The organism is Bradyrhizobium australafricanum, from assembly GCF_020329495.1.
Classification (GTDB): Bacteria; Pseudomonadota; Alphaproteobacteria; order Rhizobiales; family Xanthobacteraceae; genus Bradyrhizobium; species Bradyrhizobium australafricanum.
This window is the reverse complement of sequence record NZ_JAGKJL010000056.1, coordinates 1-57,671: the sequence shown is the minus strand read 5'-3', so window position 1 is coordinate 57,671 and position 57,671 is coordinate 1. Positions and strand designations below refer to the sequence as shown.

The window sequence follows — 57,671 nt, the reverse complement described above, 5'->3', positions numbered from 1 at the left end:
TTCAAGTCTTATGCCAAAGAGCCTGGGCTTGATTTGTCTCGGTTATTTTCCAAAGCACTTGTCGCCGCCTCAACGGTTGTCGCAAATGCGACAATGTGCATGACGGCAGGACGCCTTAGCTTGAGCCCATGGTCGATCCGGCGGCAGTCGACCAACGAGGTCAACCGCGTCCACCGGCTGATCTTTCAGATGGCCGCGGTAGCGCAGCTACAGATCGGCACCGTCCCCTCCGAGTGCTCCGCTACTGCGTCAGGTTCGCCAGTGCCGATCATATCGGTTCTGCTGACGGACGGCGGCGGATTTAGCGACAGCGCGCTACGATGAAGAGCCGGTGCAGTCGTCACCAATCCGATGCGCATCTCCACAGCACGACCAGAAATGTCGCACTGATCGCGCAGATAGCCGATAAAAGTCGGTTTGATGATCGCGGCCCCACCGGGCGAGCCGTTGCAGGCAATACTCAATCCTATCGGATTACCCGCAGACGTGCATTCATATACCCTCTATTGGACGAACAGTTTGTCTCCCATGACGCGTCGGCCTTCGTTCCGCGTTCCAGGGACATGCCAGCGGCGCTCTGCAGGTTGATAGAGCCCAAAAAAAAGCCACCCCGAAGGGTGGCCCAAGTCAGGGAGGAAACGCCCGTGTGGGGCCTCTGGGATCAGGCCGCAGCCTGTTCGATCGGAGAGAAGGGGAGCCCGAGGCTCTCGGCAACCGCCTTGTAAGTGAGCCGGCCTCGATGGACATTGAGACCCGCGCGCAGGTGCGGATTCTCGAGCACGGCGGAAAAACCCTTGTTGGCCAAAGCCAAACCAAATGGCAGAGTGGCGTTGTTCAGTGCCTGGCTCGAGGTCAACGGCACAGCGCCGGGCATATTGGCCACGCAATAATGGATGATGCCATCCACCTCGTAAGTTGGATCGGCGTGGGTGGTTGGATGCGATGTCTCAAAGCAGCCGCCCTGATCGATAGCGACATCCACGATGACCGCGCTCTTGCGCATTGAGCTCAGCATGCTCCGGCGGACCAGCCTCGGTGCGCTCGCTCCTGGAACGAGCACCGCACCAATTACCACATCGGCCGCAAATACTTCCTCCTCTACGGATTCGATGGTGGAAAACCTGGTACGAACGCGACCTTCGAATAGCTCGTCCAACTCGCGGAGCCGGGGTATCGAACGGTCGAAGATGGTGACCTCCGCGCCCAAACCGACCGCCATGCGTGCCGCGTGCGTGCCAACGACGCCACCCCCGATCACCACGATCCGAGCCGGCTGAACACCGGGCACTCCACCGATTAGCAGCCCTCGTCCGCCTGCACTGCGCTTCAGCGCACTACCCGCCGCTTCGATCGCAAGCCGACCCGCGACCTCGCTCATCGGCGCCAGCAGTGGAAGGCCCCCATGAGCATCGGTTACGGTCTCATAGGCGATCGCGGTGCACCCAGATTTGAGGAGTCCCTTGGCCTGCTCCGGGTCTGGCGCCAGATGCAGGTAAGTGAAGAGGATCTGGCCCTCCCGCAGCTGGCTCCATTCGGACGGCTGAGGCTCCTTAACCTTTACGATCATCTCGCTCGATGCGAATACCTCGCCTGCAGAAGCCAGGATCGTTGCGCCGACGGCGCGATAATCGTCATCGGTTGCACCAATGCCGGCACCGGCATTGGTCTCGATCATCACGCGGTGGCCCGCTGCCACGTATTCGCGGACGGCTCCAGGGGTAAGGCCCACGCGATATTCGTGCGCCTTGATTTCCTTGGGGACCCCGACCTTCATTTGAAAACTCCCTGCCTGGAGGGGCATTTTTAATCGGAAGAGCGCAGCGATATTGCGATCCAGGCGCGTATATGGCGCAGAAATTCAGCGATCTTTCGCCAGCTACGCAGGATTTCAAACCCACAGATGCGAAGCGGATTGAATGACTTGCTCTTTGAGCTTAACCGCCATTCCCGCATGCTCGCCGCAAACGGGTGCGGTGTGTTCAACAGATCCGAGGCAATTGTTCGCCCGACAACCAGTCGACAATTCGTCCGCTGCCGAAACTGGTCGCCATTTGCACAAATTTGTGTTCGTCAGCGACCGCCTCGCCAATATCGGCTGCATCGCACCCGAGTGGATGCGCCTTCATGGCTGCAAGCACGGCGTCGGCCACATCAGGCGCGACGATCGCAACGAGCTTGCCCTCATTGGCGACATGGATCGGATCAAGCCCAAGAAGCTCGCAGGTGGCCGCAACGGCGGGCTTTATGGGAATGGCCGCTTCCTGCAGACGAAACCCGAGGCCCGATTGATGCGCAATCTCGTTGAGAGCGGCGGCAAGTCCGCCCCGCGTGGGGTCACGCATCACCCGGATGCCGCGCCCACCGGCCGTCATCATGACCGTCACCAAGTCATGCAGCGATGCGGAATCCGAGATGATCTCAACTTGAAGAGCAGCGTGCTGGCGCGCTGACATGATCGCCACTCCATGGTCGCCGAGGCTGCCGGACACCAGCACGCGGTCCCCGATCCTTGCCTTGTCCGCTGAGAGATCGAGGCCATCGGCCAGGAACCCGATGCCCGTCGTAGAGATGAACAGGCCGTCCGCCTTGCCGCGCTCGACGACCTTGGTGTCTCCAGTGATGATGTAAACGCCGGCAGCGCGCGCCGCCTCGCCCATCGACTGTGCAATCGTCCTGAGATCCGAAAACCGGAACCCCTCCTCAATGATGAAGCTGGCCGATAGATAGAGCGGACGTGCGCCGGCCATCACGACATCATTGATCGTGCCGTGCACAGCCAGTGACCCGATATTGCCTCCGGGAAAGAACAGCGGCGAAACGACATAGCCGTCGGTCGTCATTACCATCCTGCCTGCCGCAACATCGAACGCCGCCTGATCATTGCAGCGGGCAAGCCATTCATTACCGAAGGCTTGGTGAAAAACGCAGGAGATCAGTTGCGCCATGGCACGGCCTCCGGATCCGTGGGAAAGATCAACGCGTCCGTTGTCGACGTCGAGCTTGCCTTGATAGGCCTTTACGCTCATGACATCCGCCTCACCTGGTCATCGCGAACTCGGCCATAGGTCCAATACGCGGCACAAGCGCCTTCCGAGGAGACCATGCAGGACCCGACGGGTGTTTCTGGCGTGCAGACGGTTCCAAACAGCTTGCAATCGACCGGCCGCTTGGCGCCGCGCAGGATCGCGCAGCACTCGCATGCCGGATTGTCGGCGACACGCAGCTCGTGCATCGCAAAACGCGCCTCGGCGTCAAATCCCGCGTAAGCCCGCTTCAACTTCAGCCCACTGTTGGGGACGAGCCCAAGCCCACGCCATTCGAACTGCTCACGCAATTCGAATACCTGCGAAACCTCGTCCTTGGCGCGTCGGTTGCCTTGGCGGGTCACCGCACGGCTGTACTGGTTCTCTACCTCGTAACGGCCTTCGTTTACCTGGCGTACCAGCATCAGGATCGCCTGCATCACGTCGAGCGGCTCAAATCCCGCGATCACGATCGGCTTGCCGAATTGCTCCGCCAGGGGCTCGTAAGGCTGCGTACCGATGATCGTGCTGACATGTGCAGGACCAACGAAGCCGTCGATCGCGACCCCGCCGATATTACGCATCTTCGGGTTCTCGAGAATGCTGTGCATCGCAGAGGGCGTAAGCACATGGTTGCAGAACACGCTAAGGCCCCTCAGCCGCTTCTTTTCGGCAATCCGGATCATCACCGCGGTCGGCGGCGTCGTGGTCTCAAATCCGATGGCAAAGAAGACCACCTCCCGGCTTGGCACCTGTTCGGCGAGCCGGATAGCGTCGAGCGTCGAATAGACCATCCGAATGTCTGCTCCGAGGGCTTTGGCTCGCATCAGGGACTGCCCCTGCGACCCCGGCACGCGCATCAGGTCGCCATAGACGCACAGAGTGACCTCCGGCCGCTCGACGAGCCGGATCGCCATGTCAATCCGGCTGGCGGGCAGAACGCAGACGGGACAACCGGGCCCGTGGATCATACGAATGTTCGCGGGCAGCAAATCCTCGAGGCCGTAGCGGGAGATCGCATGAGTGTGTCCGCCGCAGAATTCCATGAACCTGTAAGCCCGTCGCGCACCGGCTTCGGCGCCAATTGCCCGCGCAAGTCCCTGTGCGATGGTCCTGTCACGAAATTCGTCGACATACTTCATGGTCGGGGTTCCTGCCCTGCACTGCCGAGCTCCTGCAAGAGCTCCAACGTGCGCGTGGCTTCTGCCGGGTCGATCTTGGAGAGCGCATAACCGACATGGACCAGAACGCTGTCGCCGACGTCGAGCTCTTCGATGAGAGCAATCGATATTTCCAGGCTGACCCCATCGATGGACACGATCGCCATATCGTCGGGAAGAATTTTTGATACCTTTGCCGGGACCGAAAGACACATATCAGGCTACTCCTTCCAGGGCTGCAGACCGTTCAATAATCTGCAGAGCGGCAATCCACGCCTGGCCGAGGCTCAAACCTCCATCGTTGGGCGGCAGCTGCCGTGGCACCAGCGGGGTGAGGCCTGCGCTGCGGCAACCGCGCTCAATTTCATCCGCCAGCACCGCGTTCAGAAAGCAGCCGCCGCTTAGAACGATGGTATTGACGCCTGTTTTCCGTGCAGAGCGACTGACCCAGTCAATGCAAGCGGCGGCAAAGGTGCCATGAAACAGCCCGGCTCCTTCCGCCGCGTCGATGTCGTCTGCAATCAACCGCGCAAACAGTGGACGAAGCGATAATACGCCGCGGTCGATGGTCCAGCCGGTATCGAAAATCGCAGTCCGCCGCACCAACGCCTCGAGCTTCATCGCGGCTTCGCCCTCATAGCTCTGCACACATGCGATTCCCAGCAGCGCTGCCGCGGCATCGAACAACCGGCCCGCGCTGGTCGTGGTGGCCCCGCCCGGCTGATCGAGCAATACCGACATGCGCTCAGCCTGCCGCTGCGCAGCAAAGCGAGGCCCGATTTCGTTACCCCGGCCGAGCGCCTGCAATATTGCGCTTGCCATACGCCACGGCTCGCGCGCCGCCCGCTCTCCACCAGGCATTTGCAAAGGCGCGAGATGCCCGATGCGTCGACACCTTGTTCCTTCGCACAGCAACAGCTCGCCACCCCAGTTACCGCCGTCGGAACCGAAGCCATGGCCGTCGAGCACCAGGGCAAGCGCCGGTCCGGCATGGCCATGCTCAGCAATGACGGCGGCAGCGTGGGCGTGGTGATGCTGGACGGCGATAAGGGCCCGGCCGCTTGCTTCCGCAAAGCGGGTCGATGCCATATTGGGATGCAGATCATGGGCAATGACGACAGGCTCCACATCAAGGGTCGATGCGAGGTGGCGGATCGTCTCCTCGAACACGCGGATGCCTTCGGCGGTATCGAGATCGCCTATATGCTGGGAGACGAAGGCTTCGTTGTCCCGCGTGATGGTGACAGTCGATTTCAGCGCGCCGCCGACGGCGAGCACGACCGGCACAGACCTCGCAAGCCGGATCGGTTCGGGGACGTAGCCACGTGCGCGGCGTACGAATTGGGTCCGGCCGGCCACCACCGACAGCAAGGAGTCATCGGCACGTGTCAGGATATCGCGATCATGGGTTACGACTAGGTCTGCAATCCCTTCGAGCCGCCACAGCGCCTGCGCATTGTCGATCAGGAGCGGTTCGCCGCAAGAATTGGCGCTGGTTGCGACGATGACCGGGCACGCCCCCTCAAGCCACGCTCCCGTCGAGCGAAGCGCGTGAAAGATGAGGTGATGCAGTGCCACGACCGGCAGCATGACACCAACGCGCGATAAGCCAGGAGCTATGGCGGGCGCCAGATTATTGCGCGAAGGCAGAAGGACAACGGGACGTGCTACGGATTCAAGCAGCGCAAGCTCGGCCCCATTCGCTTCTGCGATTTCGTTGACCAGCTCTGTGGAACCGACCATGACCGCGAACGGCTTCTGAAGGCGGTGCTTTCTGCTGCGCAATCGCTGCACGACGTCCTGGTTGCGTGCATCGCAGAGCAGTTGATATCCGCCGAGCCCCTTTATGGCCACGATTTGGCCGCCGGCGATCGCCGCGACAATGGCATTGATCCCATGGCTGAGCCGAGGACCGCATATCGGACACGCGATCGCCTCCGCATGAAACCTGCGGCTCGCTGGATCGGCATATTCGGCCGCGCAGGCAGCGCACAGCCTGAAAGCTTTCATGACCGTGTTGTGGCGATCATACGGAAGCTGTTCGGCGATCGTATAGCGCGGGCCGCAATGGGAACAGCTGACGAACGGATAAAGGTAATGGCGATTTTCGGGATCGAACAGCTCACTCAGGCATTGCTGGCACGTCGCGGCATCGGCGACGATCCGCGCTGATAACTTGCCACCCTCGCTCGTGCCGATCGAAAAGCCTTTTGTCGCGAGCGCCCCAGTCTGCTGAACGCAGATGCGGTCGATGTGTGCCAGTGGAGGCAGTTCGAGCGGCAATGCGGCGACAAACTCGGGCGCGCGGCGACCCTCGACTTCGATGGTGACGCCCTCGGAGCTGTTGACGACAAACCCCGCTAATCCGTACCGCGTGGCGAGGCCATAAACGTAGGGGCGAAAGCCGACCCCTTGCACGGCCCCGCTCACGCGCACGCGCAGCCGTGTTCGGTCGCAGGTGGTGGCGCTCATCGCCTCGTGTCCTCCAAGGCGCGCCTGTGATGCGCTGCCTGCTTATCGATCCAGGCGTAGAGCCCGCCAAAACCCTCGCCGGTCCGCGCCGAAACCGTGAGTACTTCGATCTTTGGATTGACGCGTCTTGCATATTCGACGGTCTTGCCCAAATCGAATTCAAGCAGCGGCGCCAGATCAACCTTGTTGATCAGCATGAGTGAAGAAGCGCCAAATGTATCCGGATATTTGAGCGGCTTGTCTTCACCTTCAGTGGTCGACAACACCACGATCTTGCAGGCCTCGCCAAGATCGAAGGCCGCGGGACAGACCAGATTACCGACATTCTCGATGAAGAGGATACCGCCAATGAGCGGCGGCAGGCGGCGATAAGCTCCGCCAATCATAGCAGCATCAAGATGACAACCCTTTCCGGTATTGACTTGAATGGCTGGCACGCCGGTCGCGCGAATGCGTTCGGCATCGTTCGAGGTCTGCTGGTCGCCTTCGATCACCCCGATCGGACGGCTGCGCTTGAGCTCGGACACGGCGCGGACCAACAGCGAAGTTTTGCCTGCACCGGGACTGGACACGAGATTGAACACGAGGAGCTCATCGGCCACGAAGAGCGCGCGGTTATCCGCCGCGATCCTGCTATTCTTGCTAAGGATGTCGCGCTCGATCTGAATGACCCGCTCGCGGCGCATGTCCGCGACCTTCAAGCCAGCCGGGCCGGCGCTGCAGTCCAGAATCGCTTGCCCAGCATCCGCCCTCCGACGGCCAGGATGATGATCGTGATCATGGATGTGGCGAGCATGCTTTGAACGCTGCAGGTCCTGGTCGTTATGCAGATGCGCCTCATGGCGATCGCAATCGTCCTGCACATGAGGATAGTCGCGAGCTCGGCCTTGCGCATTATTCGCTTCGGAGGGCTCGGTCGAAGGAGTCCCTTCGCTGCAGCCGCATACGCCACACATCAATCGATCTCCAGCTCTTTCACCCGCATCTCTTCGCCCGCGGTGACCTGCAACTGGTAGCTGCCGCAACAAGGACAGCTTTCACCGCGCCGTGCAATCTCGACGCTCTTCGAACAGGTCATGCACCAGGCCTCGCCGGGGCGTTCGATGATTCTAAGAGCCGCGCCCTCGGCAATGGTCCGCGTTGCGACGACACCAAAGCAGAACCTGATCGCTTGCGGCGTGACATGGCTCAAGGCCCCGATCTCCAGACGGATGCTCCGCACCAGCGAAAACGATCGGCGATGCGCTTCTTCCTCGACGATTTCGATGATGCTCTGACAAAGGGCCATTTCATGCATCGTCAACTTTGCGAAACTTGAGTGTGAATCCGACGCAGGGATCAAGCGATTCGATCACCGCACGAACCGCTTTCTGATGCCGTCTCGCCGTCAGCACCGCGCCCTGCAGGTTACGGACAAGCGGTCCGCGCCTATGGAAATTCCATTCCGTCGGAGCAAGAAATTCGAAGCGGTGTATCTGGCCCTGAGGATCAAGCTCAACCGCGTGATAGAGGCGACCCCTGGCGCATTCCACCGCGGCCGCTGCACGTCGAGGACCTAACCTGTAGCTTTCGACGATCCCAGGCTCCGCTGCGTCGATATGAGCACCGGACTTGAGCCAATCGCATAGCCGAACGATCTCTGCAATTCTGGCCTTCAGCCGCTCAACCGGACCGGACCGCCCCAGCCAGAGCCGCTCACGCGTCATTTGGCGCGCCCATGGACCTGTCTCGGGCGCACGGCCCCCAAGGTCGGGACAATGGCAAAATGTCGGGTCATCGCCGAGCAGCCGTTCAACGATGTTGCGGTCGTCGGCGACGGACAGGAACGAGTGCGCGATCCGGATGGACTTCAAGTCGACCTCATCAAGCGCTGCAATGCAAAGCGCGGACGGGCTGCCGGGCCTTGGCACGCCATCTTCATTCGGCATGCCAAGTGCAGTGAGCGCAGCAACAATCTGAGCTATCGCTTCGCGTCGAGCAGAGCCGCGAGCTGGCCGGGCGCTGCCGACAAGCATGGACAATGCCCGTATAAGGGACCGGATCGCCGCCGCACTGGCGTTCGGCGCAGGATGCGCGACAAAGAGAGCCCGCAGCAATTCTGAGATGCGTTCGGCAACGACCATGATCATACGACGCTGCTTTGTCGCGAGGATGATCTCTTCGTCACGCGCCGCTTCGATCGCGGACAGCAATGCGGCCTGCTGCGCAGCGGCACATAAGGTGAAGAGCTGCGGCAGCGCATTGAGCAACGACGATGGCGGTTTGCCGGCGAACAGCCGCGCCAGCGGCGGCCTGGCTCGCGGCAGGATCTCGACCGCGGCGATGACGTCGGCAGCAAGCGATATGGTGACATCGATTTTGTTGCGGGCGATAAGACTCATGCGCACCGCTCTGCCACCATCTCGCGCAAGAAATGCCGCCGATTGATCGAATAAAGATGTGATGCTTGGAAATGACGTTGCGTTCGGCGGTAGTCCGGCCACACCATGGCAGGGACCGCTACTTCGGCAATGGCGCCACCCACGTCTTTGCGTGCGGAACTCGCCGAGAGCAGGAAGCAACAGGTGCTCGAGCTCAACGGCGCGATTTCGCTGAAAACAAGTTCAACGTCACCGGATCGAACTGAGCGCAGGTTCGACCTCTGCCCAGCATGCCTTGAGCAGGTGCAGTTACCCAGGCAGACGGCCACCTTCATGGCCCAAAGCGCGCCCATTACGCTATCGCACCTACCTTCTGCGCGTGCGAAACCCGATCGCTTCGACCCTGGACATGGATCGTTCAAGACCGATCGCGTGCGCATGGCTCGACCGGCGATATCCCAACAGGCTGCTACGAGCATCTCGTCAGACGCCGACACCTCGGCGTGCTTGCGCCTGCGAAAGTCCTGTCCACGCTCAAGCATCACCTTCAGCCGACGCAAAGCCGGCCTTGGACGCACGAAAGCCGAAGCAGCTTTTAGTTTTTCGCGCGCAACGCGCTCGCGCAGCAGTCTGCGTCGCCATCGTTCTCCGGTGGTTGCGCACGATTCAGCCAAGGCCACATTGCGCGCGCGCCGGCTGTGAGAACCGACCGGACGCCAAACAGTCTCCAAGCTCTTCATGAGACGTAAGCCTTCATGATTTCCTGCAAACGTTCGGCAGAATCCTCGAAATCCTCGTCGGCAGCCAACGCAACAATCGGCACGTCGCCGACCTCCAATGTGTCGAGAATGATGGTGTCCATAGAGTTGAAGAACTGCACCGACCAGACGTTCCGGATCCCGGTCGCTTGCACCCGGCATGTGCCGTAGCCGCGGAAGATGAGTTGGACCGGACCATTGCCCAGGCTCTGCTGCAGAAACGCCAGATCAACGGTATTCATCGGCAGCAGTGTCAGATTGATGACATGCGCGCGCATGCCATGCCGCCAGACGCGGGCCCTCTCGCGTATTTCGGCGAGCACCGGCAACACGTTCATTGCGCCGTTCGGCGCCGCACCGATCACCAGATCGGTCGACGTCAGGTCTGTTGCGGCGCGTCGCACAATCTGCGGGATCGCCCCGATCTCAACGTATTCGTGCGCCGGTTCAGTCCCGGTGCGCACGCGCCAAATTCCTGCAAGCACGGACTCCTTGATTTCCGCCAGAGAGCCATCTGGTAGCGCAACGAAGCCGGCAACCTCGCCTTCCCCAAGCACTTCGGCAATCAGCTTGCGCTCGGGATCACTGAGATCCGCGAGCCCATACAGTTGCGTGCGTGCGCCGCTCTGCTGGCCGCGAGCGGCAGCAGCGGCGTTCGATAACAGGGCGATGGCATTCGGACAGTTTCTTGCAAGCTCGCCGCCATCGCACCAAACGCGCTCGGCGAGCGCCCCCACAGCCGCGGGCCCGCTATGGATGACGTCGAGACTATCCGCATCCACAGGAAGCGCGCTCATCGGCGACGCAGGGCTTTCGTCTCCGTTGCGGGCCGCCGTTTTCATGATCCGACGTTCCGGTGAACGTGCCGAATGGCAATGCTATTGGCGATCCAGGCGGTACCCGCTTGTGGTCGTACGATCGATGCCGACATGGGGGCGATCTTGTCCAACCGGACCTGACTCTTGCCGACCAGGCGCAGTGTAGCGCGCTGAGGGCATTCGATCGGCCTCGGCGGGCCACGCAGGCCGAGCCGCCCGCCCGGTTCGTCACCGGCGCCGCGTGCGGTTACGACCCGTTGCACGGGCCGCCGGAGCGCCTTGGTCTGTTCAGAAAGCGCGGTTGCGACGTGGATCGCCCAGCGTGAATATAAGGGGCCCACTGCCGACGGCAGCTCCACGCCTTTCTTCCCGGGATCCTGCCCGGCCAGATGAGCATCGCCGCCCGCTCTCTCCACCTCGGACAGACCAGGCCGCGCCAGATCATGCTGAGCCGGCTGGAACTTCATCAGACGCCTTTCCGATAGTCTTCGGGTTCTTCTCGGCGAGGTCTTAGCAAGGCACATGCCAATGATCGTCTCGCTGCGATCGCATTCCCGGCCGGAGCAGTGGCTGTAAGCGCTTTACATTTTCTCTGTAAAAGTTGCCTACGATTGCAAATCGGTTCGTGAGCAGGGGCCGGCAACACGATGTCCGCGCTCGGCACCCCGCTAGCGTAGATGGTCGGGCAATTGCGGCTCATGACCAATCAAGTCCGCAAAGAAGCGATCGCAGTCCTCGCCGTTGAGACCAGCCTCGAGCCCGTCGAGTGCTTCCGAGATTCGCCTTGCTTCATCCTCCTCCAAGGGCCGCACCGCTGTGTCGATATGGACGAGCACCTTGGCGCCGACCATCGCGCCGGAGAGCAGCATGACCGAGACACGCCGCTTTTCACCGCCATACTCGCATAGCGCCGTGACGCCGTCGGTCTCAACAATCGTCATTGGTAAGCCAAGGCACATGGATAACCGCGGCCGCTAGATCGGCTGCGCCCTTTCATAATTGACATGGTCGATATTGTTCCCCAACAGCCGTTCCGATGCAGGCAGCGGGGCGGTCCGCGGTCTTGCCGGTGCGCCCCACTGGGCCAGCAGGTTGCAGGCCAGTTCGATCGCAGGCGTGATCTGAACACGCACCGGTGCAGTCAACGGACCGCCCCAATGCTCCAGGTCCAGCGGCTGACAGCCGATCAGAGCGAGCTCTCGCGGGCAGCGACCAAGCAGGTCGGCCGCACTCAAGACCTCCTGAAAGCCGGTCTGATGCAGGCTCAGCTTCTTGGCAGCGGTAAATTTCGGCACCTCGTCATCTCGCACGAGCTTCAACTGTCCGGGAGAAAGTCCATAATCGACGGCATCGAACACGATCAGGCAATCGGCCTGCTCGAGAAAACTGACGAGATAGAGCCCCTGCGTGCCACCATCGAGGATGGAGACGTTGTCATCGATGGTGTAGCGACGATAAAACTCCTCTACCACCCGCACGCCGAATCCCTCATCGGCCCATAGGATATTGCCGACGCCGAGCACCAGGATCCTTTTCTTGTTCTCCGGACTCAGCATCCGCCTCCCGGTCAATCGCGAAACTGACGCTGCCCCGAAATCATCGAGGAGATGCTCCGGCCCGACATGATGTCTTCCCGGATCACCGCGTAAATGTGGACCAGCGCAAAGGTCACGATCATCCACAGGCCGAGATGATGCCAGGTACGGACGTCTTGACCGTTCGGGCAGATTGCAAATACCCAGCCGAACGACTTGTACTGCCAGCTGTCACGACCGACGCCCTGCCCGTAAAGTGCAAAGCCCGTGACGATCATGAACGTGGTGGTCTGCGTGAACATGAAGAACATCGCGAGCTGAGCCAACCGATTGTGCCCGACGTGCCTTTCGGGCTCAGCTGCAAGGAAGGCGTACCAGCGCATTTCGTCGTACACTTCGCGCCAAAAGCATCTGCGCCAGAGCGGCACGCAAAAGATCTGCATGGCATGCGGGTTTCCCATCAAGGCCCAGTAGATGCGCAGCATAAATCCGACGCCGAGCACATATCCCGCCAAGAAATGCGCAAAGCGGATATAGCCGAACAGGAAATTGTCGCTAGCCTCCCCCGGCATTGCCGGTGTCCCAGTTCCAATGAGATAACCGGTTATGCCCAGCACCAGAATGGCCACCGCATTGCCCGCGTGCCACAGTCGCACCGGCGCTTCATAAACGTAGGCGGCCCCGTGAACAGTCGGCGCTGCATCGACGATGGCAACGGTTTTCGGAGCCTTGTCCAGTATGGACCTAACGAACATCGACTGAAGCCATTTCTTGGCCGGAAGGACTGATCACGTGGGTCGAGCACGCCAGGCACGGATCAAAGGAATGGATCGTGCGCAAGATCTCCAAGGGCCGCTGCGGATCGGCGACCGGAGTACCGATCAGGGAGGCTTCAAAAGCGCCAATATTTCCCTGGTGGTCGCGAGGAGACCCGTTCCATGTCGTCGGCACGACACATTGGTAATTGTCGATCTTGGCGTTCTTGATCTTGATCCAGTGCCCGAGCGCACCGCGCGGCGCTTCAGTGAAACCGTAGCCCCTGGCCTCATTAGGCCAGCCTTCCGGCTTCCACTTGCTAACGTCGGCAGTTGCGCTATTGCCTTGCTTGATATGGACGACCAGCTTGTCCTGGAAATAGCGCATCTGATGCGCCGCCCACTGGCATTCGAGTGCCCGCGTCACGGTACGGCCAAGCGTCGAAAACAGCGCGCTCAACGGAAGATTGAGCCCCTTGAGCAGCCTCTCGGCCGGCTCCTTGAATTCGGCTTTGCCTTGCGCATAACCGATGATGTATCGCGCCAATGGCCCCACCTCGACCGCGTGGCCGCGCCAACGCGGCGCTTTGATCCAGGAATACCTGCCGTCTTCGTCGAGTTCCTTGATATCTGTTCTGCTGCCTTTGACCTTTGCCCCTAGCTCAAAATTCGGTTCGGTGACGCCATCCCAGGGATGGAGGCCGCTGAACTCGCTAGGGTATTTATACCATGAATGCGCGACGAATTCCTGGATCTGCTCGGGATCGCCATGGTCGATCGGCAAAATCTCCTCAAGATTGCCGCCAAGAATGACGCCGCGCGGCAGCTTGAGACTTTTCGCGGAACAGTCGTTAGCGTTTTCGGGGATGTCGCCATAGGACATCACGCTTTTGCTAGAAAGCCCGCCGCCATGCAGCCAGTCCTTATAGAACGAGCCGATCGCTGCGATGTCGGGCAGATAGACCTGCTCGACAAACTCGATCGAACGGTCGATGACCGAGGACACCAGGTTAAGCCGCTCCATATTGATCGCGCCAACCGCACCATTTCCGTCGATGTTGATCGCGCAGGCCACGCCGCCGACCAGCCAGTTCGGATGCGGATTCTTGCCCCCATAGATGGCTTGGATCTTGACGATCTCCTTCTGGAAGTCGAGCGCTTCCAGATAATGCGCCACGGCCATCAGGTTCATTTCCGGCGGCAGCTTGTAAGCCGGATGCCCCCAATAGCCGTTCTTGAACGGACCGAGTTGCCCTGACCCGAAGAACTTGGTGAGCCTGATCTGCAAATCCTTGAAATAGCCAGGAGACGACAGCGGCCAGGGCGAGATGGACTGCGCCAGCGCCGAGGCGGACCTGGGATCAGCCTTGAGCGCGGAGACCACGTCGACCCAATCCAGCGCGTGCAGGTGATAGAAATGCACGAGATGATCATGCACAAGCAGGCACAGCTGCATGATGTTGCGGATCGAGTTGGCATTCTCCGGAATGGCGATCCCAAGTGCATTTTCAACGGCGCGCACGGAGGCGAGCGCATGGGTGCCGGTGCAGACACCGCAAATCCGCTCGGTGAACGCCCAGGCGTCGCGCGGATCCCGCCCGCGCAGGATGACTTCGATGCCACGCCACATCGTCCCGCTCGAGACCGCGTTGCGGATCACGTTGTTCGAATCGAGGTTGGCTTCGACGCGCAGGTGGCCCTCGATCCGGGTCAGCGGGTCGATTACAATTCGCTTGCCGGAACGATCGAGGTTGAACCCATTCGGTGTCTGGACGGCCACCGTCGTCCTCCCCTTAAGTTGGCTTATTTTTATGAGCTGCGCGATCCGGCTTGCGGGTCAATCGCTTCACGGCCGTGACCGCCGCATGTGCGGCTACGGTCAACCCAACCGCGCCGGCAGCGGCCATCCCGATCTGATCGGCGTTCTTCTCGATGCCGAACTGCTGGATGGCCGTGAGCCGATCGTAGAACGAACCTTTGTCCCAAAAGCCGTCTTCGGAGCAACTGAGGCAGCCGTGGCCGGATTGAATAGGGAATGAAACGCCCCCATTCCAGCGAAGCGTCGAACAGGCATTGTAGGTGGTCGGCCCCTTGCAGCCCATCTTGTACAGGCAGTAGCCCTTGCGGGCGCACTCATCGTCCCACTCCTCGACAAATTGGCCGGCGTCGAAATGCGAACGCCGATAGCACTTGTCGTGGATGCGCTGGGAATAAAACATCCTTGGGCGCCCTTGGCGATCGAGTTCAGGAAGCCTTCCGAACGTGGTTATGAAGGTCACGAGGCCGGTCATGACCTCTGCGATGGGGGGACACCCGGGAACCTTGACGATCGGCTTGTTGGAGATCACCTTGTCGATAGGCACAGTACCGGTCGGATTGGGCCTGGCCGCTTGAACGCAGCCCCAGGATGCGCAGGTCCCCCAAGCAATGACCGCCATGGACGCTTCCGCCATCCACCTGAGTCTCTCAACGAACGGCTTGCCGCCGTCAATGCAGAACATGCCTCCCTCGTTCAGCGGCGCGTTGCCTTCTACGGCAAGCACATACTTGCCATTGTACCTGGCACGGCTTTCCTGCAGGACGGCTTCGGCCTGGTGCCCAGCCGCGGCCATGACCATATCGTCGTAATCGAGTGAAATCATCGACAACAGCACGTCTTTGATCAACGGATGCGCTGAGCGGATGAAGCTTTCGGAGCAGCAGGTACACTCGAGCCCGTGCAGCCAAATGACGGGTATACGCGGTTTGGTCTCGAGGGCATTGGCGATACTGCTTGCTGCGAGCGGACCGAGTCCGAAGCTCGCGGCCGTCAAACTGCAGAATTTGTGGAAACTGCGACGCGTGATACCCTGACGTCTGATCACGCTGTAGAAGGTTTCCTCTATCCCGCCCATGAGCCCTTCCAAGTGACGCGTCAGCCGTAACGATGCTGACGTTCAGCAGCAAGAAATAGGCCACTGCACAGCAACTGACGGATACCAAGCCGTCGCTTGTGGATCTGCAGCAGGATTGGCGAGCTACGCGCAAGCTGCGCAATTGACCACTTGTCGTGCTTATGGTGTCCGGTTTGGACCGTCGACGTGAGAACTCCAACAATGCATCACAATGGCTCGCTCCTGGCGGCGACGGCGTCATACTCGCTCTTCAAGTACGGCCGCCGCACGATAATTGTCGCAGTTCGCGGCACCGTACTGATCACCGATTTCGATCAATGGCTCGTTCCAAGCACTGGGCCCGATCGTCCGACGCGGGTCGGCAAACGACCTTGCTGTCCTTTCAGGTTTGATGTCTGTCCGCAGCAGCAAGCATAATTTGCCAGTCATCCAAGCTGTTCATCGAGCATTTCCGACGGCAGCAAACTATCGAACTATTCCGGCATAGACGATATTTTGGACCTGCTCGCGGTAATACTTGCGGATCTCTCCGGGCGCGGCCGTGCCGACCACCACGACCAAGCGCTCCTTCGGATCACAGAAAAATTGTGTTCCGTAAGCGCCGGTCCAGGTGAACTCACCTGGACTGCCTGGAACGGCCGAGAGACCCTCGCTTATGCGCACAGCCACTCCGAGCCCGAACCCAAAGCCGCCGCGGTGCGGCTCCACATGAGCGACCTTATTTTTGATCTCTGGCCCAAGGTGGTTGGAGATCATGTGATGCACAGTCTTCGGACCGAGGATCCGCCGCCCATCGAGCTCCCCGCCGTTTAGCAGCATTTGCCCAAAGCGCACGTAGTCACCAACTGTCGCGAATGCACAGGCTCCCCCGCAGTCAAACCTCGTCCGACTTTCGAGGAGCTCGATGCTTTGTGGCTTTCCGGTCAGCGGGTCGTCTCTAAATGGACGCGCCAACCGCTTGCGTTGCGATGTCGACAAATGAAAAGTGGCATCCAGCATTCCGATCGGCTTCCACACGTTGCTGGAAAGATACTCGCCCAACGGCTGCTCGCTAACCTGCTCCACGACAGCTCCAAGCACGTCAGTCGAGAAGCCGTATTCGAACTCCGTGCCAGGTTGGTGCGCCAGCGGCAGCTTGGTAATGGCTTCGATGAAAGCCCGCTTATCGCCCTTGACCGGCGGAGCTGCGAAATCCGGATAGAGACGCGCCACCTGATCTGCGCTATCCGGTGGCGCACCATAGGTGAGCCCTGATGTGTGGCGATAAAGATCGTGGACGTAAATCGGAGAACTCTGCGCTTCGTATTTCAATGAGCCGTCAGGCTGCGGCACTCCCACCTTCATCTTTGCAAATTCGGGATAGTAATCCGTCAGTTTGGCCCGCAGAGGCAGGCGACCTTGTTCTGTGAGGGTGAGGCCGGCAACCGCCACCATCGGTTTGGTCATAGATGCGAGCGCAAATATCGCATCGTGCCGCATCGACGTTCTTTTTTCAGGATCGAGCTGCCCATACGCCTTGTAGTGAATCAGCTTGCCGTCTCTGGCGATTGCAACCACTGCGCCCGGCACGCGTTTGGTTGCGATTTCCCGAGCGAAGAACTCGTCCAGTCTGGCAAGCCGCTGACTGGAAACTCCGACGTCATCGGCCCTCGCCTCGGGCAAAGGCGCGCAGTGAGCTGAATTGAAGCTGATACCGGCAGCCGCCGCGGCCGCAACGAGTTTGTTCATGGTATCCTCGCCAAGAAAAGGGCCGATCTGACCTGCGATACTGCCGCTCGGTTAGTACCGGACATGCTTGGACAGCACACCGAAGGTACTTCGATCCGGCTTGCTGCCCCTCATGTACCTCTCCTGGCACACCGTTTGTCGATGAGAGTTAGGGTGAACATGACGGCAAAAGCGAACATCACCATACCCCCCGCAACCCAACTTGCCTCGCGCCAGCGCGATGCTTGGACGTAGTCAATGACGTACGCCGACAGCACCTTGGTGCGCCCAGGAATGTTGCCGCCGATCATCATGACGACACCGAATGTGCCGATCGTGTGGGCAAAGCCAACCACGCCAGCCTTGAGGAACTCCAGCCGTGCCGGCGGCAGGCCGACCGCAATGAAGGCGCACAACGGAAAAGCGCGCTGGCTTGCCGCAACTTGCTGCGCGCGGTCGCCCATTGCAACAAAGGCGCTACGGATCGGCTGCACCACCAAAGGGAGCGCCGAGAGAACCGATCCCACGACGATTCCCGCAAAGGTAAATGCGAGCGTGTGCTGGCCCCAGAAAGAGGCGAGAAGCCCGCCAGGTCCGTTCGGGCCGAGCAGGACGAGGACGCAGAAACCGAGCGCCGTTGGCGGCAGCACGAGCGGAAGCGCGATCATCGTCGCTACGGCCTCGCTCAAAACCGTCTTTGACCGTGCGAGCCACCACGCGAGCGGCGCGCCAATCACCAGCAGGATCATTGTCGTCACGCAGGCGAGCTCGACCGTGAGCGCAACGGATTGCCAGACCTCTGGCGAAAGGACATCCATGTGCGTCAGCCCGCCGGTGAGAGCACGTCGCCGTGGCCGCGCAGCGGTCGTCTGCGCGTCCGGCTCGCTGAGGAATTTGGCGCGCATCGCCTTTTGATCGTGTGCAAGCCCCAAGGACGGGACGCCGCGCCTAAGTTCGGCTGCACCGCTCGCAAGATGGCGACCGCATTGGTTGTGTTTACTTCACCGGTCCCTTTTCGCGCCACGACGCGCCTGCGGATCACGGCGCCTGAAGCCCAATTCGCCGCAGTCGTGAGCTGGATTTCTGGAGCCACAGGAGCATTCTCAAGAAGCCCGATCGGGCGAATGCTGTCGCGTGAACAGAACACCTGAAATGTTGCAGTTTGCGTGCCGTGGCTATCGAGCTCGATGCTTGCGTTAACGCTCAACGCGCTCTCGGGCCGTCTCGCGGGCTTCGGCAAGGTGGTACGCTTGTCGTCCGGCACGCGCAATCTCGTGGGGGCCATCACATTTCGCGTCGTTTCTGCGAGCAACAGCGGCATCGCAAACCTCATCGGAAACTCCTGTGACAGGGCCGCTCCGACCGGTCTGACGGCGGCAGCTCCTCGCGCGCCATCCAGCAATCCCCGTGCCGCTTGCAAAATGTGGTGCGCTTTGTGCCTACGCGAGAAAAACCCGCATGGATGTCAGCGACACTGTGCAGTGGACCTAACCCACTGTCGGGTTCCGGGCACCTTTGTATTCAAACAGACAGCGGCGGCAGAATGAGCAGGAGAGCTGGTCGCCCGACAGATGCCGCGCTTTGAATAAAATCGATGCAAATCCTCACGTGATTCCGCATCGAAGTATTAATTTGTTTCTTAGGTGTCTCAAGAACGAGCGTGTATAAGCGCCGAGGCCCGCCAAAGTCTACTGCGAGAATGGACACGACCGAAAAACAAAGGTTTCGGAGTCCATTTCTTATTCGGCTTGCTTGTCGCCAAGGGCAAAGACAGCAGCTGCCGACCATCGTCACCCGGTAATCATGCGCACTGTTCTTTGATAACAGGCAGCATACCGTGGGACATCCGTTAGTCGCCGAGTTCTCGGCCGGAACCTGCTGCCCAAAAAACGTGTTGCAACGAATCTATGGCCCGTCCGGGCGGTGCAGTATATCGACTGTAATGGTGCCGCGGGCTCGAGAGACACATGCACAGATCTTTTCGTTCGCGTGCTTTTGCTGCTCGCTGAAGAAAACGTCGCGGTGGTCGAGATCACCGTCGATTTTGACGAGATCGATGGCGCAGACGCCGCACTCGCCGCGCCGGCAATCCGAAATCACCTCGCAACCAGCCTCATTGAGCACGTCCAGCAATGAGCGATCGCGCGGAACCTCGATCTCAAGAGACCGATCTGCAAGGCGCACCCGGAAACCTTCAGTCGGCAGAGAGCCGCTCGAGCCAAAGGTCTCGTAGCGTAAGTCGGATAGTGCGCGACCTGCATCGGTCCAGGCCCGGCGGACGGCATCGAGCATCCGGATCGGACCGCACAGGAGGGTCAAGGCATCAGGCGGCAGCGAGGCGAACAAGCCATCGAAATCTAGCCTGCGCCCTTCGTTGCCTGCATGGACAATAAGCCGCTCGTTCAGCAATGGGGCGAGAACGTCCAAATAGGCGGCTTGCTCACGGGAAGACACAGCATAATGCAGAGTGAAGTAGGCATTGCGGCGTACCAGCGCCTGGGCCGCCCCGATCAGCGGCGTAATACCAATGCCGCCCGCAATCAGGCAATAGTGCCGGCGTGCCCAGTCAATCGGCAGCAGCGAGGCGGGCGACGTAATTGTCAACCGCGCGCCCGGCGCGAGCGACCACATGTACTGCGAGCCGCCCCGGGAGTCCTCCGCGCGCCGCACGGCGATGCGAAAGCCGGCCGGGTCGGCTTCGCCGACCAAGGAATAGGACCTCGTCTCCGGACGCCCATTGATAGTGACGGCGATATTGATATGGCTGCCGACCGGATAGGCCGCTCCGTCAAAGCTTTCCGGTTTGATCAGAAACTCGCGGATCGAAGGAGTTAGATAGCGCGTCGCGACGAGCGTTGCCGATGTCCAGCTTTCAATGAAGCGCATGGAGATTTCCTTTAATCGCCTGCCATCCTGATGAGCGCCAGTCCTGGCAGCAGGTCAGAATGCGTCTTATTCCTGAGCACCAAGCGCAGATTGCGCGCCGCCACTCGGGCGTGCTCGCGCATGATTGCCTCGGCCCGCGCACCTTCGCGGTTTTCGATTGCATCGACCACGACGCGGTGTTGATCTTGCGCAATCAACAGTGTGTGGCGCGCATCCGGTAGTGTCGATTGGGTCATCACAAAGCCGCTGGGCGAGGCGAATGGTAGCGCCGACGCGCGATCGACCTGCCGGATCAAGGGCGGACTGCGCGACAATTCGGTGAAAAGCGCATGAAAACGCGCGTTGAGCGCGACGTAGGAGGAGAAGGCCTCGACGGAGATTGGATCCTGCCGCACCAGTCCATCAATCTCGTCAAGACATCCTTTTAGAGGCTCAAGATCGCGCGACGAAACACCGCGCTCGGCAGCAAAACGCGCGGCCAGACCTTCTACGGTGCCACGCAGCTCGATCGAATCCAGGACATCTCGTTCGGAGAATGCCTTCACCATGAAGCCGCCAGAAGGGATCGATTCCAGAAGTCCTTCCTCCTCCAGCCGAACCAATGCCATTCGCACCGGAGTGCGCGATGCGCCGGTCGTCTCCACAGCCTGCAACTCGGAGATCCGTTCGCCCGGCCGCAAGTCGCCCGACAGGATCAGATCGCGCAAGCTGAGCTGGGCGCGTACCGTCTGTGAGACTGAGCGGTCAGTGTCGCGCTCGACCATGCCCTACTCCGCGGCCTGACGACCGTGGTGCGGATTCTCGGCCTCGATCATGCGATCTATCAAGCGGCGGGCCCACATCGCGCCGGCATCGATGTTGAGGTTATAGAAGACCCGGTCGGGATTTTCGTCGATCGCGCGCTGCTGCGCCTCGAGAATGACCTCGTCCTCACGGAAGATGCCGGAAACGCCTTGGCGAAGTTCGGTGGTCAGGCGCTGTTCGTTCAGGCGATAATTGCGCACGAAGGCCCAGAAATAATGGCAGCTCGTTTCCGTTTCGGGCGTGATGGTGTTGAGGACAATACCATTGACGCCAGCCGATCGATCGCCTTCGGGCGCGCCGGTTCCTGCGGGCGCCACTCCGACGTCGATATTGATCGTGCACGGCGCCTCGAAACGGATAATCTGCCAGCGGTCCACCGGACCAGGTTTTTGCAATTGCTTGGCCCAAAACGGGGGCGCGGCAATTCCCTTCATCCAGCGCGTTACGGTAGCGGTCTTCTCACCATGGGTGACGTCAAACGGCGCTTCCGTGATTGCGTCATTGCCAATGCTGGCGCCATGCACAAAAGTCTCATGCGTCAGGTCCATGAGGTTGTCGACCACCAGACGATAGTCGCATTTCAGGTGAATGGTGTCACCGTCGCCGGCCCAAGCGGGATCATCGTTCCAGTGCATATCCGGCACCAGGCCCGGGTCGGCTAGCGCCGGATCACCCATCCACAGCCAGACGAAGCGATCGCGCTCGACGACAGGATAGGCACGTACACACGCAGAGGGGTTGATCGTCTCCTGCGAGGGCATGAAGGTGCAGCGGCCCTGCGCGTTGTATTTCAGCCCATGATAGCCGCAGACGACGCTGTCGCCCTCAAGGCGCCCTTTTGAGAGCGGCACCAACCGATGCCAACAGGCGTCCTCCAGTGCTGCCACCTCGCCGTTGGCGCGCCGATACATCACGACGTGCCTGCCGCAGATTGTGCGCGGCAATAGTGCCTGCCTCACCTCAGTATCCCAAGCGGCCGCGTACCAGACATTGGTCGGAAAGCAATGGCTCATGCGCCGATTCCTCACTTTGGGGACACCATCTGTATACATTAATTCGAAACAGGCCGAAAAAGTGACGGATATGCGGGCTCACAGTGGAATGATTGTATACGGAAACGGCGACTTATCGATTCCGCGCGGCCATAACGAAGCATGCGCTGCGCGCACCAAAACAGCTGCCGTCTGAATTCGGACTCGCCATCGCGCACATCCCAGCTGGATCTAGCCTTGTACCGTCGCGGCCTCGTACGGCTATCGGCGAGGTTCCTGGCCTGCATAGGGGCGCAACATCGGGCGTTTCTTAGCCGGCAACACAGTCCCTTTGCCGGGATCGGACGTCGACGACTTGGTGCCTAGATCGGCCCATGCTCTCAAGTCATCCAGTGCGTAGATGACGCGACCGCCGATTTTTCGATACGCTGGCCCGTGCCATATGTGCGGTGCCTCTCGAGCGTGCGGCCGGATAGGCTAAGATAACGCGCAGCCTCCGGCGTACGCAGGAAGCGCGTGGATAGATCTGACATCGGATCGGGCATTTGAGAACTCCAGGTGAGAGGCTGGCCGCGAACAGCGGCACTTTGTCGTGCCACCATCATGGAGAAGCGCGCTCTCTGGAGGGATACCGAATATCGAGGAAGCAACTTTCGGCACCCCGTCCCCTGCGCCTGCCGTCAAGCCTTCTTCTATTTAGCGCCCGCTCCAGCCTACGACATTGGTCAATCACGACTCGCGGCTGCGAAGACGCACTTGCACGGATGGATATCCACTAAGTAATCAGGCGCCTTCGCAAGGCGACGCACAAACGCCCTGCGCAGAAATTCTGCCGAACCATCCGGTTTCACCAGATCACCACTTCTGTACTTGAGTACGCTCACCGTCGTCCGATTGCCGCAATTCATTCGAACTCGCATTCGCAGCCGGAACAAGTCAAATTGGTCTCGTCCTACCTAGCAATGCATTTAGAAAAAGAACGCTCAGAACGCCAAAGCGGAATGATCGCAGCTCCATCGTGACGCCGAGGCGCCCAAACGGCTCAGCGACCGCCCGATGCGGATACGCCTCACGTCGAGCAACCCGCTAGATGTCGCACGCTTCCATCGCATGGATGCCTCCGATCCAAACAATCAATTTTATCAATGGAGCGTACTGTCGCATCATTAGGAATTCTATGCTGAGACGTGCCTCAATTTGCCAGCAAGACGCGGCGATGCTGAGCAACCTTCGCGATCGACCTCACAAATGCCATTCGAAGATTCAAACAGACCTCGTCAGAAGAAAGGCGGCTTATCCGATAGCGACTCGATCGTCTGGTTGGGCCTCTGGTGCAGATCTTGCTTGACGAAGCACGATAACGTAACTGAACGCCTGCCTTTGGAATGACGCGCCGGCTCTCGGAACCGTCTTCTATCGGACACGGCTAAAATGACAGCCTCGTATGATGCCGCCGCCTCTCAACGACGCAGCGGCTCGCATGCGAGTGTATTCGGGAAGGAAGCGTCATGACCACCATGGCAACTGCGGTGCCCGCGCGCGCGCCGCAGACTTGGTATAAAATTCTCTACGTTCAAGTGTTGATCGCGATCGTGCTCGGCGCCATCGTCGGCTGGCTGTGGCCGTCGGTCGCGACCAACGACTGGGTCAAGGCACTCGGTGACGGCTTCATCAAGCTGATCAAGATGGTGATCGCGCCGATCATCTTCTGCACCGTCGCATCCGGCATCGCGCATATCCAGGATGCAAAGAAAGTCGGGCGCGTCGGCATCAAAGCGCTGGTCTATTTCGAGATCGCATCGAGCTTTGCCTTGGTGTTGGGCCTTGTCATGGGCAATCTGGTCCAAATCGGCCATGGTCTTGCGGTCAAACCGGACGCTGCGGCGGTCGCCAATTACGTCAAGCAGGCGGAAGCCTCGAAGACCGTCGACTTTTTTCTCAATATCATTCCCGATACCGTGGTCGGCGCCCTCGCTCGCGGCGATGTTCTGCAAGTGCTCCTGTTCGCGATCCTGTTTGGCTTTTCGCTGATGGCGCTTGGGGAGCGTGGAGGACGGTTGCGCGGCATGATTGACGACGTCGCGCACGCGGTGTTCGGCGTGATCGCCATCATCATGAAAGCGGCCCCGATCGGTGCGTTCGGCGCGATGGCCTTCACGGTCGGCAAGTTCGGGCCGGCGGCGCTCGGTAATCTGATCGGGCTCGTCGTACTATTCTACGCGACTGCGGCGATATTCGTGATCGTCGTGCTCGGCCTGATCGCGCGGATCGTCGGCTTTTCGATCTTCAAATTCATTATCTATATCAAGGACGAGCTTCTGATCGTGCTCGGCACCTCGTCCTCGGAAAGCGCGCTGCCGCAATTGATGGAGAAGCTCGAGCGGCTGGGCTGCTCAAAGCCCGTAGTCGGCCTCGTGGTTCCAACCGGCTACTCCTTCAACCTCGATGGCACCAACATTTATATGACGCTTGCGACATTGTTTATTGCCCAGGCACTCGGAGTCGACCTCACCTTTGGCCAGCAGCTCACGATCTTGCTCGTGGCAATGCTGACCTCAAAGGGGGCAAGCGGCGTCACCGGCGCAGGCTTCATCACACTCGCCGCGACATTGTCGGTGGTCAACCCGGCGCTGGTACCGGGCATGGCGATCGTATTCTCGATCGACAAGTTTATGAGCGAGGTGCGAGCCCTTACCAATATCACCGGCAATGGCATTGCCGCTGTGTTCGTGTCGTGGTGGGAAGGCGAGCTCGACGACGCTACGCTGCACGCTCGGCTCAAGCAGCCCACCGTTTCCAACGGTATCGATACACGAACCTCAAGGAGGTAGGTTCCGGGTCTTATTCGTGATTTCAAGGCACGCTCAACTGAGCGCAGCCAGTTCCGTGGTTCGTTCGCAGTTCAAATCGGCACAGCCGACTTGAACTGCGAGTTGATGCTTTTTTCGCAGGATCTGCGGTTCGCACCACTTGCTTCGTGTCGCGCTCCAACCACGTCTGAGAATTCCACGCAAACGCGGAAGATGAAGTCGTTTTCGACAAATATTTTTTGGCGCGCCGTGGAGTGAAATCTTCCAGCCATCCAAATGCTGGCGCAAGGTCGGCTACAATACGATTCCGACATAACCTGCCCGGACTGACTGGCCAAGGTACTGGGTCTAGCCCACAAAATAGTCGTCCGTTAAGAAGCCGAATTGAGCGGGGCTGGACGGGCGAGCATGCGCCATAGCTGGAACAGGAAGAGGCACAAGAGTTCTCTGAGCTGGATGCGGCGGAAGTTGTGGCCCACGGCCGAGAGGATGACGTTGGCGGCATCTCCTGCGCGGCCCTTGAGGTAGCAGCGTCCGAGGTGACCTTCGGTCTTCAGGTGTCCGATGATGGGCTCGATGGCGGAGCGGCGGCGCAGCTCGCGCTTGATGACACCGAAGACGCCGCGCTTCTGGCCGGAGGTGAAGACACGACGGGGATTTTGTGCGTCGTGGCCGCGGTATCCCTTGTCGACATAGGCCCGCTCGATCGAACAGCCGGTGAGCGTCTCGGTACGGTCAAGGACGTCCCGCAAGGTGTGACCATCGTACGGGTTATCGGGCATCGCCCTGGCGTGCAGCACGAACAGGCCACCGGGAGCCCGGCGGTTGACCATCGTGTCGGCGAGCAGCGGCACCGAGAAACCTGCTGCCGTCACACCAGCATCGCTCGCAAACGCTCTGATGTGCCGATCAACCGCGATGAAATCCAAGCCAACCACGGATGGATAGTCCACAGTCTTCGGTCCCACGCCATGGATCGCGCGTAGCCTCTCTCGGCATCCAGGAAACGCTTCAACGTGATCGGCAGCGTTTGAGCAATCTAGCAATTCGGTGCCGCCCCGATTCTGTTTGAGAATAACGTACTTCGGCTTGCAGCCCGCAAAGGCCGCCGCTACACCAATCACGGTCTGGTCTTTCGTCTTTGCAAACAGTGGGGACGACATTGAAATGAGAACGGTTTCGATCAATCTGTTGACCTCGGCGAGCGTCGCTGGCGTTTCGGCGTCATAGGCCAATCGACGTGCAGGCGAGTAGTAGTTGGCAACATCGCGCACAGGTCTGCCAAACTGAACGTGCCCGGAAAATAGCAGCACCTCCTCCGCGTGCTTCAAAGCCGCCTAAACATCGCGGAGACTGTACGGCTTTTTCGTCCCGCAGCGGGGTGTCGTATTCGATACATTCAAGCGTCGCGAAGTAGCCGCTGGTCGATGTTTCCAAATAGCTTTGAGTCGCCGGCTCCGCGTCAGGTTCTCGACAGCAACTTCACATAGCAGTCCCGAGGGCGACTGGCTGCCGATCGTAATGCAAGAGTACCGCGCGTCGTGGGGGCTTGCACGCTCAGGCTTCAAATTAGGCGTACTTCAAGGGAGAACGAATGAAGTTCCCGTTAACCGACTGGGGGCGTCAACAATCGGGCGGCGCGGGCTCGCAAGAGGGCTCAGCGGCTCCGTCCGCAGATGTAGCCTTTGAGCAGCAGCTCAGGGAGACCGGCAATTCAGGCAGTCGCGGGCTGATACAGCCGCCCATCGATCAATCTGGTGCATCGACATCGGAGGCTCAACGCATCATGCAAGGGAGCGGGCCAGAAGCGACGTCAGCGCCGCATAATGGAGGCGGCTCGGAACGGGCGGATAAGCCAACTGGGATTTTGGTCGGTGGCAGCAAGCGCCCAGTTTATTCTCAGGATGGGTTCATTATCGTGAGACTTGGGCAGGCCCTCATCCAAGGGGGAGCTGCGACAAGCACTGCAAAGAAACACGTAAAAAATCTTCTCACTCTCGACCGCTGGCTCTTTGAAAATAACAAGGGCACTATTTTTGCCCGGCTTGCTGACGAGTCGCTGGCCGCGGATGTCACCGATTTCGTAAGAAAGGGTGATCCTAACAGGTTGCGCGAGGTTCGCAGGGCGCTAGACCATCTCCGGACTTCTGAGTCATCGGGCGGAATCGTGCCGATCACAGGCGTCGTCAAGCTTACTCCTTATCCCGAGGACGTGGCTCTCATCAAGGAGTACAAAAACGAAGAACGGACACATACTGTCCAGAACTATGCAAGTGTTCTTAGCAGGTTCAGTGACTACCTACGTGAAAAGAACAAAGGCAGCATTGCTGGCCGTCTTTCCAATAAGTCGCTGGACAAAGATGTCAGCGACTATAAGAAAGAGCCCGATCGTAACCGGCAAATCGAGTCTGCGCTGGCTCATCTTCGAAAGTCCCAAGCGGGCTCTCAAGCGATGGAACTTGAGCCCCCAGTTCCCCCAGTTCCTTCTTCTGAACTCGCGATCCTGATTGACCCCTCCGCCCTTGGGAAAGCCGCTGCGCACCAAGGCGCATCGCAGGGAGCTGTGGGGTGGCCAGAGGTCCTTCGTGCAGAAGGGCACGATGAGGATCGAGCTTTGGGCACGATGGACGAAGCCGGCCCGTCGTCGACGCTTGAGCCAACCGCACAGCTCGCTGCATCACCACCAGACCCGCAGCCCATCATGCAGGCGAGCGGGCATGAATATGGTGGGGCGATCCCCGGCGCTTCCGCGCTCCAGCCGGACCAGTCGCCTTGGGGTTTCGTCGGCGGTATCAAAAGCCCTCTCTATTACCGGGATGCGTCGCTTATCAATGGACTAACGCCAGCACTCATCAAGCGCGGTTTCAAACCGCGCACCATCGTGGATAATGTCAGAGCTCTTGCCAGATTGGGGCGTTGGCTCCTTAAAAACAAGAAGCCGGAAATTGCTACTCGGCTTAACGATGAGTCGCTGGATGAAGATACAAAGGCGTTCGACAAGACTCCGAACCGGTCTATCCTTAAGGCATTAGGTCATCTTCGGGCCTCCCAATCGGAAAGCGGAGACACGCCGATCGCAAGCCGCGATGACTCGAATCCCTTTGGGGGCGAGCAGCAGGCCCGCGACCCCGGCGAGGCCTTTCGCTCCTCGACCTGGCGCCATGAGCACCATCAGGACTCCCATGAGCTGTTGCATGCGCTTAATTTAAACTCCGTCCCGCCAGGCGAGCAGGCGCTAATCAACTATGAGCCCCGAACACTAGAGTTCACGGCGGCGAAGAGGCGGAGAATCTTAAGTCCGCAACGCCTCACCATGACCTTGCAGTCGGCCAGCCCAGTTAGGGCCTTTGAGCGGCACCTGGGCGAAATCGCCAATTCAGGCCCGCCGACGCCTCCCTCCACTGATTCAGTTGGCGCACCGCCATCCGAACCTCTGCTGACGCAGGTGAGCGGGCACGAATACACCTCGGCCTCGCACGGTGGAGGCGATGGAGCGATGCTGGGCGCCTGGCCGCTGCAGCCGGGCGAGTCAACTGGGGTTTTCACAGGCCGCAGCGGGGAGCCTCTTCATTCTGAAGATGCGCCTCTTGTCGAGCGGCTGATGGCGGCGCTCGTCAAGAGCGGGTTCAAGGAGAGCATTGCCAAGCATCATGTAGATAATCTTCTGAGACTCGGCCGATGGCTTTTCAAAAACAACAAGCAGGGCATTGCCGAGCGTCTTTACGATCGCTCCCTGGACAGCGATGCAGCCGAGTTCAGGAAGAAGGGCGAGCAAGCCATCCTGACCTCGCTCGGTCATTTGCGGGCCTCGCAGCGTGCGGGCGGATTAGTGCCGAACGCAAGCCGGGCGATCCCGTCCGCCGCCGATGCCGACCTCATCAAGAAGTATAAGTCGGCTATCATCACGGAGCGCAAGAAGGAAGCGGCAACTGCGTATAAGTATGCAACTGCTCTTAGCAGCTTCAGTGAGTATCTGCGCAATAACGCAAGGCCTGGCATCGCTGGCCGCCTCGACGATCAGTCGTTGTACGAGGACCTCTGGCGCTACGAGGCGACCCCTCGTCATCACCCGAAAATTGGTGCGGCACTAGCTCACTTGCGAAAGTCAATGCTTGGAGCCGAAGCGGTCGAACAACACATTCTCACGGTTCTCGATCCCGAAGACGAAGCGCTAATGGACGCAATGCGCCCGGCAGAGGCCGCTGCGCAGGACACCGCGCTGCAGCGAGCAGTCAGCTGGCCAGAAATCTTGCCCGCGCAAGACCAGAATCTATCTTCGGGCATCATGGACGAACCCAGCCCGTCCTCCTATCTTGCGCTGCAACCAGCCCGAGTGGGCCGCAGCGCCGACCTTCTCTATTCTGAAGACGTTCCTCTTATTTTGGGGCTTGAGGAGGCGCTTCTTAGGGGCGGAGCGGCCGAGAGCACTGCCAAGAAAAATGTCGATCATCTTCTCGGCTTCGGTCGATGGCTTTATGCGAGAGACAAGCCCGGAATCGCTGATCGGCTCGATGACGACTCACTGGATAAAGATATCGAGGGGTTCAAACCGAAGCGTGGTGCCGCGAAAGTCCGTAAAGCGCTGGCTCAGCTGCGGACCTCGCAGGCGGGCGGAGTTGCGCCAGTGGCGGGCCACCCTGACCTGAATCTTCATCCCGACGACGCTGCACTCATCAAACAATACAAGGAACAGGCGGCGGCCACCGGTAGCTTAAGTACTGCCAGGAACTATGCAAGTCTCATTGCCAATTTCAGTCATTACCTGCGCAAAAACGACAAGCAAAGCATTGCTGCTCGGCTTGGCGATGGCGCGGTGGATGAAGATGAGTCGCTAAATAAGGATATCAAGCTCTACAGGCAGTCCGGTGGCCACAGAGCGATCGGCGCCGCATTGGCGCATCTGCGGGCCGGTGCGGGCAAACTTGGCCCCTCACCTCTATATGCGGAGGATGAGCCGCTCATTTCTAGGCTTGAACTCGCGCTCGTCACGGCGAACTACGAGAAGATCACTGCCCAAACCAATGTACGAATTCTCCGCAGATTCAGCCGTTGGCTGCTAGCAAACGAAAAACTACCAATTGCGTTCAGGCTTTACGATGAGTCGCTGGACGCCGACGCCGCAACGTTCGACAAAAGTGGCAAACGGTGCGCTATCACGGCACTGGATCATCTGCGAGCCTCACAGCCGGCAGTTTCTGCTCCTGAAGACCCGCTTCTGCTGGACCAGGTGCGCGTTGCGGACGCGGCTGCGGAGCACGACAGGTCGGCAGGAGGCGTCAATTCGGCCACCGGCTTTTCCGTGGAAGATTCCGACCAGGATCTCCACGATCTATTGGCGATGATGCACGGAGCCGGCACCTCGTCGTCTCTGGAACCAATCGAGCGCCATCCCGGAGCACTAGGGCCCGGAGAGCCCTCAGGTCAGTTGAACTGGTCCCACACGTACCCGGTGGCTGCGCACGAAGTGATCGATGTGCTGGACTGGAGTGACCTCCTGGGGGACGAAGTTCTCATCAACGATGGGAATGACACAGGGGAGCCGAGAGCAACGAAGAGACAGAGGATCCAAAATGATCCAGAGGGCGTTTTCATTGAGCGCCGGTTGAGCCAGATCAGCGGATCAGGCGCTCGCGCTTTAGTGCAGGCTTCGGCCGATCAACCGGCTGCCTCGCTATGGCAGGCGCAGCGTAGACATGAACACGACCAGGCTCCGCATGCGCTCCCGAGGCACGTTAGGGACGCCACTGCGCAGCCGCCCGGAGTTGTGAGCTGGCCATTGCTCCTCCCCGAAGCTTACGATCAGGATGTCCTTTGGCGGATGGTGGAAGAATGCCCGCCATGGTCCGGGATGGCGTCCTCTGAGCACGTGCAGACGGTAGAAAAAGCTGGACGGCAGGGACCAGCCGGGTCCACCTCCACATGGTCGCTCCAGATGGCGTCCAATTTTGATTGGAGTATGTGGCCGAACCCGGAAACCGCGCCAGCGTTGTCTGTCCGGGCTCCGTCGCCAGACATCAACGGCCATTCTGGGTCTCTGGTTGATTCGCTACCGCACGAACTGCGTGATGATGCTCACTTTGCGCCGGTGCGCATTTCGTCTGACGCTCAGATCGGGGCTGTGGATCGAGCAAATGCGCTCCACGGCCGCAGCATGCTGGTGCTCGGCGCCATGGAATGGCTCGGCGACGAGCATATCACGACGGATTACGCGCTCCTGCAAGAGGAGCTGCAGAGGGATAATCCGGATCTCGCCAGCCAGACGCGCTTCGTGCAGCCCGCGATAGCCCATCTGCTGCGCTTGACCGAGAACAAGAGGGACCTGCAGCAAACCAAGCTGGGAATCGTGAATGACAAGGATGATAAAGATACCGCCAACTTCCTGTTCGTGCCAGTGAACGACGGGATTGTCAGTGGCGGCGGCGCCCATTGGTCGCTGCTGCTCGTTGACCGCCGTCTGCCGGGAGGGGCGGTTGCCTATCACTACGACTCCGCCCGGGGATACAACGACGCGCCTGCAGCAGACCTCGCAGCGAGGCTCGGCGCTCGCCTGCAGTCAGCCCGCATCGCCCAGCAGCAGAACGGCTATGATTGCGGCGTCTTTGTCCTGGACGGCACGCGGGCGCTGATTGGACGATTGAACCAAGGAGAGCGGCCACAGCACGAGGCACTGCACCTCGTCAACCTTATCGCTGATCGGCAGGCACTCCAAGACCGACTTAGGCGCTGTATGGCGCGACAGACAGGATGAGAGCGCGTATTGCCTCACATATCGATGCTCCCGAGTGCGGTCGGTTGCCTCATTTATTTTGCTTCTCGACCTCAAACCATTTTCGCAAATCTGGCGTTGCCCTGATGAGCGAGTCGGGACGGCGCCGGCCTCTTTTCGCTTTCACGATTGGCCGATCCGTCGGTCGCATAGCTCCGTCCTTCCAGGCGGTTCGTAGGCTTGCAAGAAAGAGATCGATCGATAGCGTTGCCGCAGCAGGATGGTCGATTGGCTGTGTATCCGCGAGCGCCGCGAGGCGCTCCTGTGCGGCGCGGATATCGTGCAGCAACGCGACCGAGTCGAGAGCGGCATAGATTTCCTGGAGATGGGCGCGAACCGCTTCGGGCGTGCGAGCGTCGGCAGCCAAGCGCTGGTGTGGCGTTGACGGCGCGCTGTACGTCTTGCGCACACGCGCACCGTGGCGCTGTTTGGCTATTAAATTGAACGAAGGCTGGAAGAAATTCACGAACAGCCGCGCCGATCGGTAGAGTTCAGCCAGCAGTGTAGCCGCCTCCAGGCCCTCGAACCGACGATAGCCGATCATCCTGCGCACGACCGCGCCGTTCTTCTGCTCGACGAACGCCTGGTCGTTCTTGCGGTAGGTCCGGCAACGCGTGAAGACGATGTTGCCCGCATCGCAGTAGGCCTTCAGCGTCTCGTTCATAAATACGGTGTCGTTGTCCGTATCGAGGCCGAGCAGCGCAAAAGGCAATTGTTTGCGCAATTCCGTCAACACCGTACTCAACAGCGTCTGTTCGCGCACGATCAGAGGGGCGCACTCCGTCCAGCCGGTAGCAATGTCGGTGAGCACGAGGGTCTGGATGAAGCTGCCGCGCGCCGATGGACCGCTATGCGCTACAAGGTCAGCCTCGACGAATCCCGGCGCCGGATCGTTCCAATCTGCCGACGTCCGTATTGGAACACTGCGACGCAACGAGTGCGTCGCGGACCGATGGCACTTACTTAATAGCTTGGGGGACGCCTTGCGTCATGCGGTCGGTCGCCATCGTCACGATCTAGCCGCAGCGGTGCAAATCATGGCCGCCGCAAAGACTCCGATCACCGGCGTTTCCGCGCCAGCGCCGGGCCTTGCACAATTACGAGCGGATAGACGAGCTACGCGACGCGAACGTTGGCATGAAATTTGTCGCCTCCGCGCGCAAGGTTGTCCGACATCCGGGATCGGCAAACTGCTCGGTGTCGACAGGCGCACTGTCCAGCGCTGGCTCGCCGCCGGCGGCGAGCCAGAGCATTCGCGTCCTCATAAACCCTCGCATCTTCTCGCGCCCTTCGAGGCATGGCTTGAAGCGCGATGGGCCTCAGGCAGCGGGCGGGTCAGCAGCTTTGGCGGGAGCTTCAGTAGCAGGGTTATACCGGAAGTCGGGTGACGATAGCGCGATGGGCCGCGAACAGGCGTGAACGTGAAGCCCCGGAAGGAGCAGCACAACCGCCCCCGACCTGGAAAGCTCCTACACGTCGTCGCTGTGCTTGGTATTTGAGCCAGACTCTGGATCAGATCGATGCTGAAGCCAAGCTGTTTCTCGGACACCCGTTTGCGCAAGATGACGTTGGCGGCATCTCCTGCGCGGCCCTTGAGGTAGCAGCGTCCGAGGTGACCTTCGGTCTTCAGGTGTCCGATGATGGGCTCGATGGCGGAGCGGCGGCGCAGCTCGCGCTTGATGACACCGAAGACGCCGCGCTTCTGGCCGGAGATGAAGACGCGACGGGGATTTTGTGCGTCGTAGCCGCGGTATCCCTTGTCGACATAGGCCCGCTCGATCGAACAGCCGGTGAGCGTCTCGGTACAGTCAAGGACGTCCCGCAAGGTGTGACCATCGTACGGGCTATCGGGCATCGCCCTGGCGTGCAGCACGAACAGGCCACCGGGAGCCCGGCGGTCGTTGGTGACTATGGAGGCCTTGACGCCGATCTATGGACCACGCCCGCGTTGCAAGTGGAATCGACAAAGGGATGAAGCGGTTTGCGCCAATCTATCCGGCTTCACTTTGGGGCTGTTGCCCCGAGCCATCATGGATATCCGCCCACTTCTGTCCTCAATAACTCGCCGGCCTCAAGAAGGGCCATGGAGTCGAACCACGCTTCAGAAGTGTCGGTGGAACCGTTTCTCCATTCGTCCTTTCCGTCTCGCAAACCTCGGCGGGTTATTGTGCCTTCCGATCGGACCTTGAATCTTCCTTTCCGGCCCTGTTTCTCATGCGCTGGGGCCCAAGAGGCTGGCGTCGTAGTCACGGCCCTTTGTGAGCATGCTCCAGGCCATGCGCGCGAGTTTTGCGGCCAGGGCAACAACCAAGACATTAGAGTGGAGCCGCTTGGACGCTGCCTCCAGCCAGGCTCCGAAGCCATGCCGCGGCCAACTCTGACGCTGCAGAAGTACGGCTCTGGCACCTTGAATGAACAGCGTCCGTAGGTACCGATTACCGCGCCTCGATATGCGCCAGAGGATGGTTCGATCACCGGTCGAGATTTGCTTCGGTACCAGACCAAGCCATGCGGCAAAGTCCCGGCCCTTATGGAAGGCATCACCGGTTCCGATGGCGGCGACCATCGCGCTTGATATGATCGGCCCGACGCCGGGCGCACTCATTAAGCGGCGACAGTGTGGATCGGCTCAGCGGGAGGGCGAACGCCTCCTCCAGTACAGGCTGGCCCCCGATCTTGCGGCGGATGTCGCGGATGATCCGGCCCAGCCGGCTGCGCAAGATACGCAACTGCCGCTGATGCCGCCTGAACTGTTTGGCATGGGCGTAGCGGCCCGCCATCATCGCGGCGGCCTTGGCCACGCGAGAATAGGATTGCCGCAGCCTGACGCCGTGTCTTCTAGCCAGGCGGTTGAGGCCATTGATGGCCGCATGCAGCAGCTTGGCGTCGGTCGGAAAGGTGATGGCCTTCGGTTGCACCGTGGTGTCGACCGTGACCCGCTGGAGGTCTTGGCCACGTAACGCGCCGGCCTCGTGTGCCGCCCGCAGGCTCTCGGCCAGCAAAAGCTCCAGCTTGTCGCCGAGCCGCTTGCGCCAGTGGCTCAGGTCCGAGCGCTCGTGCGGGAAGACGTGCTGGAAGAACTCTTCGCCGGTGAAGAACTGAAAATACGGGTCATGGACCCAGCGTTCGCAGACCCCCTCATCGGACAACCCGTAAATGTGCTTGAGCAACAGCAGCCCGATCACGAAGCGGGTCTCGATCCCGGGCCAGCCGTTCTCGCTGTAGAGGGGCGCGATCTCGCCGTCGATCCAGTCCCAATCGACCTTGCCAGCGAGCAGAACCAGCTCGTGCTTCATGTTGATGATCTGGTCCAGCCGTGCCCGGAACAGATCGTTCGATCCCGTCGTCTTATGCTTCTTCGGCCGCATCGTCCCCCCCTCCGATGCAACACAGAGTCATGGTCCGCAGCGAAGGGAAATCCATAAAACGAAATTGCAGGGTTTGGGCTTCTCAAGCCCCCAATCCCTGCAATCTCAAATGCCTCCGCATCCGAAAAACAGACTCCCGCTCAATCGCTTAGAGGCTTGTTCACGGACGACAAAATAGCTTGGTGCGCGGCCACTTAACTGGCTCTTCCGCCCGACGAGCGGTTCTCCAGCTCAGCCATCCGTTTGTTCCGGTGCGCGTTACGGCATTACGTCGGGGCGGGTATGATCACCGTGGACCGGCTTGGTACTTCCACCAGGCTAAGATGGATCTTATCGAAGTAGCGTCACGGCGCTCCACGACTTAATCGCGGTTCTTTACGAATTTGACGACGACGTGCCTCTTTGTTCAGCGTTAGCGTCTTTGTGGAATTGATGTAGCTGTTGTGCACGTCGTTGGAAGTGCCTTGGCGCCACGCAGCTGTGTTCGGCCGCGACGTCCGCAGCCTCGGCCGCCCGACAAGCGATTATCGACAGCGAAGGAAAACGGACATCTGCGACCTGACTGTACGCGGGTCAGCGCGCCATATGGAAAGGTTTAGAACAACTATACCTACGTTTGTAATGCGCCTTTCTCCGGCTCGTGCTGAGTTCAGCTGCAAGCAATTGACCCGGAACATTGGCGAGCGTCCCTTGGGGCCGAAAGATTGCCCCATTTTTGCCTAAATGTTATAACTCTCCCGCCGGAGAAAGGCCGGACGGTCAAAGAATGTATAACCAAGTCAATAATTTCAAACGTTCAGCTACACAGTTCACATTCGGCAGCATAACGCTGGCGGTAGTGACGTTGGCCTCCTTGTACCTTCAAACACATTTCGCTGCGACGGCGTTCGGCTATCTGCTGGTAATATTGCTGTTTTCGTTGATCGGCAGCTTTATTGCATCATCTGCCCTTTCCATCTTGGCCATCGCTGCTTTGGCGTACTACTTCGCGCCGCCCGCGTTCAGTCTTGGGATCGACGACCCCCAAGTTCTTCTGGTGGTTGTCGCTTTCTTTACTGTCTCGATTGTCGGAACGCACCTGATTGGAAAGATCCGCCAGGAAAGAGAGGCCGCGCGTGAGACTGCGGCCGAACTCCGGCGCAGCACTGCCGATTTGAAAGACCGTGAAAAGCGGTGGCGTGCAATCTTTGAGCACAATCCCTCCATGTACGTCATGGTCGACGAAGCCGGTACCGTCCTCAACGTCAATACGCTCGGCGCGACACAGCTCGGCTATGCGCGCTCCGAACTGATCGGTCAATCTGTCCTGGGAGTCTTTCTGGACGAGGATCGCGCGTTCGCCCGCAAATGCATTCGGGCCTGCCTTGAAGATATCGGTCAATCGCAAACCTGGGAGGCCCAGAAAGTTCGGAAAGACGGCTCGGTGTTGTGGGTACGTGAAAACGCCAAAGCAATGCTCTGGGCCGATGAGCGGCCCGTTGTCCTCATAGCCTGCGAAGATATCACGGAGCGAAAGCGGACCGAACTTGCCCTGCAGCGAAGCGAAGCACATTTGGCTCAGGCGCAGGAGTTGAGCAATACAGGCAGCTTCAGCTGGAACGTCGCCACCGGCGAGGCCTTTTGGTCAAAGGAGCTGTTTCGTATTCTACAGTTGGATCCGCAGACGGCTCCCGCGCCGGAACTGATCGTCGCGCGCACGCATCCAGACGATAGGGCCTCAGTCCAAGAGACCATCGATCAAGCGATGCGAGATCCAAAGAGCTTCGAGCATGAATACCGGTTACTGCTGCCGGATGGATCGGTGAAGCACATCCATGCGCGGGCACGCACCACGAGAACCGCGACTGGTGACATCGAGTTTGTCGGGGCAGCGACGGATATCACGGCTGCAAGACTAGCAGAACAGCAGTTGCGCCGCAGCGAAGCCTATCTGGCCGAAGCCCAGCATCTCAGTCACACGGGTAGTTGGTCCTGGGACGTCTACCGTCTCGATTTTATCTATCGCTCCGCCGAGGTCGATCGCCTGTTTGGCTTTGATCCGCAAGAGACGGTGTCGATAGAGACCGTTCGGTCGCGTATCCATCCAGACGATCTGCCGCGACTTCAGGAAGTGCAGCGACTGGCTAGAGAAGACAAGGAAGGGCGCTTCGAGTACGATTTTCGAATCCTTATGCCGGATGGCTCGATGAGGCATATACATTCCGTGGCCCATGTGGTGGTTGGCAGCGACGGCAATGTCAGCGAACTCATCGGAACACATATGGATGTCACTGAGCAATATGCAGCCAGGGAACGTCTGGAAAGCACACTTGCCGCGCTGCGCGAAAGCGAGCAGCGCTTTCGCGACTACGCCGAAACAGCCTCCGACTGGCTCTGGGAGACCGGGCCAGATCATCAGGTCACTCGCTTGTCCGAGCACACCAGCGCTGCGGGAATCCTGGCGACAGGATTGATGGGTATGCTTCGCTGGGACATTGCGTGCGACGTCGAAGAAGAACCTGAGAAGTGGCGGCAGCATCGGGCGAGGCTGGAGGCGCATCTGCCGTTTCGGGATCTGCTCTACCGCACCGTCAACCGGATGGGATCTCCGATCTACGTTCGAACGAGTGGCAAGCCTTTTTTTGATATCGACGGTAATTTTCTCGGGTACCGGGGCGTCAGCACTGACATGACGGCTATCATTCGCGCAAATCAAGCCGAACAAGAGTTGCGAAAGGCACAGGCAGAGCTCGCACATGTGACGCGCGTGACCACCCTGGGAGAGTTGACAACGTCCATCGCCCACGAAATCAACCAGCCACTCGCCGCTATTATCAGCAACGCCGACGCGTGCCTCGGTTGGATGAACCGCGAAACCCCTGATCTTTCCGCCGCGCGCTCATCGGTTGAGTGGATAATCGAAGACGCAATCCGAGCAAGCGAGGTGATCCGTCGCATTCGCGCACTTGCGAAGAAAGGCGAGATCGAGATGCTGCCGCTCGACATCAATGACGTCGTTAAGGACGTCATTGCGCTTGTGACACGTGAGCTGATTAGTCACCAGGTGACGTTAAAAACCGATTTGACGGTAGCGCTACCCGCAATCCTCGGAGACCGGATTCAGCTGCAACAGGTGATTATCAATCTGGTGATGAACGGAATCGAAGCGATGGACGCAGTTACGGACCGGCCGCGTGAACTAGTGATTCAGTCATCTAGCGACGATATGGGGCACGTGCGGCTTGCCGTGACTGACAGTGGCATCGGCATCGCCGAGAATGACGTCGACCGAGTGTTAGACCCATTTTTCACGACAAAATCGAGCGGCCTTGGAATGGGGCTTTCGATCTGCCGCTCGATTGTGGAGGCTCACGGAGGGCGTCTTTCGATCGTCTGCAAGCAAGGGCCGGGGGCCACCTTTCGGTTTGACCTGCCGCTGCACAAGGAGATCGTGTCATGAGTGAACGCTCCAACTCCCAGCGCGAAGGCAGCAAGGCCGAGGCGTCGGCGCATGCGATCGTCTTCGTTGTTGAAGATGACGTCTCGATGCGTCGGTCGCTTACGAACCTTTTCCAATCCGTGGGCCTGGACGTCGTTGCATTCGGATCGGCCCGAGAAATGCTGCAGAGCAAACTTCCCGACGTTGTTAGCTGCCTGGTTCTTGATGTCCGGCTGCCAGGCTTGAGCGGCCTTGAGTTTCAGACTGAGCTAGCCAAGGCGAACGTTCATATTCCCATCATCTTCATTACCGGCCATGGCGACATTCCCATGAGCGTCAGGGCTATGAAGGGCGGAGCGGTCGATTTTCTCACCAAACCGTTTCGGGATCAGGAACTGCTGGACGCCGTAGTCGCAGCGACCGAACGCGATCGCAAAAGGCGCGAAGACGAGCAGACCATCGCGAAGCTGAAGTCTCTATTTGAGACCTTGAGCCCGCGCGAGCAGGCGGTGATGAAACTGGTCGCTACCGGATTAATGAACAAGCAGATAGCCGCCGAGCTGGGGCTCGCCGAGATTACGGTCAAGATCTACCGTGGACACGTGATGAAAAAGATGCGCGCCAGGTCGCTGGCGGATTTGATCAGAATGACTGAGACGCTGGGAATCCGCGGTAACCGCCCCGAACAAACCTAAGTATGATTTTACAATTTAACCACTCAAGCCCACTTTTCGCTCAATGGTGGCTAGTGCCTCGGCAGCCGCTAGTCCCGTGCCAGGAGAGCTTGTCTTGTCCACGCCTTTGATTTCTGTCGTTGATGACGACGCATCGGTCCGTGCGGCGACAGAAAATCTTCTGAAATCGCGTGGCTACGTCGTTCAAACGTTTGCGTCGGCCGAGGAGTTCTTGAGGTCGCCGCGGTTGAACGAGACCTCCTGTGTAATTACCGATGTGCAGATGCCGGTTATGAGTGGGTTGGACCTGCTGGCGGAAATGCGGACCCGTGGCTATGGCGTGCCATTCATTTTTATTACAGCCTTCCCCAATGACCGCGTGCGCGCCTCAGCCCTGAGCGCGGGAGCGACTGGTTTCTTGGCCAAGCCCTTCGCCGGACATACGCTGATCGAGTACCTCGATGCCGCACTGAGTGAGAATGGCGACGGCGCAGACGCTTGAAACAATCAGCCGACCGCCGACTTTTGTCCGGTCTGGGCGCCTCGCACGAGAGCCGATCTTTGGCCAACCGAGCCCGCTCCCCTGTCGTTAGATTACCGTTGGCGCGGGCTGGGGCTCTTATTAGTTTTGTACGAGTCCTGTCGGACTGCCACTCCCGAGTGAGTCAATTTTAAACCCACTGAATGGTGAGATTGTATCGCGACCTCGGACCAACTTTCCAAGGTCAGGCGAAACCACTGTGAACGGCCACGGCAAAGAGATCCGATCACGTAGGCACACGGTACAACTGCTCGAAAACTTGTAGTCAGCTTCTCGTCAGACAGTCTGACTATCAAGTCCCGCTCGGCCTTGGTGGCCCTGACACTCAAGACAACTTTCTTGGATGGGAGCGCAAACGTCCATGTACAATCGACTAGATGGCTCACCCAGCTTTCCATGGATGGGTAGTTCCGACTTTGATGGAATGACACAAATTGAAACCGGCGGTACGCAGACAGATCAAGACCGACGCTTCGAGGACGTCTTTTCCAGTTTGCAGATAGCGCCACAAACAGCTTATGCCCGTTCAACTTCGGCAGCAGCGCGGCCGTACTCACTAGCTGCCAAACCACCTGTCGTGAAGATCTCAAGCACCTCATTTCAGGAACTGTTGGAAGATTTCTATGGGGATGAAGTCCAGCATATCGCGGCCAATCCCCAGCAATACTCGCGGTCGGTGGCATTGAAGGCCGAACGAGCTGCGGACGTCGCCTATAATCATGGCAGGAAGGTTGGTTCGGACGACGCACGACATTTCAGCTATCAATTAGGAAACAAAAGCGTTGGACTTCTCCGAACGGAAGGAGGAGCTACCGTCGATGATGTGTTCAAGGAGGAAACCGCACGCGCCCGCTGGCAGAAACAGTTTCCCGGACGATCGGACATAACATCGACAATAGACTTTCGGGTTACGCATCCCCTGGTCGACAATGCAGGCGATATCTTGCTGGAGTATCAACTTCGGCTTGATGGCGATGAGCCCTTGGTCCTTTCTCACCCTGTGAATCCGGAAGCAAAAGCCCGTGCGGCAGCGTTGGGTTTTGTTGAGATAGGTGACTCGCTGATGGTCCTTGATCCTACCCAGCATCCCGACAAGTGGGGTAAGAATAGCCAAGGAGAATGGCAGCGAGAGAACAAACCTCGATTTTACCTTTCCAAAGCGGCGGAGAGCGAAGGCAGAGGCGCGGAACGTTCCGAGCGTGCAGGAAATACCTCGCCGGATTGGGAGGATGATGACTTTATGTAGGGGGACGTTTTGGCGCTTCGCGAGGCACGATACGCCCCCGCGAAGCTATCTGCATTCTGTATCACTTTAGCTCGTCAGTTCGGCATGCGCGAGGATTGGAGGTAGGACGAGGCTATTGGTGATTCATCAGGCATATCCGTATTTCGTTCGGGCTGGTTAGGGCCTGTGGAACAGGTGCCCAGCTTGCAGCGTGAGCTGGGCTACCCGAAGCTAACGCACGCGGCATTGACGTTGCGGAGAGGTACGCGGGCGCCCATGCGTCAATCACGAATGCAATCGGTCTAAGTTCGCCTACTGAAGCGATCCGATCGCTTCCTTCCGATAGCGGTTAGGGTCGACCAGAGTGGCTTCCAGATCGCAGTCTCGATAAGTTCGGCGGGCGCGGCGAGCAGTCGTCAATAGGAGTCACGACGACATGTTATTGCATCCGCGGAACTGCCCGCAGGACAGCATATCGACGCTGCCGCGGCCATCTATTCAACTGTGACCGATTTGGCAAGATTGCGCGGCTGATCCACGTCCGTCCCCATGACGACGGCGGTATGATAGGCTAACAATTGTACCGCGACGGCATAAACCATGGGCGTAAAGCTTGCAGCCATATCTGGTAAAACAATGGTCATGAGCGTATCCACCGTCGCTTCCGAGGCGCCCCTTGCATCGGTGATCAAGATGATGTTGCCGCCTCGAGCGGCGACTTCTTGCATGTTCGAGACGGTTTTCTCGAAGACCCCGTCGTAGGGCGCGATCACCACCACGGGCACTGTCTCATCGATCAATGCAATCGGTCCATGCTTGAGTTCGCCGGCGGCGTAGCCTTCTGAGTGGATATAGGAGATTTCTTTCAGCTTGAGCGCGCCCTCCAAGGCCAGGGGCGCCGATGTGCCTCGGCCGAGATAGAGCACGTCGCTCGACTTGGCAACATCACGCGCGAGTTTCTCGATCTGCGGCTCGACCAATAGCGCTGCAGCAATCAGTCGCGGCACTTCGATAAGTTCGCGTACAAGCCTCGATTCATCGATCTCGGATAGCTTACCGCGCTCTTTGGCTGCTGCGACGGCAAGGGTCGCCATCACCGCCAGCTGGCAGACGAATGCCTTGGTGGAGGCCACGCCGATTTCTGGACCCGCTAGCGTCGGCAGCACGGATTCACTCTCGCGCGCGATGGTCGACGTCGGGACATTGACCACGGATATCGTGTGCAGGCCTTGGCTCTTGGCATAGCGCAACGCGGCCAGTGTGTCGGCCGTTTCCCCGGACTGCGAGATGACGATCGCGAGATCGCCCCGGCGCAAAGGCGCCTCCCTGTAGCGGAACTCGGACGCCACGTCGACTTCGACAGGCAGGCGGGCCAGCCGTTCAAACCAGTATTTGGCAATGTAGCCAGCATAGCTCGCCGTGCCGCACGCTGTAACTGAGATGCGCTGAATAGAATTGAAGTCGAACGGTAGTGTGAGCGGCAGGACTACGCGCTCGGCTGCCATATCGAGATAATGCGCCAATGTCTGTCCGACCATAGTCGGCTGCTCGTGGATTTCCTTTGCCATGAAGTGACGATAGTTCGCCTTGTCCACCAGGAGTGACGACGCGCTAGACTTGGATGTTTCCCGATGGACGACAGTCCCGTCTGCGTCATAGATCACGCAGACCGCGCGGGTAAGCACGGCCCAGTCGCCGTCCTCAAGGTAAGTAATGGCATCGGTCAAGGGCGCGAGTGCGATCGCGTCCGATCCTAAATACACTTCGCCGGGACCATGCCCAATCGCAAGGGGCGATCCCTTGCGCGCACCGATCAAAAGATCCTCATGGCCTTTGAACAGAAATGCCAGAGCGAAAGCTCCGCGCAGCCGTGGCAGCGAGGCTTGTACCGCATCCTGCGGCGAGTAGCCATTCTTGAGGTAGGATTCGACGAGATGCGCCACCACCTCGGTATCCGTCTCTGAGCTAAAATGAGCTCCATTCCGCTCCAGTTCGGCTCGCAGCGCGTGGAAATTTTCAATGATACCGTTGTGAACGACCGCGACATTTTCCGTCGCATGCGGATGAGCATTACTCTCGGTCGGTTTTCCATGAGTTGCCCAGCGGGTGTGACCAATGCCGCTATGACCCGACGGCGGACAATGGCGTAGCCGTTCCTCAAGGTTTCTCAACTTACCTTTAGCGCGCCGGCGCTCGATACGGAGACCCTCAAGCGTCGCTACGCCAGCGGAGTCATAGCCACGATATTCCAGTCGCTTCAGCGAAGCGACCAATTGCCCAGCGACCGGACCACGCGCCAAGATGCCGACTATTCCACACATATTGATCGATACAGCCCAGGTTCAAAGAGTCAGGCGTTCCCACAGAGGGACCCATGGAATCTGCCTACCCGACGGTCATAGGTATCAAGCTCTCAATTTATTGCGGCTTCATGTGTCGCCGCATTCGCAAGTGCGGGCTCGGTCTATTTCAACCATCATCGCTTTCTCCGGCCACGCTCTGCTTTTGGTTGCCTCCATCGAATACAAACAGCGATGACTGCGAATGGCGTGCCTCCTTAGAGGTGAGCCCGATATGCGGGCACGGTTGCGTGACTGAGTTCGGTATCCAATTCCGACACAAACAGACTCTTCGCTCGAAGGCGACGGCAACTGTCACCATCGCGTGGTATGCCCGCTGCGAAGATAGATCGCGCAAGCGGCTAGGCTTCATGGATGGGGGAACTCTGGGCCAGATCGGCAGACCATTCATTCCAGAGTGAAGCGTCATCTCCTATTTGGCTCATCATCTCTGATGAGCCATTCACGACTCTTCAGCTCAAATCCCAACAAGGCGAGCGGCGATGCGGCCGATCCGGTTAGCAGCCGACGCGGGGTCAATGGTCCTGACGCCTCACTGAGGATCTCCTCGAGAACCCTGCTCCTTCGGGCTGCTAGAAAGATGCAGCCTCACCGTGCTTTCCACATGTCTGCTATCGGTGTATTACGCAGCCGCTCTCGTGTGGATCGTCTTTGTCGTTACTCGTCGGGATATGAGACTAAACGATTGCATCGAACTCTCTATTGTACGAACGTAAGCTATCGATATCGAAACGTTCGAAGAACTATACCAACGTTTGCCATTCTTTCTTATTCGGTCTTGCGTCGGGTTACACTTATTGAAAGAAGCGCTAGGGCCGACGACCCTATTGGCCAGATTGCGTGCTCTGTTTGGAAGTCAAGGTACGGGAGCTTTGTAGAATAAGATATCGAGGCCCAAGCTCATTGTGCGCATGGCGTAATTTCCGGTAAGGGCGTCGGCAACTCTCCTCAGCAAACCACTCCGCCGGCTATGGCGAGACTAAGCGAATATAACGTGCGCAAGATAGACAAGGAACATGGAACATCGGCATCATCTCGTTGGAAACATCGCCCGAGCAGTATCCGGCTGCGCATGATGGCGTTTGTCGTCCGGCTTGTTCGGTTCGGATTGTGGACATTCAACTCAATGGTACCCGCTCTCCAGTCGAGTAAATCAACGTATATAGTGTGCATTTCCATATGATGTGTATGACTAGAGCTAATGATCGTTCTCCTCTAATTGCGGGTGGTGCGGGCTTGCGCATCTAGATATCGCGAGAAAGCGCTCCGCAACGCGCGTTTCAAGGGGGCGCTTTTTTTTCCAGCGCAACTAAGAGAGACCATGGCGGCTCAGGACTCACAAGGGCGCATTGCGCTGATCACCGGCATCACCGGGCAGGACGGCGCGTATCTCGCCGAATATCTGCTCGGTCTCGGCTACACCGTGCACGGGATCAAGCGCCGGTCGTCCTCGTTCAACACCGCGCGCGTCGACCATCTCTACCAGGATCCGCATGCCGGCAACGTGCCGTTCCTGATGCACTATGGCGACATGACCGATTCGACCAATCTGATCCGCCTGGTGCAGCAGATCCGGCCGACCGAGATCTACAACCTCGCCGCCCAGAGCCACGTCCAGGTCAGTTTCGAGAGCCCGGAATACACCGCCAATGCCGATGCGATCGGCGTGCTGCGGCTACTAGAGGCGATTCGCATCCTCGGCATGGAAAGGGAAACTCGGTTCTACCAGGCTTCGACCTCGGAGCTCTACGGGCTCGTGCAGGAGGTGCCGCAGAAGGAGACCACGCCGTTCTATCCGCGCTCGCCCTATGGCGTCGCCAAGCTCTACGGTTACTGGATCACGGTGAACTACCGCGAGGCCTATGGCATGTTCGCCAGCAACGGCATCCTGTTCAACCATGAGAGCCCGATCCGCGGCGAGACCTTCGTGACGCGCAAGATCACCCGCGCCGTTGCCCGCATCGAGGTCGGCCTCGAGAACAAGCTCTATCTCGGCAATCTCGATGCCAAGCGCGACTGGGGCCACGCCCGCGACTATGTCGAGGGCATGCACAGGATCCTGCAGGTGGACGAGCCCGGCGACTTCGTGCTTGCGACCGGCGAGACGCGGTCGGTCCGCGAGTTCGTCGAGCTGGCGTTTGCCGAGGTCGGCCGCAGCATCGAATGGCGCGGCAAGGGCGTCGAGGAGGTCGGTGTCGACAAGGCGTCCGGCCGGACCCTGGTGCAGATCGACCCGACTTATTTCCGCCCGACCGAGGTCGATCTTCTGATCGGCGACGCCAGCAAGGCGCGCGCGAAACTCGGCTGGGCGCCGAAGACGCCGTTCGCGCAACTGGTGAAGGAAATGGTTGCCAGCGATCTCGTCGAGGCCAGGCAGGACGCGGCCAATGGCAAGCACGGCGTTTGAGCTGAAGGGCAAGACCGTCTTCGTTGCCGGCCATCGCGGCATGGTCGGCTCGGCGCTGATGCGCCGGCTGGCGCGCGAGGAGGCCGATCTCCTGACGGTGTCGCGCAGCGAGGTCGACCTGCGCGACCAGGCCGCGGTCAACGCCTGGTTTGCCGCGAAGCGGCCGCAGGCCGTATTCCTCGCCGCCGCCAAGGTCGGTGGCATCGTCGCCAACAACACGCTGCGCGCTGAGTTTCTCTACGAGAATCTGGCGATATCGACCAATGTAATCCAGGCAGCGCACGCCAATGGATGCGAGAAGCTGATGTTCTTCGGTTCGTCCTGCATCTATCCGCGCCTGGCGCCGCAGCCGCTGCGCGAGGATTCGATGCTGACCGGCCCGCTGGAGCCGACCAACGAGCCCTATGCCATCGCCAAGATCGCCGGCATCAAGATGGCCGAGGCCTATCGCAGCCAGTACGGCGCCGATTTCATCAGCGTGATGCCGACCAATCTTTACGGCCCCGGCGACAATTATCACCCCGAATACAGCCACGTCGTCGCCGCGCTGATCCGCCGCTTCCACGAGGCCAAGGTTTCGGGCGCGGGCAACGTCGCGGTGTGGGGCACCGGCACGCCGCGCCGCGAATTCCTCTATGTCGACGATCTCGCCGACGCCTGCGTCCATCTGATGAAGACCTATTCCTCGCCCGAACTGATCAATATCGGCACCGGCGAGGACATCACCATCGCCGAATTCGCACTCATGGTCGCGGCCGCCGTCGGTTTTCGTGGTGAGATCAGCTTCGACACCTCGCGCCCGGACGGCACGCCGCGCAAGCTGCTCGACGTCGGCCGGCTGGCGAGGCTCGGCTGGCGCGCCACCACCTCGCTCGAGGACGGCATTCAGCTAGCGTACCGGGCGTATCTCGCCGACAGCAAATGGACGGTACCTTAGTGAACTGGTAGTCCCGACAGCGGGTGCAAGCAGACCCATCCGAGCATCAGCGGACATTGGATATTCCAGCCTGGCTGCCCCCGGCCACCGCGGAAAGATTAACCTTGCCGCGCGTTGCCCAACGGTATTCATCAACAATAGCGCTCAGTTGGATGTCCGATCACCCGAGTGACTCGCATATCCTAGTTACGGCTCAGCCAACCAACTTGCAGGAAAAGAGGAATGGCCGTGATCGAGGCGTACCGTTCTACTGCTAACGTGTAGACCTGATCGACTCTCAGCCTCTAACGCCGCCCCCCGTCTCTCTCGACTAACGAGCCTTAACGACCCTCTGTCATCACCATCCGCGCCGACAACGTGACGACGCACATGAGCGCACCCAACATTGCGAACGCCAAAGGCAAGCCAGTCATGTGTGCGACGAGCCCGATGCCAGCGGGACCCACTAGTATACCCGCGTAGCCAGCTGTCGTGATGACCGCGATCGCAATGCCTACCGGCATCACCTTCTGTTTGCCGGCGCGTCGACACAGTACGGGTACAACATTTGAAATGCCCAATCCAATAAGCAGGAACCCCACCATGGCAATCAGCGCAACCGGCGCGGCGACCACAGCCAAGAAACCTATCATGATCGGCAGAGTTCCGAGCATCAATGTGGCACGGTCGCCGATTCGCTCCACAACGGCATCTCCGCCGAGACGCCCTGCGGTCATCGCGATGGCGAAGAGCATACATCCAAGACCTCCGTGCGCCTCCGTGAGAAGATCTTCCCCAACGAGAAGCAAAGCGCTCCAATCAAGCATTGCACCTTCGACAAGAAAAGTGATAGCCGCGAGCGCAGCTATTAGCAGCACACTGCGATGGGGCAAGACAAACAATGGCCCCTGCTGTCTCAAGCTCGCCGCAGTCAACCGCAGCCAGGCCGACGTTATCGCGATCATCATAAACGTCGAACAGACCAACGTCGACAAAAGTGGACCAAGCTGAAGCGAGAGAAACAGGGTCACGGCAGCAGAGCCGGTGAATTCTCCAATGCTGTAATGGGCATGGAAGCCGGACATCAACGGACGGCCGGTGGCGCGCTCCAATTCGATTGCATAAATGTTCATGGCTACATCGATTGAACCGAGTGAAAAGCCGAAAGCAAACAGCGTGGTACCCAGCGCAAGAGGTGTCCCGGCGATAGCTAGCCAGGGCAGGATAAGCACGAGGCCGAGTCCGCCCAGGAGGATAATGGGCTTGCTGCCGTACCGCGCGTTCGACACGCTGGTCAGAAGCATAGCCACAACGGATCCAGTTCCGAGACATAGCAGCAGAAGACCAAGCATGCGGTCGTCTACCGCGAGCCGCTCCTTGGCAAGCGGCACCAACGGCGCCCATGCCGCGAGGCCAAATCCGGCGACAAAAAACGCAAGCCGCGTCCCAAGCAGGCTGGCAGCCCAATTGGCAGATGGTATCACTGGCACTCCTGAGAGAACGGGCTCGTAAGCGCGGCGCCCCTCATCCTGCGTGCGTCGCCTGCAAGCGGCCGCAACTCGACGATGATGCCTCATGTTGACATTCTCATCTCTGCAAATGCGATGCCATCGCAAAAGCTCGGGCCACCTCAAAAGGTGCGAGCGTCAAAGAGGAGTGATCGTCAAGCAACCCGGATGCGTATTTCGGCCTATCTTTCTCGGATGAGCAACCCCTTACGAAGACGCCAGCCTTTGCCTATCTCTGACAGTCAGAGGCGCAACAGCTCAAGATCCCTTTGTCACATAGCGTACAAAAGTCGTCGGCACGCGTCCTTGTGTGTATTTCGAGGAGAAGGCTACGGCTGGCGCGAACACGGCCGCAACTTCCACGGCAGCGCTTGTCCATTCCACCGAGCATTGCCGCTGACGCTAGCATCTTTACGAACGCTCGAGGCAGTTCCGACCTTGAAGGGCGAGAATCACAAGGCTGGTATTCGGATCGTCAGCTAGCAGCTTAATGCCGATTTTGCATCGCTCCTCGTACACGCAGGCCGTAATCCAGATCGGCAGAATTGAGCATTTCACGTGCCAGCCCGAAGCTGGCGGGCAACCTGTGTAAAGAAGGAATGCGACCCGGCTGCTTTTTGGCAGCAGATTCGATGATCAACGCACAATGAGCGGCGTTGCCATCGATGACGGACGAGAGGGCGACTCGATGTGTTTGTGCCTCGAGTGTGATGCTTTTTCGATCAGCGCCCCGCTGGCACCGATCACAAGCATTTCGAATGGCACGGCGGCAACATCTGCGGATTGTCGTGGAGCAATCAGCCAGTTGTCATGCCTTACTGACCGGGCCACATCGGCTCGCGCGCAGTTCATCGATTGCCTTCGCTATCGGGCTCGCGCGTTCGATACTGAGGCGCCCGCCGACATCGTTCAAGCGCTCATATCCGCAGCTCGCCGAGATCGTCGCTCTGACCAAGTCGGACTGTGCGTGGTCAAGAACGAGTATAGCAGGCATAGATCGATCAGTATCGTCGTCGCCATCACGCTATAAGCCCAGGCGCTCTGCACTAGGTCGAGCTCGATCAGCACCCGTGACAAACCGAACCCCACTATCCAAGCATCAAAGCTCATGCAGATGCGTCGGAATATCTCCGGATCTAGCCGGCGGATCGCGTAGGATCCCAGCGGGATACCCAGCACAACACTAGGTATAAAGGCATAGAGCAGGCTGCCGCTCTCGGAGATGAACAGGCCTAGCTTGTAATAGACGAAGGCAGTAACGCTCGATTCAACCACGCGAACCAAGGCTAGACCGGCGCGAAATTCGTTTTTGACCAGGCCCTGGTTGTTAAACAACATCGCCAGAGGCGGACCGGAGATGGTCGTCACCGAATAGAGGATGCCTAGCATCGACCCGAATGGCAGACCGACCAGCCAGCTTGCTTCGATAGGGCGGCGCCAACCCGCGGCTTGCAGCAGGATAAGAGGCAGTATGATCGTGTAGGTAGCGAATTTGATCCAGCCCGGCTGAAATGAGGTCAACGCATAGCCGCCGAGCGCAATGCCAGGCAAAAGTCCAAGCAAGATGGGAAACACTCGTCTCCAAACCGCCGGCACACCCTTCAGATTGATGAGAAGGACGTAGACGTTGACGAAGACCTCGATGATAACAATGGCGGGATTAAGAATGCGATTGGTGTAGAAAACAAGCGCAAGGGGTACCGTGAGCGACGAAAACCCGTAGCCGATGGCTCCATTTACAAAGGCCGCAAAACACGTCGTTGCGGCCAGAAAAAGCATAGCTGCATCAAACTCAGGCATTTCGATAACTTTCGCACTTGGGAGGCGTCGGACCATGCATCAGCGAATCAGACCTTAAAAGTGGCATCACGATTGCGGCAGATTCTGACCACTTGCTCGACGGCTCAGGCCGCCTTCATAGTGGCAGTGGACGTAGTCAAGCGCATCGGTTCAAAGTCTGCTCCTATTATCGATTTCGGTTGAGAAGCCATGCTGTACTTCCCACTACCTGACTGCAATCGTTCAGCCAATAAGGTGGCCGCACGGAGTAAATAGTTCTTCTTCTAGAGGCGTCGGGATAATGGCAGACCCAACCTTTTCATCAGGGGAGAACGAATTCTCTCTGCCGCGGCGAGTTCTAGCTTGGGCGTCCCGCCGCCGCGAATGTTCGCAATTCACTGCGGCGGAGCAGCAACGCATTGGTGTCGTGTTTTTCGCCGAGCACCTATGCTCGGCAGCACAGCCATGAATATCTCGATGTGCAAGGGTGCATGAAGCCGTCCCAGGCTCGGTCGCTCACACACCGGCGCAATCGTATTTCTTGGCGATCTAGTCCTTCAGCGCCGGCGAACGATGGATCGAGACGAGCGCAGCAAACCGGGATCATTCTTCGGTCCCGTCACGAATTTCGGTCCCATCAAATCGCCACGGTCGGCGGGTCACGCGTCTATCAAGAGCAGCAATCGAGCCAACTTGGATTGATTTTAGCGTCATTGCTTCGCCAGCTGGGCATCAGCGGCTCCGGTGAGGTCGAGCTCGGCGTCTTTCTTCTCGTGATCGGCACTCGCGTCGGCGCGGTGATCGGATGCGATCGCGACATAGACCGCCGGCAACACGAAGAGCGTGAACAGCGTGCCGACAGACATACCGGCGACGATCACGAGCCCGATCGAGAAGCGGCTCGCGGCTCCGGCTCCCGTTGCGGTCAACAAGGGTATCAGGCCCGTGACCATCGCCGCCGTAGTCATCAAGATTGGACGAAGTCGGACGCGCGCCGCCATCTCTATCGCCGAGCGACGGTCGAGTCTCTGCCTGAGTTGCAGCTCATTTGCGAACTCAACCATCAGGATGCCGTGCTTGGAAATCAAGCCAACAAGCGTCAGCAATCCGACCTGGGTGTAGATGTTCATCGTCGCCCAGCCAAAGAATAGCGGTATCAAGGCGCCGACGATTGCCATCGGCACACTGATCATAATGATGATGGGATCGCGCAGACTTTCGAACTGCGCCGCGAGCACCAAGAATATGACGATCAGTGCAAATGCGAACGTGATGGCCAGCTGGTTACCCTCGTGCACATATTGTCGGGCGTCCGCAAGGAAGTCGTGGCTGAAGCCTGCAGGCAGCTTTTGTGCCTCCGCCTCCAGGAAGTCCACGGCTTGACCGATCGTGACGCCAGGCATCGGCACGGCCTGAAAGGTCGCGCAGTTGAGCTGGTTGTAGTGGGTGAGCGCGTTCGGATCAGTCGCAGTCTCGACCGAGACGACGGTAGACAGCGGAAGCATCGAGCCCGTCGCAGTCTTCAAATAATAGTTCCCGACCGCTTCCGGGGCCAGGCGTTTCTCACGCGGCACCTGCGGAATCACCTCGTAGGAGCGACCCTGCAGATTGAAGCGATTGATATAGTTTCCGCCAAGTAGGATGGCGAGCGCGTTACCGACATTCTGCATGGTGATGCCAAGATCGTTGGCCTTGGATCGATCGACCTTGATTCGCACCACCGGCTGGTTGAACTCGAGATCAGAGTCGCTGATCATGAACAGGCCGCTCTTGCGCGCGGCGTCCTTCAGTTTCGACATCTGCTCGTAGACAGATTGGAAGCCGAGCGTCGAATTGATCACCATCTGCACTGGCAGACCGTCCGATCCGCCCGGAAGTGCCGGCAAGCTAAAAGCAAATGCGTTGATACCTTCGATTTTGGACAGCTCGGCTTGGAGCAGGGACTTAAGAACTATCGACGATCGATTGCGCTCGTCCCATGGCTTGAGCAACATGCCGGCCATACCCGCCTGCGAACCGCCACTACCGTTGAGCACGAAGCTCAAATCGGTCTCGGAAAACTTCCGAAGCGCCTTTTCGAGCTTGGCGCCGTAATAGTCGAGATAGTCAATATTGGCGTATTTCGGCGCCTTGGTTAGTGCGAATACAATCCCTTGATCCTCCTCCGGCGCGAGTTCCTTGGAAGTGTTCACGCAGAGAAAGCCGACGAGGCCCAGCATGGTCACGGCAAACAGCCCGGTAATTGGGCGATAGTCGAGCGAGCGGTCGAGCTTGCGGCCGTACCAGCGTGTCATGGCGCCGAACACACGGTTCACAAATCTAGCAAACCGTCCCTCCTCAGCGCCCCTCAGGAAGACCGAGCACATCATGGGCGATAGCGTCAAAGCGATCACGCCCGACACGATCACCGCCCCCGCCAGTGTAAACGCGAACTCGCGGAACAGCGCACCGGTGAGGCCACTAAGAAAGCCGATGGGGGCGTATACGGCGGCCAACGTAATCGTCATGGAGACTACGGGGCCGACGATCTCGCGCGCGCCTCTCGCAGCAGCCTGCGGGGGCGGCGCACCTTCTTCTAGATGGCGGTGAATGTTCTCTACCACGACGATCGCGTCGTCGACCACGAGACCGATCGCGAGCACCATCGCAAGGAGGGTAAGCAGATTGAACGAAAACCCGAGCGCCAGCATCATGCTGCAGACACCGACGAGCGACAACGGAATAGTGACGACAGGAATGATGACCGACCGCAGCGAGGCCAGGAAAAGGAAGATCACTACCACTACTATCACGACCGCCTCAATGAGCGTCTTCTCGACTTCATCGATCGACGATTGAATGAATTTGGTGGAGTCGTAGGCCACTTTCATCTTCAGTGATGGCGGCAGGTTACGCTCCATTTCCGGAAACATCGCCCGAACGCCTCGCGCTATGCTTAGCGGATTGCCTTGCGGGCTTGCCCGCACGCCGATGAAGACCGCGTGCTCGCCGTTCATGGAGACGCTGACGTCTGCGGTCTGCGCGGCAAGCTCGATTGTCGCAATATCCTCCATGCGCACGAAGCCGCGGTCTTGAGCTTTGACAATCATGCGCTTGAAGTCATCGACACTCCGCAGGTCGGTGTTTGTCGTGACATCAGAGACAGTGAAATAGCCCTTGGTCTGGCCGGCCGCGGTCTGGAAGTTGTTGGCGGCGATTGCAGCCGAAACATCAGCAGGCGACACGCCGTGCCCCGCCATTTTCGCAGCATCGAGCCATAGCCGCATCGCAAAACTTTGGCCGCCCAGGATGTCTGCCGCCGCGACGCCGTCTACCGTAGACATAACCGGTTGCACGACGCGCGAGAGATAATCGGAGATCGCGCTGGCCGTCAGCTCCTCGCTGGAGAAGGCGATGTACATGACAGCGGTTGCCTGACCGGTTGATTTAGTGACAACCGGATCGTTTGATTCCTTCGGGATCAAATATTTGACTGAGTTGACCTTAGACAGCACCTCGGTGAGTGCCTCATTGGGATCAAAATTGAGCTTGATGTAGGCTTGGATCGTTGAGGTACCGAGCACCGACGAGGAAGTGACGTAGTCGACGCCCTCTGCCGAAGCGACGGCCTGCTCCAGGGGAGTGGTGATGAACCCCTGGATCATGTCGGCGGATGCGCCAGGATAGGATGTCGTGATATTGACGACTGTATTGGATAGCTTGGGATACTGGCGGATCGGTAAAACGGCGGCAGCGCGAAGGCCGATCAGCAGGATCAGAAGACTGACGACGATAGACAACACCGGACGTTTGATGAAAAGCTCGGTAAACGCCATCTCGACTCGCATTCAAAGAGGGTGACGCAAATTCGCTAGCAAGCCGCGCTACGGCCATCGTCATTAAACGGCGGCTGCGGCTAAGCCCCTATGGACGGAAGCGGAAACGCCCGGTCTAAAGGCTCGCGGCTTCCCAAGCAGAGAGCCCAACCCTTTGCTTCCTCCGCTCTGGTTACTTGGATGAACGTCAGCCCTGCTATTGTGATCGCTGATCGCGATCTCGAATAAGAGAGCGCCTTCGATAAAGACCCAAGTCTTTTGCGTGCAATCATCGAGAGTCCCCCTCAAGATGTGGCGGTGGGCTCACGTGTTTCCATTTATTCTTGTCCTCGGGTCTGAACGGGACGCAAACGACTTCCTGCAGCGAATCAAGTCAGCTTGATGCCTCGACCGTTCGATCGACGCCTGACTTCGACATCGAAAGTAGAAGCAACCTGGCGGATGCTCAACTCTACAAAGGTAAGCGGGTGATATCGAATGGGCTGCAAATCCTATACCAAGGTTTGTCAACACGAACGCCGGTCGCTACCGCGCGAGACTTGTGACGTTGCTTGACAGAAAGTTCGCGGTCAAATTCGACCAAGTGAGTTGAACCAGTGACTTTGCCACAGACGAATTGGCCTGCTGATTCAACTCACGTCGCCCGCTCACATGACGATGCATATACGTGCGCCAAAACAGGTTTGAGGGTCGAATTCGAGCCTCGAGCTGCAGAACAGAAAGGAACGCCTGCGGAGAAATCCGAAGCTCTGCATGGCTCGACCTTGCCGGAGCGCCAAACAAATTGTAGACGATGTGGCGCGCCGCCACTTCAGCAGCGGGGCCTGTAGCTCAATGGTTAGAGCCGGCCGCTCATAACGGTCTGGGTGCAGGTTCGAATCCTGCCGGGCCCACCAACGAGATCAAATGATGCGCTTGGCTGAACAGCCATTTCGTTTCGTGGACCGGCTGCTCCCTTTGCGCTTTTCACAGCACAGCGCCTGTCATCCCTCTCGCGTTCCCAATGAGTCGTATCGATTGGCTCACACTCACCAACATCAACGCCGTGCTGCGTTAGCCTATCGGCCGATCCTCTGCCGACTATTCTCCGGGCCTATGGATTCTTCGTTTGCCGAATCCGCAGACGAATTGGGGCAGATGATATCATTATAGCGACATTTATAAACTTGGTGATCACGGAAGCCGGTAGGATTAAGGCCAAGTGATGCGAGATGACGAGGAGGTACGACTTGGAAATCTTGTCTGGTCGCTGCATCCAGAAGCCAAAGAGGCCGCCAACTGTGGCGTCTCGATCTCACATGAATATTGCAATCGCTGCGATAGCAATAGGACTCAGCCCCAGCCCCACAATGCTCGCCTTATAAAGAAGGTCGTTGGTCATGACACAACCCCTGCGTGGGGTTGAAATTTAGCTCCGGATAACGGGGGACCAAAGTGCAGTTTGTGCCGCGGCCAGGAAATTATTCGTGCGCTAGATGAGACAAGCGGCCAACTGGGCCTTACTGTTCTTCCGGTCTTGGAGATCAGTATCGGGCTTGCCTAAAAGCCGGAGTGACAAGCGTCTTAATCGCTCGGACCTGGCGATCTGCTCCCTCGCAAGCTCGTTGCCGGCATCGATACGCCGTTTCATCGCGTCAAATCGAGCAAGCTGAAACCGGTAATAATCATCCCCCATGGCAGATCGCGCCTCACAGGAAGTTATGGAGCCAGAATATCTGCTGGATGTCTCGGCAGTCGTACTGCGAACTTCCGCCAAGTTATCTCTCGTGCACTCCATTCGGCAGCTCGAAGCAATTTCAAGGACGTGGCGCCCGCTTCGGCGCGCCTGCTTAGTGAGCCAAACAGGGAGAGCGAACAAGGTGAACTCTAATGCGTTGCGGGCCGAGACGTGACGGTCGGCAGCATCTCGTCGCCATCATGAGCAAGAGGGTCTGATCTGGAGTCAGCCGGGAGCTTGAGGTGCATCCGACAGGCGAGACCTGCAGGCTCGAAGACCATTTCCGTGCCGCCGCCGAACTGTTCCAGCGCGCGTGAGAGCAGGCGCAGGCCGAAGCCCCGCTTCGTCGGAGGTATCACGGGCGGGCCGCCCGCCTCCCGCCACTCGATCCTGAGAATCTCGTCCGACATGCTCGAACGCAGGACGACGCGGCCGTCGGGCATCGAAAGGGAACCGTATTTCGCCGAATTGGTCGCGAGCTCATGCACCAGCAACGCGATGGTCAAGGCATATTTCGGGGCAAGCAGAACATTGGGACCATCTATCGTTACCCGCGATGCCACATACGGGCCGAGCTCGGTTTCGGCGATGTCGCGCGTGAAGGCTCCTCGACCGTTGGCATCCTCGATCAGCTGGTCGGTGGCGGTGAGGGCCTGGAGCCGGGCCAGAATGTCCGTCCGAACCTGGGGCTGATCGCGCAGCTGTACACTGATGATCGCCTGAATCGTCGCAATCTTGTTCTTCAGGCGATGCGCCAACTCCTGTACGGCGAGTTGACGGAGATGTTCCTCGTCCTCGAGCCGCTTCGCCAGCCGGCGGAAATAGTCGGCGGCGTAGATCATCAGAACGGAAAGGACGGCAAACGTGATCAGCGTAATGACGTCCCCGCGGCGCTCCAGCGAAAAGCTGTAGGCCGGCCCCATGAATGTCCACCAGACGATGAAGATGGCGGTGGTCGCAGCCAACGCCCCCGGGATGATCCCCGCGAGCAGCGCCGTCAGCGCCACGGCGGGATAGTAGCCTGCGAGCGGCGATGCCTTCGGATCCAACCACAGGAGCCATATTTCGAACAGGGTGGCCCCGCCCGTGCAGAACAGAGCGAACGCGTAGGCCTGGATGGAGCCATGAGGGATATGTCGACGCACGCGGGCGAAGACAGCGTCGAGAACTGCGGTCAGGCTTTTTAGACCGGTTTGCTCCATCATTCGCAATCCGCTAAGTCCAATAACGTCCGAACCGTATCAGACTGTCAACGAGGGTAAAGTTGCGCCGCACTTGCTCAGGGCGAGCACTTCTTCCCTATCGCCGCTCGTCTCGCCCCGCAGGGAGCCGCTATCACATTTTGCGGTGCAATGGCGGCGCCGTGAGCCATTCGGTCATTCGCGTTGCTTCTTCAATCCGCCTCGCCTGGCGCAGCAGATCTTCCCGTTCCTTGCCGGGAGGGAGCGACCGCGCTCGTTCCCGGTCGCGCCGGGCCTGCAGTGCCAGCCGCTCCTCCAGCCGGACCGTCTGCTTCGCGCGCCGCCGCTTCTTGACCGGCTTCGATGGCAAGTCCTCCGAGGGCTCGCTCAGATCCCGCGGCAGATCGATGTCTTCCATTGTCCGCCTCCTATCCGCGGTGCGTTCGACCGGAGGCGCATCGGCTTGCCGCCCGGCGGATTCCGCGATCCTTCATCCAACGCCCAAAGTGCTTCGAGGATCTCGTCGATGGTGACCGGCGCCTTTAATCCTTCGGGCGCCCGCAGCGACGGATAGGACGCGATTGCCGACGCGTCGGACGCCCATGAAGCCAGGATGGCGCGCTTCTCGGCAAGGCTGAGAGACAGGTGGGAGACCACATCCCGCGGATGTTCGAATGCGGTGCCGGGATGAAGAAGAGCATTGAGTTCGACTAAGTTATCGTAATGAGTCGTTCGTGAAGAACTGGCGCCGGCGCCCGGCTTAAGCGGTGTTTCGAGCCGGGACGGTCTCGAAGAAGGCTCGGATGATGACACGCAAGAGCTCTGCGAGCCATCGCAGCAGCAGGCCGAAGTTATAGCCGGCAGCGGCGAGAACAGCGTTGATGCGGTCGCCGAGGCGTCCCTTGAGATAATTTCTGTCCATGCGGTGCTCGGCCTTGACGTGGCCGATGACGGGCTCGACAGCCGCGCGACGCTTCATCTCGCGACGGATGGAAGCTGTGACGCGGCGGACCTGACCCGAG

Annotated in this window: 36 protein-coding genes, 1 tRNA gene and 7 pseudogenes; 10 read left to right on the top strand and 34 right to left on the bottom strand. The window is 59.2% G+C overall.

Features of this window, described 5'->3' with window-relative positions:
* Positions 1–661 precede the first annotated feature (661 nt).
* The 21 genes and pseudogenes from ald to J6525_RS35325 form a co-directional block, all read right to left on the bottom strand.
* Positions 662–1,774 carry an alanine dehydrogenase gene (gene ald, locus J6525_RS35425; RefSeq protein ID WP_225648116.1) on the bottom strand — a complete coding sequence of 371 codons (1,113 nt, stop codon included), beginning with the start codon at positions 1,772–1,774 and terminating at the stop codon, positions 662–664.
* 205 nt (positions 1,775–1,979) lie between these two features.
* A complete protein-coding gene (gene hypE / locus J6525_RS35420) occupies positions 1,980–3,026 on the bottom strand; it encodes a hydrogenase expression/formation protein HypE (RefSeq protein WP_225648115.1) in 1,047 nt (348 codons plus the stop codon).
* Positions 3,023–4,165: a hydrogenase formation protein HypD gene (hypD, locus tag J6525_RS35415; protein ID WP_141342615.1), complete on the bottom strand. Its 1,143-nt coding sequence runs from the start codon at positions 4,163–4,165 to the stop codon at positions 3,023–3,025. Before hypD ends, hypE begins: the two co-directional genes overlap by 4 nt.
* A complete protein-coding gene (locus J6525_RS35410) occupies positions 4,162–4,398 on the bottom strand; it encodes a HypC/HybG/HupF family hydrogenase formation chaperone (RefSeq protein ID WP_081334788.1) in 237 nt (78 codons plus the stop codon). Before J6525_RS35410 ends, hypD begins: the two co-directional genes overlap by 4 nt.
* Position 4,399: 1 nt before the next feature.
* A complete protein-coding gene (hypF, locus tag J6525_RS35405) occupies positions 4,400–6,655 on the bottom strand; it encodes a carbamoyltransferase HypF (RefSeq protein WP_225648114.1) in 2,256 nt (751 codons plus the stop codon).
* Complete coding sequence (gene hypB / locus J6525_RS35400; RefSeq protein WP_225648113.1) at positions 6,652–7,611, bottom strand: hydrogenase nickel incorporation protein HypB; 960 nt, start codon at positions 7,609–7,611, stop codon at positions 6,652–6,654. Before hypB ends, hypF begins: the two co-directional genes overlap by 4 nt.
* Entirely contained in the window at positions 7,611–7,952 is a 342-nt protein-coding gene (gene hypA, locus J6525_RS35395) for a hydrogenase maturation nickel metallochaperone HypA (RefSeq protein WP_069279816.1), read from the bottom strand. The genes hypB and hypA overlap by 1 nt, the downstream gene beginning before the upstream one ends.
* On the bottom strand, positions 7,945–9,036 hold the full coding sequence (locus tag J6525_RS35390) for a hypothetical protein (protein WP_225648112.1): 1,092 nt from the start codon (positions 9,034–9,036) through the stop codon (positions 7,945–7,947). The genes hypA and J6525_RS35390 overlap by 8 nt, the downstream gene beginning before the upstream one ends.
* Before the next feature lie 715 nt (positions 9,037–9,751).
* The gene (locus J6525_RS35385) at positions 9,752–10,615 is read right to left on the bottom strand and encodes a hydrogenase expression/formation protein (RefSeq protein ID WP_225648111.1); all 864 of its coding nucleotides are present in this window, start codon (positions 10,613–10,615) and stop codon (positions 9,752–9,754) included.
* Positions 10,612–11,058 (bottom strand): hypothetical protein, encoded by a 447-nt coding sequence (locus J6525_RS35380; RefSeq protein ID WP_225648110.1) that lies wholly within the window; start codon positions 11,056–11,058, stop codon positions 10,612–10,614. Before J6525_RS35380 ends, J6525_RS35385 begins: the two co-directional genes overlap by 4 nt.
* A 201-nt stretch (positions 11,059–11,259) precedes the next feature.
* Positions 11,260–11,550, bottom strand: a complete 291-nt coding sequence (locus tag J6525_RS35375; protein ID WP_092090206.1) for a HypC/HybG/HupF family hydrogenase formation chaperone — start codon at positions 11,548–11,550, stop codon at positions 11,260–11,262.
* A 15-nt stretch (positions 11,551–11,565) separates the two neighbouring features.
* On the bottom strand, positions 11,566–12,147 hold the full coding sequence (locus J6525_RS35370; protein WP_225648109.1) for a HyaD/HybD family hydrogenase maturation endopeptidase: 582 nt from the start codon (positions 12,145–12,147) through the stop codon (positions 11,566–11,568).
* An 11-nt stretch (positions 12,148–12,158) separates the two neighbouring features.
* On the bottom strand, positions 12,159–12,881 hold the full coding sequence (cybH, locus tag J6525_RS35365) for a Ni/Fe-hydrogenase, b-type cytochrome subunit (protein ID WP_249796272.1): 723 nt from the start codon (positions 12,879–12,881) through the stop codon (positions 12,159–12,161).
* A complete protein-coding gene (locus J6525_RS35360) occupies positions 12,871–14,661 on the bottom strand; it encodes a nickel-dependent hydrogenase large subunit (RefSeq protein ID WP_225648108.1) in 1,791 nt (596 codons plus the stop codon). Before J6525_RS35360 ends, cybH begins: the two co-directional genes overlap by 11 nt.
* Positions 14,662–14,674: 13 nt before the next feature.
* Positions 14,675–15,775 carry a hydrogenase small subunit gene (locus tag J6525_RS35355; RefSeq protein WP_225648107.1) on the bottom strand — a complete coding sequence of 367 codons (1,101 nt, stop codon included), beginning with the start codon at positions 15,773–15,775 and terminating at the stop codon, positions 14,675–14,677.
* A gap of 465 nt (positions 15,776–16,240) precedes the next feature.
* The gene (locus tag J6525_RS35350; protein ID WP_225648106.1) at positions 16,241–17,503 is read right to left on the bottom strand and encodes a serine hydrolase domain-containing protein; all 1,263 of its coding nucleotides are present in this window, start codon (positions 17,501–17,503) and stop codon (positions 16,241–16,243) included.
* A gap of 110 nt (positions 17,504–17,613) precedes the next feature.
* The gene (locus J6525_RS35345) at positions 17,614–18,300 is read right to left on the bottom strand and encodes a molybdate ABC transporter permease subunit (RefSeq protein WP_225648119.1); all 687 of its coding nucleotides are present in this window, start codon (positions 18,298–18,300) and stop codon (positions 17,614–17,616) included.
* A 1,087-nt stretch (positions 18,301–19,387) separates the two neighbouring features.
* Complete coding sequence (locus tag J6525_RS35340) at positions 19,388–20,368, bottom strand: PDR/VanB family oxidoreductase (RefSeq protein WP_225648105.1); 981 nt, start codon at positions 20,366–20,368, stop codon at positions 19,388–19,390.
* A gap of 11 nt (positions 20,369–20,379) precedes the next feature.
* Positions 20,380–21,132 carry a GntR family transcriptional regulator gene (locus tag J6525_RS35335; protein ID WP_225648104.1) on the bottom strand — a complete coding sequence of 251 codons (753 nt, stop codon included), beginning with the start codon at positions 21,130–21,132 and terminating at the stop codon, positions 20,380–20,382.
* Positions 21,133–21,135: 3 nt separating this feature from the next.
* Positions 21,136–22,185 carry an aromatic ring-hydroxylating dioxygenase subunit alpha gene (locus J6525_RS35330; protein WP_225648103.1) on the bottom strand — a complete coding sequence of 350 codons (1,050 nt, stop codon included), beginning with the start codon at positions 22,183–22,185 and terminating at the stop codon, positions 21,136–21,138.
* 240 nt (positions 22,186–22,425) lie between these two features.
* Positions 22,426–22,709, bottom strand: a pseudogene (locus tag J6525_RS35325) (helix-turn-helix transcriptional regulator).
* A gap of 963 nt (positions 22,710–23,672) precedes the next feature.
* Here J6525_RS35325 and dctA point away from each other — a divergent pair.
* A complete protein-coding gene (gene dctA, locus J6525_RS35320; protein ID WP_225648102.1) occupies positions 23,673–24,995 on the top strand; it encodes a C4-dicarboxylate transporter DctA in 1,323 nt (440 codons plus the stop codon).
* Positions 24,996–25,345: 350 nt separating this feature from the next.
* On the opposite strand, the pseudogene J6525_RS35315 reads toward dctA, so the two are convergent.
* A pseudogene (locus J6525_RS35315) lies at positions 25,346–25,801 on the bottom strand (transposase); the annotation flags it as partial.
* Positions 25,802–26,568: 767 nt separating this feature from the next.
* On the opposite strand from J6525_RS35315, the gene J6525_RS35310 reads away from it, so the two are divergent.
* A complete protein-coding gene (locus J6525_RS35310) occupies positions 26,569–31,722 on the top strand; it encodes a Ulp1 family isopeptidase (protein ID WP_225648101.1) in 5,154 nt (1,717 codons plus the stop codon).
* Positions 31,723–31,786: 64 nt separating this feature from the next.
* Here the strand turns inward: J6525_RS35310 and J6525_RS35305 are convergent.
* Positions 31,787–32,695, bottom strand: a pseudogene (locus J6525_RS35305) (ISNCY family transposase); the annotation flags it as partial.
* Between the two features lie 82 nt (positions 32,696–32,777).
* Here J6525_RS35305 and J6525_RS47920 point away from each other — a divergent pair.
* On the top strand, positions 32,778–33,128 hold the full coding sequence (locus J6525_RS47920; protein ID WP_446471735.1) for a helix-turn-helix domain-containing protein: 351 nt from the start codon (positions 32,778–32,780) through the stop codon (positions 33,126–33,128).
* 170 nt (positions 33,129–33,298) lie between these two features.
* Here J6525_RS47920 and J6525_RS47915 read toward each other — a convergent pair.
* From J6525_RS47915 to J6525_RS35290, 3 pseudogenes are all read right to left on the bottom strand, one after another.
* A pseudogene (locus tag J6525_RS47915) lies at positions 33,299–33,667 on the bottom strand (IS5/IS1182 family transposase); the annotation flags it as partial.
* Positions 33,668–33,952: 285 nt separating this feature from the next.
* A pseudogene (locus tag J6525_RS35295) lies at positions 33,953–34,366 on the bottom strand (transposase); the annotation flags it as partial.
* Positions 34,359–35,108, bottom strand: a pseudogene (locus J6525_RS35290) (IS5 family transposase); the annotation flags it as partial. The pseudogenes J6525_RS35290 and J6525_RS35295, both read right to left, overlap by 8 nt.
* Positions 35,109–35,874: 766 nt before the next feature.
* Between J6525_RS35290 and J6525_RS35285 the strand changes: the two are divergent.
* The 4 genes from J6525_RS35285 (at position 35,875) to J6525_RS35270 (ending at position 40,987) form a co-directional block, all read left to right on the top strand.
* Positions 35,875–38,547: a PAS domain S-box protein gene (locus tag J6525_RS35285; protein WP_225648100.1), complete on the top strand. Its 2,673-nt coding sequence runs from the start codon at positions 35,875–35,877 to the stop codon at positions 38,545–38,547.
* The gene (locus J6525_RS35280; RefSeq protein WP_057018013.1) at positions 38,544–39,221 is read left to right on the top strand and encodes a response regulator transcription factor; all 678 of its coding nucleotides are present in this window, start codon (positions 38,544–38,546) and stop codon (positions 39,219–39,221) included. Before J6525_RS35285 ends, J6525_RS35280 begins: the two co-directional genes overlap by 4 nt.
* Before the next feature lie 94 nt (positions 39,222–39,315).
* A complete protein-coding gene (locus tag J6525_RS35275; protein ID WP_176937262.1) occupies positions 39,316–39,702 on the top strand; it encodes a response regulator transcription factor in 387 nt (128 codons plus the stop codon).
* Positions 39,703–40,102: 400 nt separating this feature from the next.
* Positions 40,103–40,987, top strand: a complete 885-nt coding sequence (locus J6525_RS35270) for an Effector protein NopP (protein ID WP_225648099.1) — start codon at positions 40,103–40,105, stop codon at positions 40,985–40,987.
* Between the two features lie 473 nt (positions 40,988–41,460).
* On the opposite strand, the gene glmS is transcribed toward J6525_RS35270, so the two are convergent.
* Positions 41,461–43,287: a glutamine--fructose-6-phosphate transaminase (isomerizing) gene (gene glmS / locus J6525_RS35265; protein ID WP_225648098.1), complete on the bottom strand. Its 1,827-nt coding sequence runs from the start codon at positions 43,285–43,287 to the stop codon at positions 41,461–41,463.
* 1,360 nt (positions 43,288–44,647) lie between these two features.
* Here glmS and gmd point away from each other — a divergent pair.
* Both gmd and fcl read left to right on the top strand, forming a co-directional pair.
* On the top strand, positions 44,648–45,733 hold the full coding sequence (gmd, locus tag J6525_RS35260; protein ID WP_225648097.1) for a GDP-mannose 4,6-dehydratase: 1,086 nt from the start codon (positions 44,648–44,650) through the stop codon (positions 45,731–45,733).
* The gene (fcl, locus tag J6525_RS35255) at positions 45,714–46,670 is read left to right on the top strand and encodes a GDP-L-fucose synthase (protein ID WP_283848661.1); all 957 of its coding nucleotides are present in this window, start codon (positions 45,714–45,716) and stop codon (positions 46,668–46,670) included. Before gmd ends, fcl begins: the two co-directional genes overlap by 20 nt.
* Before the next feature lie 320 nt (positions 46,671–46,990).
* Here fcl and J6525_RS35250 read toward each other — a convergent pair whose 3' ends face one another.
* From J6525_RS35250 to J6525_RS35240, 3 genes are all read right to left on the bottom strand, one after another.
* A complete protein-coding gene (locus J6525_RS35250) occupies positions 46,991–48,130 on the bottom strand; it encodes an MFS transporter (protein WP_200844615.1) in 1,140 nt (379 codons plus the stop codon).
* A gap of 936 nt (positions 48,131–49,066) precedes the next feature.
* Positions 49,067–49,957, bottom strand: a complete 891-nt coding sequence (locus J6525_RS35245) for a sulfite exporter TauE/SafE family protein (protein ID WP_225648096.1) — start codon at positions 49,955–49,957, stop codon at positions 49,067–49,069.
* Between the two features lie 689 nt (positions 49,958–50,646).
* Entirely contained in the window at positions 50,647–53,751 is a 3,105-nt protein-coding gene (locus tag J6525_RS35240) for an efflux RND transporter permease subunit (RefSeq protein WP_225648095.1), read from the bottom strand.
* Between the two features lie 820 nt (positions 53,752–54,571).
* Between J6525_RS35240 and J6525_RS35235 the strand changes: the two genes are divergently transcribed.
* Positions 54,572–54,647, top strand: a tRNA-Ile gene (locus J6525_RS35235).
* Between the two features lie 970 nt (positions 54,648–55,617).
* Here J6525_RS35235 and J6525_RS35230 read toward each other — a convergent pair.
* The 4 genes and pseudogenes from J6525_RS35230 to J6525_RS35215 form a co-directional block, all read right to left on the bottom strand.
* Positions 55,618–56,673, bottom strand: a complete 1,056-nt coding sequence (locus tag J6525_RS35230; protein ID WP_225648094.1) for a sensor histidine kinase — start codon at positions 56,671–56,673, stop codon at positions 55,618–55,620.
* Between the two features lie 130 nt (positions 56,674–56,803).
* A complete protein-coding gene (locus J6525_RS35225) occupies positions 56,804–57,067 on the bottom strand; it encodes a hypothetical protein (protein ID WP_312010021.1) in 264 nt (87 codons plus the stop codon).
* Positions 57,037–57,375: pseudogene (locus J6525_RS35220) on the bottom strand (hypothetical protein); the annotation flags it as partial. The pseudogene J6525_RS35220 and the gene J6525_RS35225, both read right to left, overlap by 31 nt.
* 34 nt (positions 57,376–57,409) lie before the next feature.
* Positions 57,410–57,671, bottom strand: a 262-nt coding sequence (locus tag J6525_RS35215; protein ID WP_512699755.1) for a transposase, incomplete at its 5' end; no start/stop codon positions are given.

Excerpts from the sequence above, each read along its gene's own strand:
- ald (WP_225648116.1), bottom strand. The coding sequence starts at position 1,774 with ATGAAGGTCGGGGTCCCCAAGGAAATCAAGGCGCACGAATATCGCGTG.
- hypE (WP_225648115.1), bottom strand. The coding sequence starts at position 3,026 with ATGAGCGTAAAGGCCTATCAAGGCAAGCTCGACGTCGACAACGGACGC.
- hypD (WP_141342615.1), bottom strand. The coding sequence starts at position 4,165 with ATGAAGTATGTCGACGAATTTCGTGACAGGACCATCGCACAGGGACTT.
- J6525_RS35410 (WP_081334788.1), bottom strand. The coding sequence starts at position 4,398 with ATGTGTCTTTCGGTCCCGGCAAAGGTATCAAAAATTCTTCCCGACGAT.
- hypF (WP_225648114.1), bottom strand. The coding sequence starts at position 6,655 with ATGAGCGCCACCACCTGCGACCGAACACGGCTGCGCGTGCGCGTGAGC.
- hypB (WP_225648113.1), bottom strand. The coding sequence starts at position 7,611 with ATGTGTGGCGTATGCGGCTGCAGCGAAGGGACTCCTTCGACCGAGCCC.
- hypA (WP_069279816.1), bottom strand. The coding sequence starts at position 7,952 with ATGCATGAAATGGCCCTTTGTCAGAGCATCATCGAAATCGTCGAGGAA.
- J6525_RS35390 (WP_225648112.1), bottom strand. The coding sequence starts at position 9,036 with ATGAGTCTTATCGCCCGCAACAAAATCGATGTCACCATATCGCTTGCT.
- J6525_RS35385 (WP_225648111.1), bottom strand. The coding sequence starts at position 10,615 with ATGAAAACGGCGGCCCGCAACGGAGACGAAAGCCCTGCGTCGCCGATG.
- J6525_RS35380 (WP_225648110.1), bottom strand. The coding sequence starts at position 11,058 with ATGAAGTTCCAGCCGGCTCAGCATGATCTGGCGCGGCCTGGTCTGTCC.
- J6525_RS35375 (WP_092090206.1), bottom strand. The coding sequence starts at position 11,550 with ATGTGCCTTGGCTTACCAATGACGATTGTTGAGACCGACGGCGTCACG.
- J6525_RS35370 (WP_225648109.1), bottom strand. The coding sequence starts at position 12,147 with ATGCTGAGTCCGGAGAACAAGAAAAGGATCCTGGTGCTCGGCGTCGGC.
- cybH (WP_249796272.1), bottom strand. The coding sequence starts at position 12,881 with ATGTTCGTTAGGTCCATACTGGACAAGGCTCCGAAAACCGTTGCCATC.
- J6525_RS35355 (WP_225648107.1), bottom strand. The coding sequence starts at position 15,775 with ATGGGCGGGATAGAGGAAACCTTCTACAGCGTGATCAGACGTCAGGGT.
- J6525_RS35350 (WP_225648106.1), bottom strand. The coding sequence starts at position 17,503 with ATGAACAAACTCGTTGCGGCCGCGGCGGCTGCCGGTATCAGCTTCAAT.
- J6525_RS35345 (WP_225648119.1), bottom strand. The coding sequence starts at position 18,300 with ATGGATGTCCTTTCGCCAGAGGTCTGGCAATCCGTTGCGCTCACGGTC.
- J6525_RS35340 (WP_225648105.1), bottom strand. The coding sequence starts at position 20,368 with ATGCGCTTCATTGAAAGCTGGACATCGGCAACGCTCGTCGCGACGCGC.
- J6525_RS35335 (WP_225648104.1), bottom strand. The coding sequence starts at position 21,132 with ATGGTCGAGCGCGACACTGACCGCTCAGTCTCACAGACGGTACGCGCC.
- J6525_RS35330 (WP_225648103.1), bottom strand. The coding sequence starts at position 22,185 with ATGAGCCATTGCTTTCCGACCAATGTCTGGTACGCGGCCGCTTGGGAT.
- dctA (WP_225648102.1), top strand. The coding sequence starts at position 23,673 with ATGACCACCATGGCAACTGCGGTGCCCGCGCGCGCGCCGCAGACTTGG.
- J6525_RS35310 (WP_225648101.1), top strand. The coding sequence starts at position 26,569 with ATGAAGTTCCCGTTAACCGACTGGGGGCGTCAACAATCGGGCGGCGCG.
- J6525_RS47920 (WP_446471735.1), top strand. The coding sequence starts at position 32,778 with ATGGCCGCCGCAAAGACTCCGATCACCGGCGTTTCCGCGCCAGCGCCG.
- J6525_RS35285 (WP_225648100.1), top strand. The coding sequence starts at position 35,875 with ATGTATAACCAAGTCAATAATTTCAAACGTTCAGCTACACAGTTCACA.
- J6525_RS35280 (WP_057018013.1), top strand. The coding sequence starts at position 38,544 with ATGAGTGAACGCTCCAACTCCCAGCGCGAAGGCAGCAAGGCCGAGGCG.
- J6525_RS35270 (WP_225648099.1), top strand. The coding sequence starts at position 40,103 with ATGTACAATCGACTAGATGGCTCACCCAGCTTTCCATGGATGGGTAGT.
- glmS (WP_225648098.1), bottom strand. The coding sequence starts at position 43,287 with ATGTGTGGAATAGTCGGCATCTTGGCGCGTGGTCCGGTCGCTGGGCAA.
- gmd (WP_225648097.1), top strand. The coding sequence starts at position 44,648 with ATGGCGGCTCAGGACTCACAAGGGCGCATTGCGCTGATCACCGGCATC.
- fcl (WP_283848661.1), top strand. The coding sequence starts at position 45,714 with ATGGCAAGCACGGCGTTTGAGCTGAAGGGCAAGACCGTCTTCGTTGCC.
- J6525_RS35245 (WP_225648096.1), bottom strand. The coding sequence starts at position 49,957 with ATGCCTGAGTTTGATGCAGCTATGCTTTTTCTGGCCGCAACGACGTGT.
- J6525_RS35240 (WP_225648095.1), bottom strand. The coding sequence starts at position 53,751 with ATGGCGTTTACCGAGCTTTTCATCAAACGTCCGGTGTTGTCTATCGTC.
- J6525_RS35230 (WP_225648094.1), bottom strand. The coding sequence starts at position 56,673 with ATGATGGAGCAAACCGGTCTAAAAAGCCTGACCGCAGTTCTCGACGCT.
- J6525_RS35225 (WP_312010021.1), bottom strand. The coding sequence starts at position 57,067 with ATGGAAGACATCGATCTGCCGCGGGATCTGAGCGAGCCCTCGGAGGAC.